General features: G+C 75.0%; 54 protein-coding genes and 1 riboswitch (1 of these 55 cut by a window edge). Of the genes, 32 read left to right on the top strand and 22 right to left on the bottom strand.

From position 1 onward, the window contains the following. The 3 genes in view from ureC to GMA12_RS14815 are tightly spaced (at most 25 nt apart) and all read right to left on the bottom strand, a layout consistent with a single transcriptional unit that may run on beyond the window. On the bottom strand, positions 1-952 hold the 5' portion of the coding sequence (gene ureC, locus GMA12_RS14825) for an urease subunit alpha (protein WP_156270262.1). Its footprint begins 761 nt before the window's first position; the window shows 952 of its 1,713 coding nt (coding positions 1-952); the start codon lies at positions 950-952; the stop codon falls past the left edge of the window. Beyond that, positions 949-1,335, bottom strand: a complete 387-nt coding sequence (locus GMA12_RS14820) for an urease subunit beta (RefSeq protein ID WP_162459915.1) — start codon at positions 1,333-1,335, stop codon at positions 949-951. Before GMA12_RS14820 ends, ureC begins: the two co-directional genes overlap by 4 nt. 25 nt (positions 1,336-1,360) lie before the next feature. Beyond that, complete coding sequence (locus GMA12_RS14815) at positions 1,361-1,663, bottom strand: urease subunit gamma (RefSeq protein ID WP_162459914.1); 303 nt, start codon at positions 1,661-1,663, stop codon at positions 1,361-1,363. Positions 1,664-1,881: 218 nt separating this feature from the next. On the opposite strand from GMA12_RS14815, the gene GMA12_RS14810 reads away from it, so the two are divergent. Both GMA12_RS14810 and GMA12_RS14805 read left to right on the top strand, forming a co-directional pair. Next, the gene (locus tag GMA12_RS14810) at positions 1,882-2,364 is read left to right on the top strand and encodes a substrate-binding periplasmic protein (RefSeq protein ID WP_156270323.1); all 483 of its coding nucleotides are present in this window, start codon (positions 1,882-1,884) and stop codon (positions 2,362-2,364) included. Then, on the top strand, positions 2,361-3,344 hold the full coding sequence (locus GMA12_RS14805) for a cation diffusion facilitator family transporter (RefSeq protein WP_170301058.1): 984 nt from the start codon (positions 2,361-2,363) through the stop codon (positions 3,342-3,344). Before GMA12_RS14810 ends, GMA12_RS14805 begins: the two co-directional genes overlap by 4 nt. Before the next feature lie 64 nt (positions 3,345-3,408). On the opposite strand, the gene GMA12_RS14800 is transcribed toward GMA12_RS14805, so the two are convergent. Beyond that, positions 3,409-4,992 (bottom strand): thiamine pyrophosphate-binding protein, encoded by a 1,584-nt coding sequence (locus GMA12_RS14800; protein ID WP_162459913.1) that lies wholly within the window; start codon positions 4,990-4,992, stop codon positions 3,409-3,411. Next, positions 4,989-6,482, bottom strand: a complete 1,494-nt coding sequence (locus tag GMA12_RS14795) for a sodium:solute symporter family protein (protein ID WP_156270260.1) — start codon at positions 6,480-6,482, stop codon at positions 4,989-4,991. Before GMA12_RS14795 ends, GMA12_RS14800 begins: the two co-directional genes overlap by 4 nt. A gap of 164 nt (positions 6,483-6,646) precedes the next feature. Between GMA12_RS14795 and GMA12_RS14790 the strand changes: the two genes are divergently transcribed. From GMA12_RS14790 to GMA12_RS14775, 4 genes are all read left to right on the top strand, one after another. Then, positions 6,647-7,213 carry a helix-turn-helix domain-containing protein gene (locus tag GMA12_RS14790; RefSeq protein ID WP_162459912.1) on the top strand — a complete coding sequence of 189 codons (567 nt, stop codon included), beginning with the start codon at positions 6,647-6,649 and terminating at the stop codon, positions 7,211-7,213. A gap of 62 nt (positions 7,214-7,275) precedes the next feature. Further along, the gene (gene speB / locus GMA12_RS14785) at positions 7,276-8,337 is read left to right on the top strand and encodes an agmatinase (RefSeq protein ID WP_156270258.1); all 1,062 of its coding nucleotides are present in this window, start codon (positions 7,276-7,278) and stop codon (positions 8,335-8,337) included. Continuing rightward, entirely contained in the window at positions 8,334-9,557 is a 1,224-nt protein-coding gene (locus tag GMA12_RS14780; protein ID WP_162459911.1) for an aminotransferase-like domain-containing protein, read from the top strand. The genes speB and GMA12_RS14780 overlap by 4 nt, the downstream gene beginning before the upstream one ends. A gap of 139 nt (positions 9,558-9,696) precedes the next feature. Beyond that, positions 9,697-10,449 (top strand): ANTAR domain-containing protein, encoded by a 753-nt coding sequence (locus GMA12_RS14775; RefSeq protein WP_156270256.1) that lies wholly within the window; start codon positions 9,697-9,699, stop codon positions 10,447-10,449. 91 nt (positions 10,450-10,540) lie between these two features. Here GMA12_RS14775 and GMA12_RS14770 read toward each other — a convergent pair whose 3' ends face one another. From GMA12_RS14770 to GMA12_RS14760, 3 genes are all read right to left on the bottom strand, one after another. After that, positions 10,541-11,767 carry an NAD(P)/FAD-dependent oxidoreductase gene (locus GMA12_RS14770; RefSeq protein WP_162459910.1) on the bottom strand — a complete coding sequence of 409 codons (1,227 nt, stop codon included), beginning with the start codon at positions 11,765-11,767 and terminating at the stop codon, positions 10,541-10,543. Positions 11,768-11,777: 10 nt separating this feature from the next. Continuing rightward, positions 11,778-12,950 carry a type III polyketide synthase gene (locus GMA12_RS14765; protein ID WP_156270254.1) on the bottom strand — a complete coding sequence of 391 codons (1,173 nt, stop codon included), beginning with the start codon at positions 12,948-12,950 and terminating at the stop codon, positions 11,778-11,780. Between the two features lie 129 nt (positions 12,951-13,079). Further along, positions 13,080-13,691: a malonic semialdehyde reductase gene (locus GMA12_RS14760; protein WP_156270253.1), complete on the bottom strand. Its 612-nt coding sequence runs from the start codon at positions 13,689-13,691 to the stop codon at positions 13,080-13,082. 113 nt (positions 13,692-13,804) lie between these two features. Between GMA12_RS14760 and GMA12_RS14755 the strand changes: the two genes are divergently transcribed. The 3 genes from GMA12_RS14755 (at position 13,805) to GMA12_RS14745 (ending at position 18,413) form a co-directional block, all read left to right on the top strand. Then, the gene (locus GMA12_RS14755; RefSeq protein WP_156270251.1) at positions 13,805-14,182 is read left to right on the top strand and encodes a DoxX family protein; all 378 of its coding nucleotides are present in this window, start codon (positions 13,805-13,807) and stop codon (positions 14,180-14,182) included. A 181-nt stretch (positions 14,183-14,363) separates the two neighbouring features. Further along, entirely contained in the window at positions 14,364-15,971 is a 1,608-nt protein-coding gene (locus GMA12_RS14750; protein ID WP_156270250.1) for a S8 family serine peptidase, read from the top strand. Between the two features lie 222 nt (positions 15,972-16,193). Continuing rightward, complete coding sequence (locus tag GMA12_RS14745) at positions 16,194-18,413, top strand: S8 family serine peptidase (protein ID WP_156270249.1); 2,220 nt, start codon at positions 16,194-16,196, stop codon at positions 18,411-18,413. A 40-nt stretch (positions 18,414-18,453) separates the two neighbouring features. Here the strand turns inward: GMA12_RS14745 and GMA12_RS14740 are convergent, their stop codons facing one another. From GMA12_RS14740 to GMA12_RS14730, 3 genes are read right to left on the bottom strand one after another with little or no spacing between them, the layout of a single operon-like run. Next, positions 18,454-19,011, bottom strand: coding sequence for a TspO/MBR family protein (locus GMA12_RS14740; protein WP_156270248.1), 558 nt, complete (start codon positions 19,009-19,011; stop codon positions 18,454-18,456). A 3-nt stretch (positions 19,012-19,014) separates the two neighbouring features. Further along, positions 19,015-19,566 carry a DUF2238 domain-containing protein gene (locus GMA12_RS14735; protein WP_156270247.1) on the bottom strand — a complete coding sequence of 184 codons (552 nt, stop codon included), beginning with the start codon at positions 19,564-19,566 and terminating at the stop codon, positions 19,015-19,017. Beyond that, positions 19,563-20,366, bottom strand: a complete 804-nt coding sequence (locus GMA12_RS14730; protein WP_156270245.1) for a glycosyltransferase family A protein — start codon at positions 20,364-20,366, stop codon at positions 19,563-19,565. The genes GMA12_RS14735 and GMA12_RS14730 overlap by 4 nt, the downstream gene beginning before the upstream one ends. 38 nt (positions 20,367-20,404) lie before the next feature. Between GMA12_RS14730 and GMA12_RS14725 the strand changes: the two genes are divergently transcribed. The 7 genes from GMA12_RS14725 (at position 20,405) to GMA12_RS14695 (ending at position 26,789) form a co-directional block, all read left to right on the top strand. Further along, positions 20,405-21,019 (top strand): MarR family winged helix-turn-helix transcriptional regulator, encoded by a 615-nt coding sequence (locus GMA12_RS14725; RefSeq protein ID WP_156270243.1) that lies wholly within the window; start codon positions 20,405-20,407, stop codon positions 21,017-21,019. Between the two features lie 47 nt (positions 21,020-21,066). Next, positions 21,067-22,182, top strand: coding sequence for a polyprenyl synthetase family protein (locus GMA12_RS14720; protein WP_156270241.1), 1,116 nt, complete (start codon positions 21,067-21,069; stop codon positions 22,180-22,182). Then, the gene (crtI, locus tag GMA12_RS14715) at positions 22,179-24,665 is read left to right on the top strand and encodes a phytoene desaturase family protein (protein WP_156270239.1); all 2,487 of its coding nucleotides are present in this window, start codon (positions 22,179-22,181) and stop codon (positions 24,663-24,665) included. Before GMA12_RS14720 ends, crtI begins: the two co-directional genes overlap by 4 nt. Beyond that, positions 24,662-25,018 carry a lycopene cyclase domain-containing protein gene (locus tag GMA12_RS14710; RefSeq protein WP_062736188.1) on the top strand — a complete coding sequence of 119 codons (357 nt, stop codon included), beginning with the start codon at positions 24,662-24,664 and terminating at the stop codon, positions 25,016-25,018. Before crtI ends, GMA12_RS14710 begins: the two co-directional genes overlap by 4 nt. Then, positions 25,015-26,196: a prenyltransferase gene (locus GMA12_RS14705; protein ID WP_162459909.1), complete on the top strand. Its 1,182-nt coding sequence runs from the start codon at positions 25,015-25,017 to the stop codon at positions 26,194-26,196. Before GMA12_RS14710 ends, GMA12_RS14705 begins: the two co-directional genes overlap by 4 nt. A 216-nt stretch (positions 26,197-26,412) precedes the next feature. Next, the gene (locus tag GMA12_RS14700; protein WP_156270237.1) at positions 26,413-26,568 is read left to right on the top strand and encodes a hypothetical protein; all 156 of its coding nucleotides are present in this window, start codon (positions 26,413-26,415) and stop codon (positions 26,566-26,568) included. A 5-nt stretch (positions 26,569-26,573) separates the two neighbouring features. Then, positions 26,574-26,789: a DUF2188 domain-containing protein gene (locus GMA12_RS14695; protein WP_156270235.1), complete on the top strand. Its 216-nt coding sequence runs from the start codon at positions 26,574-26,576 to the stop codon at positions 26,787-26,789. Positions 26,790-26,840: 51 nt separating this feature from the next. Here the strand turns inward: GMA12_RS14695 and GMA12_RS14690 are convergent, their stop codons facing one another. The 3 genes from GMA12_RS14690 to GMA12_RS14680 are packed head-to-tail and all read right to left on the bottom strand — an operon-like array spanning position 26,841 to position 30,585. Continuing rightward, the gene (locus GMA12_RS14690; RefSeq protein WP_156270234.1) at positions 26,841-28,361 is read right to left on the bottom strand and encodes a dihydrolipoamide acetyltransferase family protein; all 1,521 of its coding nucleotides are present in this window, start codon (positions 28,359-28,361) and stop codon (positions 26,841-26,843) included. A gap of 2 nt (positions 28,362-28,363) precedes the next feature. Beyond that, positions 28,364-29,413 carry an alpha-ketoacid dehydrogenase subunit beta gene (locus GMA12_RS14685; RefSeq protein WP_162459908.1) on the bottom strand — a complete coding sequence of 350 codons (1,050 nt, stop codon included), beginning with the start codon at positions 29,411-29,413 and terminating at the stop codon, positions 28,364-28,366. Beyond that, positions 29,410-30,585: a thiamine pyrophosphate-dependent enzyme gene (locus tag GMA12_RS14680; protein WP_156270233.1), complete on the bottom strand. Its 1,176-nt coding sequence runs from the start codon at positions 30,583-30,585 to the stop codon at positions 29,410-29,412. Before GMA12_RS14680 ends, GMA12_RS14685 begins: the two co-directional genes overlap by 4 nt. Positions 30,586-30,825: 240 nt before the next feature. On the opposite strand from GMA12_RS14680, the gene GMA12_RS14675 reads away from it, so the two are divergent. From GMA12_RS14675 to GMA12_RS14660, 4 genes are all read left to right on the top strand, one after another. Continuing rightward, positions 30,826-31,278, top strand: a complete 453-nt coding sequence (locus GMA12_RS14675) for an Lrp/AsnC family transcriptional regulator (protein ID WP_062736194.1) — start codon at positions 30,826-30,828, stop codon at positions 31,276-31,278. Positions 31,279-31,427: 149 nt separating this feature from the next. Continuing rightward, positions 31,428-31,560, top strand: a riboswitch (SAM riboswitch). A gap of 15 nt (positions 31,561-31,575) precedes the next feature. Then, a complete protein-coding gene (locus tag GMA12_RS14670; RefSeq protein ID WP_156270232.1) occupies positions 31,576-32,904 on the top strand; it encodes an O-acetylhomoserine aminocarboxypropyltransferase/cysteine synthase family protein in 1,329 nt (442 codons plus the stop codon). 8 nt (positions 32,905-32,912) lie between these two features. After that, positions 32,913-34,103, top strand: coding sequence for a cystathionine gamma-synthase (locus tag GMA12_RS14665; protein ID WP_156270231.1), 1,191 nt, complete (start codon positions 32,913-32,915; stop codon positions 34,101-34,103). Between the two features lie 23 nt (positions 34,104-34,126). Next, on the top strand, positions 34,127-34,984 hold the full coding sequence (locus GMA12_RS14660; RefSeq protein ID WP_156270230.1) for a sulfurtransferase: 858 nt from the start codon (positions 34,127-34,129) through the stop codon (positions 34,982-34,984). Between the two features lie 29 nt (positions 34,985-35,013). Here GMA12_RS14660 and GMA12_RS14655 read toward each other — a convergent pair whose 3' ends face one another. The 3 genes from GMA12_RS14655 to GMA12_RS14645 all read right to left on the bottom strand — a co-directional run bounded on the left by GMA12_RS14655 (position 35,014) and on the right by GMA12_RS14645 (position 38,990). Then, positions 35,014-36,600 (bottom strand): SDR family oxidoreductase, encoded by a 1,587-nt coding sequence (locus tag GMA12_RS14655; protein ID WP_156270229.1) that lies wholly within the window; start codon positions 36,598-36,600, stop codon positions 35,014-35,016. Between the two features lie 154 nt (positions 36,601-36,754). After that, positions 36,755-37,870, bottom strand: coding sequence for a fatty acid desaturase family protein (locus tag GMA12_RS14650; protein ID WP_156270228.1), 1,116 nt, complete (start codon positions 37,868-37,870; stop codon positions 36,755-36,757). Between the two features lie 67 nt (positions 37,871-37,937). Next, complete coding sequence (locus tag GMA12_RS14645; RefSeq protein ID WP_162459907.1) at positions 37,938-38,990, bottom strand: ferredoxin reductase; 1,053 nt, start codon at positions 38,988-38,990, stop codon at positions 37,938-37,940. A gap of 94 nt (positions 38,991-39,084) precedes the next feature. Between GMA12_RS14645 and GMA12_RS14640 the strand changes: the two genes are divergently transcribed. Beyond that, on the top strand, positions 39,085-40,281 hold the full coding sequence (locus tag GMA12_RS14640) for a PucR family transcriptional regulator (protein WP_162459906.1): 1,197 nt from the start codon (positions 39,085-39,087) through the stop codon (positions 40,279-40,281). Positions 40,282-40,298: 17 nt separating this feature from the next. On the opposite strand, the gene GMA12_RS14635 is transcribed toward GMA12_RS14640, so the two are convergent. Continuing rightward, on the bottom strand, positions 40,299-41,114 hold the full coding sequence (locus tag GMA12_RS14635; protein ID WP_162459905.1) for a lysophospholipid acyltransferase family protein: 816 nt from the start codon (positions 41,112-41,114) through the stop codon (positions 40,299-40,301). A gap of 89 nt (positions 41,115-41,203) precedes the next feature. After that, entirely contained in the window at positions 41,204-41,863 is a 660-nt protein-coding gene (locus GMA12_RS14630) for a TetR/AcrR family transcriptional regulator (protein WP_156270227.1), read from the bottom strand. 110 nt (positions 41,864-41,973) lie between these two features. On the opposite strand from GMA12_RS14630, the gene GMA12_RS14625 reads away from it, so the two are divergent. Both GMA12_RS14625 and GMA12_RS14620 read left to right on the top strand, forming a co-directional pair. Then, positions 41,974-43,449, top strand: a complete 1,476-nt coding sequence (locus GMA12_RS14625) for a YhgE/Pip domain-containing protein (RefSeq protein WP_156270226.1) — start codon at positions 41,974-41,976, stop codon at positions 43,447-43,449. A gap of 134 nt (positions 43,450-43,583) precedes the next feature. After that, entirely contained in the window at positions 43,584-44,069 is a 486-nt protein-coding gene (locus GMA12_RS14620) for a DUF4870 domain-containing protein (RefSeq protein WP_156270225.1), read from the top strand. Positions 44,070-44,078: 9 nt separating this feature from the next. Here the strand turns inward: GMA12_RS14620 and GMA12_RS14615 are convergent, their stop codons facing one another. Further along, positions 44,079-45,329, bottom strand: coding sequence for an MFS transporter (locus GMA12_RS14615; protein WP_156270224.1), 1,251 nt, complete (start codon positions 45,327-45,329; stop codon positions 44,079-44,081). Positions 45,330-45,394: 65 nt separating this feature from the next. On the opposite strand from GMA12_RS14615, the gene GMA12_RS14610 reads away from it, so the two are divergent. From GMA12_RS14610 to GMA12_RS14580, 7 genes are all read left to right on the top strand, one after another. Beyond that, positions 45,395-46,012, top strand: a complete 618-nt coding sequence (locus GMA12_RS14610; RefSeq protein WP_206064710.1) for a DNA-3-methyladenine glycosylase I — start codon at positions 45,395-45,397, stop codon at positions 46,010-46,012. A gap of 60 nt (positions 46,013-46,072) precedes the next feature. Further along, a complete protein-coding gene (locus GMA12_RS14605; protein ID WP_156270222.1) occupies positions 46,073-46,267 on the top strand; it encodes a hypothetical protein in 195 nt (64 codons plus the stop codon). Positions 46,268-46,271: 4 nt separating this feature from the next. Then, entirely contained in the window at positions 46,272-47,105 is an 834-nt protein-coding gene (locus GMA12_RS14600; protein ID WP_162459904.1) for a PhzF family phenazine biosynthesis protein, read from the top strand. A 33-nt stretch (positions 47,106-47,138) separates the two neighbouring features. Then, a complete protein-coding gene (locus tag GMA12_RS14595) occupies positions 47,139-47,576 on the top strand; it encodes an acyl-CoA thioesterase (RefSeq protein ID WP_156270221.1) in 438 nt (145 codons plus the stop codon). 1 nt (position 47,577) lies between these two features. Next, complete coding sequence (locus GMA12_RS14590) at positions 47,578-48,450, top strand: SMP-30/gluconolactonase/LRE family protein (protein WP_156270220.1); 873 nt, start codon at positions 47,578-47,580, stop codon at positions 48,448-48,450. Between the two features lie 69 nt (positions 48,451-48,519). Beyond that, on the top strand, positions 48,520-49,314 hold the full coding sequence (locus GMA12_RS14585) for a MerR family transcriptional regulator (RefSeq protein ID WP_156270219.1): 795 nt from the start codon (positions 48,520-48,522) through the stop codon (positions 49,312-49,314). A 148-nt stretch (positions 49,315-49,462) separates the two neighbouring features. Continuing rightward, positions 49,463-50,170, top strand: coding sequence for a TetR/AcrR family transcriptional regulator (locus tag GMA12_RS14580; protein WP_156270218.1), 708 nt, complete (start codon positions 49,463-49,465; stop codon positions 50,168-50,170). Positions 50,171-50,174: 4 nt separating this feature from the next. Here GMA12_RS14580 and GMA12_RS14575 read toward each other — a convergent pair whose 3' ends face one another. Next, positions 50,175-50,720 carry a GNAT family N-acetyltransferase gene (locus GMA12_RS14575; protein WP_156270217.1) on the bottom strand — a complete coding sequence of 182 codons (546 nt, stop codon included), beginning with the start codon at positions 50,718-50,720 and terminating at the stop codon, positions 50,175-50,177. A 130-nt stretch (positions 50,721-50,850) separates the two neighbouring features. Here GMA12_RS14575 and GMA12_RS14570 point away from each other — a divergent pair, with 130 nt between their 5' ends. Together GMA12_RS14570 and GMA12_RS14565 are read left to right on the top strand one after the other, a co-directional pair. Further along, a complete protein-coding gene (locus GMA12_RS14570; RefSeq protein WP_156270216.1) occupies positions 50,851-52,986 on the top strand; it encodes a 3-hydroxyacyl-CoA dehydrogenase NAD-binding domain-containing protein in 2,136 nt (711 codons plus the stop codon). Positions 52,987-53,034: 48 nt separating this feature from the next. Next, entirely contained in the window at positions 53,035-54,273 is a 1,239-nt protein-coding gene (locus GMA12_RS14565) for an acyl-CoA dehydrogenase family protein (RefSeq protein ID WP_156270215.1), read from the top strand. A gap of 89 nt (positions 54,274-54,362) precedes the next feature. On the opposite strand, the gene GMA12_RS14560 is transcribed toward GMA12_RS14565, so the two are convergent. After that, positions 54,363-54,707, bottom strand: a complete 345-nt coding sequence (locus GMA12_RS14560; RefSeq protein ID WP_156270214.1) for a hypothetical protein — start codon at positions 54,705-54,707, stop codon at positions 54,363-54,365. Between the last annotated feature and the right edge of the window lie 440 nt (positions 54,708-55,147).

Below are 55,147 nucleotides of genomic sequence, written 5' to 3'. Positions count from 1 at the left end.
TGTCCAGGTGCTCCTCGGCCGTGTTGCGGGTGTAGGGCAGCGTCGGGTTCGTGGAGGAGGGCAGCACGTGGGGCAGCGAGGCGATGCGGATGATGTCCGGGGCGTGCCCGCCCCCGGCGCCCTCGGTGTGGAAGGTGTGGATCACCCGGCCCGCGATCGCGGCCACCGTGTCCTCGAGGAAGCCGCACTCGTTGAGCGTGTCGGTGTGTATGGCCACCTGCACGTCGAAGGCGTCGGCCACGGCCAGGGCCGTGTCGATCGCCGCGGTGGTGGCGCCCCAGTCCTCGTGGATCTTCAGGCCCACGGCCCCGGCCCGGATCTGCTCGGCGAGCGGCTCCGGGGCGCAGGCGTGGCCCTTGCCGAGCAGCCCGAAGTTCATGGGGTAGCCGTCGAGCGCCCGGAACATCCCGGCGAGGTGCCACGCCCCGGGGGTGATCGTGGTGGCGTTGGAGCCCTCGGCGGGCCCGGTGCCGCCGCCGAACATCGTGGTGATCCCGGAGGACAGGGCGGTGCCGACCTGGTCGGCCCCGATGAAGTGGATGTGCGAGTCGATCCCGCCGGCGGTGAGGATCCGGCCCTCACCGGCGATCACCTCGGTGGAGGCGCCGATCAGGACGTCCACGCCGTCCATGATGTCCGGGTTGCCGGCCTTGCCGATCGCGCTGATGTGCCCGTCGCGCAGGCCCACGTCCGCCTTGTAGATCCCGGAGGCGTCCAGGATCACCGCGTTGGTGATCACGGTGTCCACCACGCCGTCGTCCCGGGTGAGCCGGCCGTTGTGGCCCATGCCGTCCCGGATCACCTTGCCGCCGCCGAAGACCACCTCGTCGCCGGGGACCGTGAGGTCGCGCTCCACCTCGAGGAACAGCTCGGTGTCGGCCAGGCGCACCAGGTCCCCGGTGGTGGGGCCGTAGAGGCTGGTGTACTGGACGCGGGACATCTCGTGGCTCATGCCTGCTCCTGCTCCGGCGCGGTGGCGGACCCGCCGGCGGCCGGGACCGAGGGCCCCGGGGCGGCGGCCGCGGGGCGGTCGAGGGGGCCGTCGACCCGGTTGGCGAGACCGTGCACCTCGCGGCGCCCGGCCAGGGCCACCAGGCGCACCCGCTTGCGGTCGCCGGGCTCGAACCGCACGGCCGTTCCGGCGGGGACGTCGAGGCGGAAGCCCCGGGCCGCGGCCCGGTCGAACTCGAGGCCGGGATTGGCCTCGGCGAAGTGGAAGTGCGAGCCCACCTGCACCGGGCGGTCGCCGCGGTTGACCACGTCCACCTCCGTGGTGGGCCGGTCGGCGTTGATCAGCACGGGCTCGGGCCGCAGGACGTACTCTCCGGGGATCACGGGCGCTCCTTCGGGGCCGGGCGGGTCAGCGGATGGGGTCGTGGACGGTGACGAGCTTGGTGCCGTCGGGGAACGTCGCCTCCACCTGGACGGAGGAGACCATCTCCGGCACGCCCTCCATGACGTCCTCGCGGGCGAGGATCGTGGAGCCCCAGGACATCAGCTCGGCCACCGTGCGGCCGTCCCGAGCGCCCTCCAGCAGCTCGGCGGTGATCAGGGCGACGGCCTCGGGGTGGTTGAGCCGCAGCCCGCGCTCCCGGCGGCGGCGTGCGAGGTCGCCGGCCACGACGACGAGCAGCTTCTCCTGCTCACGGGGTGTCAGGTGCACGGCTCTCCTCGGGGACGGCGGGCGCTCAGGGACAGTCGTCACCGTAGGGGCCCCGTGTTTCGACGAGGTTCACCGGATGTTTCGGGCACGTGCCGGGGTCGGCCCCGGCCGCCCGCTCCCGATCGCGGCCGGCCCGCGCGACTGGTACGTATGCTGAGCACGGAAGATGAGCGCGGTCCGCCGGGGCCGCGCCGGTGCTCGGAGAGGTCGTGGTGTCGATGCGGTCCTGCCTGCGCGCGCTCGCGGTGGCGGCGCTGCTCGCGGTCCTGGGCTCGGGGTGCGCCTCGGGGTTCCCGAAGGACCCGGAGGGCACCCTCGACCGGGTGCGCGGCGGTGAGCTGCGGGCCGGGGTCACGGAGAGCCCGCCCTGGACCGAGGTCGCCGACAGCGGCCGCCCCTCCGGCGTGGAGGTCGAGCTGGTCGAGGAGTTCGCCGACCGGATCGACGCCGAGGTGGTGTGGTACCCCGGCGCCGAGAGCCACCTGATCCGTTCGCTCGAGGGCGGTGACCTCGACGTCGTCGTCGCGGGTCTCACCGAGACCTCCCCCTGGGAGAAGCACGCCGCCCTGACCCGCCCGCACACGCAGATCGAGACGTGGGACGGCCGCACGGAGAAGATCGTGCTGGCCACCCGGCTGGGGGAGAACGGCTTCCTCACCGAGCTGGAGACGTTCCTGGTGGAACGGGAGGCGGGCCGATGAGCCGCACGCGGCAGGAAGCCCGGTTCGGGTCCACCGAGCTCACGGACGGCCAGGCGCGGACCCTGGCGCGCGCGGTGCGCCTGGAGCGGGTCACCCTGGGGGTGCTCGCCGTGACCGTGGCCGTCGTGGCGCTCGTGGCCGGGCAGTCCCAGGCCATGAAGGTGGCCTGGATCGAGGACTCGCTCTCGTTCCTGCCGCCCCTCGCCTTCCTCGTGGCGGTGCGCATCGCCGGCCGGCGGCCGACGCCGCGCCACCCTTACGGCTACCACCGCTCGGTGGGCGTGGGGCACCTCGTGGCGGCGGTCGCGCTGCTGGCGATGGGCACCTTCCTCGTGGTGGACTCCGGCTCCGGGCTGCTGACGGGGGAGCGCCCCCCGATCGGGGTCACCAGCCTGTTCGGCACGCCGGTGTGGTCGGGCTGGCTGATGGTGGCGGCGATGACGCTCACCAGCATCCCGCCGGTGATCCTGGGGCGGATGAAGATGACGCTCGCGGAGGAGCTGCACGACAAGGTGCTCTACGCGGACGCCGACATGAACAAGGCGGACTGGATGACCGGGCTCGCCACGGTCGCCGGCGTGCTGGGCATCGGCATGGGCCTGTGGTGGGCGGACGCGGTGGCGGCGCTCGTGGTCTCCACCTCGATCCTCAAGGACGGGGTCACCAACCTCCGGGGAGCCGTCGCGGACCTCGTGGACTCGCGTCCCACCACCTACGACGACGCCGCGCCGCACCCTCTCGTCGGCCAGCTGGAGACGGTGCTGCGCCAGCTGCCCTGGGTGCACCAGGCCGACGTCCGGGTCCGGGACGAGGGGCACGTCTTCCACGTGGAGGGCTTCGTGGTCCCCGCCGCGGGGATCACGCCGACCCTCGAGCAGCTCGCGGCCGCCCGGAAGCGCTGCGCGGACCTGGACTGGAAGATCGAGGACGTGGTCCTGGCCCCCGTGGCGGCGCTGCCCGAGGACCAGGTCCCCCGCTGAGCCGGTGCCCCGGCGGCGGGTCCTCCGGAGGGGGACCGCCGCCGGGACTGCTCCTCCGCGGCGCTCAGATGCGCAGGTGCACCAGGCTGGGCCCGCGCACGGCGAGCGCCTCGGCGACCGTCTCGGCCAGGGTCTCCTGGGTCGCCGTGAACCCCACGGCGCCGAAGGCCTCGGCGAGCGCCGGCCAGTCCGGCTGCCGCAGGTCCACGGCCAGCGGGTCGATGTCCCGGTCGGTCATGTTCTGCCGGATCTCGCCGTAGCCGCCGTTGTCCACGCAGATGACCGGCAGGTCCAGTCCCAGCTCCACGGCGGTCATCAGCTCCTGGATCGAGAACATCAGCGCGCCGTCTCCCACGAGGCACAGCACCGGCCGGTCCGGAGCGGCGAGCTTGGCCCCGATCGAGGCCGGCAGCCCGTAGCCCAGGGTCGCGTAGGTCCCCATGTAGAGCAGGGAGCGCGGGTGCCGGGCGCGGAAGAACGTGGTCGAGCCCAGATAGGTGACCTGGGAGGAGTCACCGCCCACGATCGTGTCCTCGGGCACCACGGACATGATCGTCTCGTTGAGCGCCGCGAGGTCGGGCGCGGTGCGGCGGCCCTCGTCGTCGAGCCGGGCGAACACGTCGGTGAGGTCCCGCGGGGGCCGCGGCTCGAGCGGGCCGAGCGCCTCGATGAGCTGCGGGACCACGGCCGCGGAGTGGCCGGGCAGCTCGATGTCCGGGTCGAGGTTGCACAGCATCTGGTCCCGCATGATGTCCACCCGCACGATCGGCCCGGCCGGGGTGATGTCCCCGCCCCACAGCTCGGCCTCGCCGACCTTGGAGCCGATCACGAGCAGGGCGTCGGCCGCGCGCAGGAACTCGTGCGCGGTGGACAGGCGCAGGTCGGCGCCCAGGGAGAGGCGGTGCCGCTCCGGGATGGCTCCCTTGCCGTTGGTCGTGGTGATGACCGGCGCCTCGAGCAGCTCGGCGAGCTCCAGCAGCCGCTGCCCGGCGGCCAGCGAGCCGCCGCCGGCCAGGATCACGGGGGTGGCCGCCCCGCGCAGCACCTCGGCGGCGCGGCGCACGTCCTCCAGCGGGGCCGGCTGCGGGGCGCCCAGCCGGCGCGGGGCCACCTGCCGGTCCGTGTAGTCGAGCTCGGCCTCCAGCACGTCGAGCGGGATCTCGATGTGCACGGGACGGGGCCGGGAGTGGGCGAAGTCCCGGAAGGCGTCGTGGACCATGGTCACGGCCTCGGCGCCGCTGGTGACCCGGCGGCTGCGGCCCACGATGGCGTCGACGGCAGCGGAGGGGTTCTTCGTCTCGTGCAGCGAGCCGATGTCCCGGAAGTCGTGACCCACGGGCCGTCCGGGGGAGAGGATGATCATCGGGCGGGACTCGGCGTAGGCGGTGGCCGCCCCGGACAGGGAGTTGAGCAGCCCGGGGCCGGAGGTCGTGATGACGACCCCCGGCAGCCCGGAGATCTGGCTCCAGCCGTCGGCGCCGTAGGCGGCGCCCTGCTCGTGGCGGGTGGTGACCGCACGGATGCCCAGGTCCCGCAGCGGGCGGTAGAACTCCAGCGAGTGGGTGCCGGGGATGCCGAAGACGGTGTCGACCCCGTAGCCGCGGAGGGTCTCCAGCACGGCGCGGGCCGTGGTGCGCCGAGCGCTCACGAGCGGACCTCCGTCCGGCCGGCGGGGCCGGTGGCGTCGTCGGCGCCGGGGCTCCGGCGGGACGCGGCGATGCGCTCGTCCCAGTGCTGCAGCACCTCGGCGTGCGTGGGGCGGGTCAGCAGCGAGACGACCACGTAGACGAGGGCGGAGCTGAGCAGGCCCAGGTAGATGGGCGCGTTGGCCAGCACGCCGAAGACCGTCATGGACGCGACGGTCACCACGGAGCCCACGAGCATGGACAGGGCGGCCCCGAGGCCGGTGCCCCGGCGCCACACCAGGCCGCCGAGGATCGCGACGAGCAGCCCGCCCACGAGGATGTCGTAGGCGATCGTGAGGGCGGTGACGGTGTCGGACACGAAGATCGAGATCGCGGTGATCACCACGCCGAAGACGAGGACGTAGAGCCGGTCCCCGCGCAGCGCCTCGGCGGTGCCCTCCGGCGCCGGGGCGGCGTCGCGCCGGCGCAGGGACTTCAGGGTCGGCACGACGTCGACCCGGGCGACCGTGGCCGCGGCGATGAGCGCCCCCGAGGCGGTGGACATCATGGCGGCCACCCCGGCGGCGAGGACGATCCCGCCCAGCCCGGCCGGGACGTACTGCTGGGCCATCGTGGCGAACGCGTCGTCGGGGGAGGACAGCTCCGGGGCCACGGCCGCGGCGGTCATCCCGATGACGGCGCCGGCCACGCCGTAGAGCGCCACGTAGGCGGCGGCACTGAGCCCGCCCCAGCGGGCGACCCGCGGGGACCGGGCGGTGAAGACGCGCTGCCAGATGTCCTGGCCGATGAGCATGCCGAACCCGTAGACCACGAACTGGGTGATGATCGCCTGCGTGCCCATGCCGCCCCAGGTGAAGAACGACGCGTCGAGCCGCTCGCCCAGCCCGCTCCAGCCGCCCGCGGCGGAGAGGGAGAAGGGCAGCAGGATCAGGAACAGCCCGACCGTCATGAGCACGAACTGCATCATGTCCGTCAGCGTGATCGACCACATGCCGCCGAGCACGGAGTACGCCACCACGACCACGCCGCCGAGCAGGATCGCCCAGGTGCGGTCGAGGGGGAGCAGGACCGAGAAGATCGCCGCGTACGCGGAGGTGGAGGTCACCGAGAGCATCACCGTGTAGGCCAGCATCACGAACGAGGACGCCTTGGCCCCGCCGCGCTCCCCGTAGCGCAGCTGCAGCATCTGCGAGACGGTGAACACCTTCAGCGACTGGATGCGCCCGGCGAAGAACAGGCTCAGCGCGGCCAGGCCCGTGGCGATCGCCACCACGAGCCACATGCCGGAGATCCCGTACGTGTAGCCCAGGCCCACGCCGCCGACCGTGGAGGCACCGCCCAGGACCACGGCGGCCATGGTGCCGGTGTAGAAGCCGGGGCCGAGCCGGCGGCCGGCCACCCGGTAGTCCTCCGCGTTCTTGGCGCGCCGGCTGGCCCAGAGGCCCACCGTCACCATGGCGACCAGGTAGAGCAGGATGATCAGCACGTTCATGGGTGTCACTTCTTCCTCGGAGCCGGGGACTCCTGCGGTCGATCGGCGAGTTTCTCAATAAGAAACAAAAGTTGTCCCACATAGTATGATGCAGATCATGTTTTGAAAACGGGTCCGGGGTGTTACGACCCGGTAAGACCGTCCGTGAGCGAGGAGCCGTCGCCGTGAAAGCCCTGCCCATCGAGAGCACCGGCCACTCCGCCGCCGTGGGGTCGCGCCTGCGCAACCACCGGCTGCGCAACCACATGACCATCGACCAGCTCGCCTCCGCCGCCGGCCTCACCAAGGGGTTCGTCAGCCGGGTGGAGCGGGACATCACGTCCCCCTCCGTGGACTCGCTGGTTCGCATGTGCCAGGTGCTGCGCATCGACGTGGGGGCGGTCTTCGCCGGCCCCGCCGACGTCGAGCTCGTCCGGCTCGCCGACGCGCCGCACGTGGACCTCGGCGGCCAGGGCATCGAGGAGCAGCTCGTCACGCCCACGGGCCAGCGCAAGGTGCAGGTCATCCGGGCGCGCGTGGCCGCCGGGGGCCGCGGCGAGGAGTCGATGTACAGCATGGACTGCGAGACCGAGGTGCTGCACCTGATCAGCGGCCGGTTCCGGCTCGTGGTCCCGGACCGCACCTACGAGCTCGAGGCCGGGGACACCGTGAGCTTCCCCGGCACCGAGCCCCACACCTGGGAGAACCCCGGACCCGAGGAGGCCGTGCTGCTGTGGATCCTCGGCTCCTGAGCACCCCGCCCGTCCCGCCCACCCCGCCCGTCCACCATCCCCCGTCGAGAGGACCGCACACCATGAACCCCGAGCGCATCACCACCACCGGCGACGACGGCACCCGCGTCGTCGGTCCCGTCAACGCCGCCCTCACCCCGCGCTGGGCCGGGCTGGGCACCTTCGCCCGCCTGCCGCGCACCGACGAGGTGGAGCACACGGACATCGCCGTGGTCGGCGTGCCCTTCGACGCCGGGGTCTCCTACCGGCCCGGCGCCCGGTTCGGGTCCAACCACGTCCGGGAGTCCTCCCGCCTGCTGCGCCCGTACAACCCCGCGCAGAACGTCTCCCCCTTCGCAGGCAAGCAGGTCGCCGACGCCGGGGACATCGTGGCCAACCCGTTCGACATCGGCGAGGCGATCACCTCCATCGAGGCCCAGGCCAAGGAGCTGATGGGCGAGACCACCCAGCTCGTGGCCATCGGCGGGGACCACACCATCGCCCTGCCCCTGCTGCGCGCGGCCCACTCCCGCCACGGCAAGGTGGCGCTGCTGCACTTCGACGCGCACCTGGACACCTGGGACACCTACTTCGGCGCCGAGTACACCCACGGCACCCCGTTCCGCCGCGCCTGGGAGGAGGGCCTGCTCGACACCGACGCCGCCTGCCACGTGGGCACCCGCGGGCCCCTCTACGGCACCGAGGACCTCGACGACGACGCCCGCTTCGGCTTCGGCATCGTCTCCTCCGCCGACGTCATGCGGCTGGGGGTGGACGCCGTCGTGGCGCACCTGCGGGAGCGCGTCGGCGACCGCCCGCTCTACGTCTCCCTGGACATCGACGTCCTGGACCCGGCCCACGCCCCCGGCACCGGCACCCCGGAGGCAGGCGGGATGACCAGCCGGGAGGTGCTGGAGATCCTGCGCGGGCTGCGCGGCACGAACGTGGTCGGGGCCGACGTCGTCGAGGTGGCCCCCGCCTACGACCACGCGGAGCTCACCGGGGTGGCGGCCGCGCACGTGGCCTACGAGCTGATCACCCTGCTCGCCATGGGTCCCGGCGCGGCCCCCGACGGGCCCGCCTACGGGCTGGCCGGCCACGTCTACGGGGCCGCCGCGCCGGAGGCCGGGCAGGAGCAGCGGTGACCGGCGGCGCGGCCGTGAGCCGCCGCACCGACTCCGTACCCCTCTTCGCCCACCGCGCCGAGGAGTTCCGCCCGTCCCCGGTCCGGGCGGTGTTCGAGATCGCGCTGCAGCCCGGGATGATCTCCCTGGCCGGCGGCAACCCGGACATGAGCGCGCTCCCGCACCAGGTGGTCGCCGACATGGCCGCCCGGATCCTCGCCGAGCGCGGGCCCGAGGTGCTGCAGTACGGCTCCGGGGCCGGCATCGGGCGGCTGCCGGAGCTGATCGTGGAGCTCATGGGCCTGGAGGGCGCCGAGGTCGCCCCGGACCGGATCCAGATCACCGCCGGCTCCCAGGCGGGCCTGGACCTGGTGACCAAGCTGTACTGCGACCCGGGGGACGTGGTGGTCGCCGAGGGCCCCACCTACGTGGGCGCCCTGGGGGTGTTCGGCAGCTACGAGGTCGACGTCGAGCACGTGGACGTCGACGACGACGGGCTGGACCCCGAGGCGGTGGCCGAGCGGATCGACGGGCTGCGGGCCGCCGGCCGCACGGTGAAGTTCGTCTACACGGTCCCGAACTTCTCCAACCCCACGGGGGTGACGACTCCCGAGGAGCGGCGCCGCCGGCTCGTGGACGTGTGCGCCGAGCGCGGCGTGCTCGTCCTGGAGGACGACCCCTACGGGCTGCTCGGCTTCGACCGCGCCCACCGGCTGCCGTCCCTGTACTCCCTAGCCCCGGACACGGTGATCCACCTGGGCAGCTTCTCGAAGATCTTCTCCCCGGGCCTGCGGGTGGGGTGGATCGCGGCCGCGCCGGCGGTGCGGGCACGGCTGCAGATCGCGGCCGAGGCCGTCACGATCCACCCCTCCGTGCTCAGCCAGGAGCTCGCCGCCGCGTACGTCGCCAGCGAGCACTGGCGGCCGTCCCTGGACCGGGCCGTGGCGCTCTACCGCTCCCGCTGCGCGGCCATGATGGAGGCCCTGGAGACGCACATGCCGGAGGGCGTGCGCTGGACGCGGCCGGCCGGCGGCTTCTTCACCTGGCTGGAGCTCGGACCGTGGACCGGCGGCGGCGACCTGCTGCGGCGGGCCGTCGACCACGGCGTCGTGCTGGTGCCCGGCGGCGCCTGCTACGCCGACGGCCGCGCCACCACGAGCCTGCGCCTGGCCTACTCGGCCACCCCGGAGGCGGAGATCGCCGAGGGGGTCCGGCGGGTCGGCGAGATGCTGCGGGGCTGACGCCCCCGCTGCCCGTCCCGGTGGGCGCGCACCGGGACGGGACCCGCCCGCGCCCGGATAGACTGATCCGCAGCTTCAGCAGCGAGGCTTCCACCACCCCGGGGGCTTCCTCCGCCGGGGGCGACGCCTCGGAGCTGCTGTGATCCTTCCCCGCCCGCGCACCGACCTCCCCGAGCTGGGCGAGGTCGCCCAGGCCCTGACACGCCTGGGCGAGAGGCTGGGGGCCGGCCCCGCCGACTCCCTGGTCGACGCGGTCGTCCGGTGCGCGGTGGAGTGGGTGGACGGCGCGCGCTGGGCCAGCGTCACCGTCCTGCAGCAGGGCAGCTTCCGGACGCTGGGCCACACCGGCCCCGAGGCCGCCGCCGCCGACGCCCTGCAGTACGAGCTGCGCTCGGGCCCGTGCGTCGACGCGGTCCTGGACGACAGCGTCCTCGTCTCGGGAGACCTCGCCCACGACGGCCGCTGGCCCGGCTACGGGCCCCGGGTCGTCCGGGAGGTCGGCGTCACCAGCGTCCTGTCCCACCGGCTGCGGCTGATCGGGGACCCCGAGCTGATCGCCTCCCTGAACCTCTACTCGGACGCCCCGGACGCCTTCGACGAGCACGCCATGTGGGCCGGGACGCTGCTCGCCACGCAGGCGGGCCTCGGGATCTCGGTGGCGGTCACCCACCAGCGGGCCGCCCACCTGGAGGCGGCCCTGCGCACCAACCGGGAGATCGGGACGGCGATCGGCATCCTCATGGCCCGGCACCGGGTGACCCGCGAGCAGGCCCAGGAGCTGCTGCGGCTGGCCAGCCAGGACACCAACCGCAAGATGAGCGAGATCGCCGCCGAGGTCGTGCAGACCGGGGAGCTCTCCCTGCCCCGCCGGCCTCCGTCCGGCGGGTCCTGACCGAGGCACCCTGACCGGTGCACCCGGGTGCACCCGGTGCACCCGGTGCACCCGGCCGGTCCGCGGTGCCGCGGGGCTCAGGCTGCGGGGCTCAGGAGAGGACCGCCTCCGCGGCCCGGCGCCCGGAGGCCAGGGCGCCCTGGGTCGACCCGGTGGTGCGGTGGTCACCGCACACGTAGAGGCTGTCGCCGAGCGCGGCGGGGCGGTCCAGCACGCGCCCGGGCGGCTGCTCGGGCAGGGCGTCGCGGATCTCGTGCACGGTGAGCAGGTCCCACGCGGAGGCGTCCGTCCCCCAGATCCGGCCCAGCTGGCGCCGGACCTCGGCCTCCGCGGGCAGTGCGGCGCCGCGCGGCAGGAGGGCGCTGGCCTGGACGAGGGCCCGGCCGTCCGGGGCGTAGCTGGGGGCCGCGTTGCTGACCACGGCGGTGTCGACCAGGGGCCCGCCGGTGCGTCCGGGCAGGACCAGGCACGCCAGCTCGGAGGGGGCGGCCTCCGCGGCGAACCACCACGTGGCCTCGCCCTTCATCGGGGTCGCCGGCAGGTCGAGCAGCCCGGCCGCGGCCGGGGCCTCCGTGGCGACGACCACGGTGGGCGCCCGCCAGGTGCCGTCCCCGGCGCCCACGGACCAGCCGGTGCCGGTGCGCTCCAGGGCCCGGACACGGGTGTCCAGGACGGCGGGCGTGCGCAGCCCGTCGTGGAGCCACTCCGGCAGCGCGCCCATTCCGCCGGCCGGCAGACCGGGGGTGCCGAGCAGGAACCAGCCCACCAGCTCCCGCACGAAGGCCGCGGAGGTGCGCCCCTCGTCCTCCAGGATCACCCCCGCCAGGAAGGGCTCGAGCACCAGGTCCCGCAGCGGGCCGCGCACCCCGGCGCGGTCGAGGGACTCGTGCCACGGCCGGTCGTGCTCCTCCTGCCGCCGTGCGCCGGGGTCCAGGCCGGGGGCGAGCCAGGCCAGCAGGGCGGGCAGCCGCCGCAGCTCCACGCAGCGGCTGCGCAGGGTCTCCACCAGGCGGCGGGGGACCCGCCGCGGGTCGGCCAGGACGTCGATCCCGTCGCCGCGGGGGATCCCGGCCGCCGCGTCGAAGGGCTGCAGGCCCAGGGCCGCGACCTCCACGCTGCGCCGCAGCTCGGTGTAGGCGGGGTTGAGCACCTGGAAGCCGCGGTCACAGCGGAAGCCGTCGACCAGGTCGGTGCGCACCCGGCCCCCGACCCCGTCGGAGGCCTCGAGGACCGCGACGTCCAGACCGTGCTGCTCGAGCAGGCGGGCGCACTGCAGACCGGACAGTCCGGCGCCGACGACGATCACGTCATGGTCCACGAGGAGCCTCCTAGCGGGTCGGGACGGCCGCGGCCGGGTGGGCGTGCGCGGCGGGTGCCGCGGGGCGGGCGGGGATCGTGAACAGCGCCGACTCCACGGTCAGCCCGGGGCCGAAGGCCAGGGCGCACACGGTGCGCTCCTCGCCCGGCGGGGCCTGGTCGATCACCTGGCGCAGCACGTGCAGGACGGTCACGCTGCTCATGTTCCCGCGGGTGGCCAGCACGTCCCGGGACTCGCGGAGCGCCTCGGGGGGCAGACCCAGCGTGTGCTCGAGTTTGTCGAGGATGCCCCGGCCGCCCGGGTGCAGGGCCCAGTCGGTGATGCCCCCGCGGTCCACGGCACCCTCCGGTCCCTCCAGCAGGGCCTCCAGGGCGGCGTGGATGTTGTCCTCCAGCACCTGCGGCACGGCCGCGCCGAGGATCATCTCGAACCCGGAGTCGCCGATGGTCCACGCCATCGCCTGCTCGCCGTCGGGGATGACGAGGGTGCGGAACCGGTCGAGCTGCAGCAGCGGCACGCACCCGTCCGGGACCCGGGAGCCGATCAGGGCCGCCGCCGCGCCGTCGGCGAAGAGGGCAGCGCCCCGGATGGCGTCCGCGTCCCGGGCCGGGCGCAGGTGCAGCGTGCACAGCTCCACGGCCACGAGCAGCACCACCGCGTCCGGGTCCGCGGTGGCGATGGCCGCCGCCTGACGCAGCCCGATCAGCCCGCCGTGGCAGCCCATGAAGCCGATGTGCGACCGGCGCGTGGCGGGGTTGAGCCCGAGGTCCCGCACCAGGTGGTAGTCGGGGCCGGGGGCGAAGAAGCCGGTGCAGGAGACGGTGACCACGTCGGTGATGGAGGCGGGATCGACCGCGGGGCAGCGAGCCAGGGCGTCCCGGGCCGCCTCGGCGAACAGGCCGGGGGCCTCCTCCATGTAGGTGCGGTTGCGGGCACCGGTGAGCGGTGCCCGGAACCGGCCGTCCCCGGTGATGTAGGGCGAGCCGTCCCGGGCGTCGGGGTCGACCAGCTCGGAGAGCACCGTGTGCCGGCGCGCGACCCCGGAGGCGCCGAACACCGTGCGCAGCAGCCGGGCGTTGAGCCGGTCGGTGCCGGGCTGGGCCTGGTAGAGGTCCTGGGCGTCGGTCTGCTCGAGCACGTGCGGCGGAAGGGCCGTGCCGAGGGACAGGAGTGCGGGCGTCATCCCGTCCAGTATCCGTGCTGGCACCGACAGCCGCCACGGAGGACGCGCGGAGCACGCGGGGAAGGCGTGCGGGGAACTCCCGGGCACGGCCGGGCGGGCCCGCGGTCGGCGGGCCCGCCCGGGGCGGTCTCAGACGGTCGTCGTCGCGGCGTCGAAGTCCAGCCGCGGCAGCCGGTCGTGGCGCGGGGCGGCGGGGGCGCCGATGTTCACGACCATGAACGAGCGCAGGCTGGTCCCGGCGTGGAACGCGGCGTCCACCCCGGGGGCGTCGAAGCCGCCCATGGGGCCCGCGGCCAGGCCCGCGGCGCGCACGGCCAGCACGAAGTACCCGGCCTGCAGGTGGGCGTTGTCCCGACCCATCCGGTCGCGCAGCTCCTCGTTGCCGGCGAACATCGCCTGGTTGCCGGCGGCGGGCGGGAACACCACGGGCAGGTGCTCGTGCCAGTCGGTGTCGTAGCTGAGCACGGCGACCACGGGGGCGCCGGCCGTCTTGGCCCGGTTGCCCTCGGCCAGGAGAGGGAGCAGACGCTCCTTGGCCTCCGCGGAGCGGATCCACGTCACGCGCAGCGGCTGGATGTTCATGGCCGTGGGGCCCATCTTGGCGAGGTCGAAGATCGCGCGCAGCTGCTCCTCGCCGACGGGCTCGTCGAGGAACTCCGAGGCGGTGCGGGCCTGGTGGAAGAGGAGATCGGCGGAGGGGGCGTCGAGGACGGTCCGGTCCTGGAGGACGTCGGTGGTCATGGGGGTTCCTTCCCGGTCGGCAACATTTGCTGTACGCGTCAACAAAATCGGGGTCGGATCCATGCCCGGTGCCACTGTGCCGTGCGTCACGGCCGGGCCGGTAGGGTGAGCCCATGTCCTCCGCCCCGGCCGCCGCCCGCCGCGCCCTGCTCCTGGGCGGGGCCCTGACCGGGATGGGGCTCCTGCACCTCGTGCGGCCGGCGCCCTTCGACGGGCTGATCCCACGGGCTCTGCCCGGCCCCGCCCGGGCGTGGACCCTGGGCTCCGGCGTGGCGGAGCTGGGGGTCGGTGCGCTGCTGCTCCACCCGCGCACCCGCCGCGGCGGGGGCTGGGCCGCGGCGGCCCTGTTCGCGGGGGTGTGGCCGGGCAACGTCACCATGGCCTGGCGCGCCCGCCGGGCCTCGCCGGCGCGGCGGACCGTGGCGATCGTACGGCTGCCGCTGCAGCTGCCGCTGATCGGCGCGGCCCTGCGCGTGGCCCGGGAGGCCTGAGCGCCGGGACCGGGCCCCGGCCGGGTTCGCATTCGGTCACACGCGCACACCCTCCCTACGCTGAGCACAGCACAGGAGTGGGGGCTCCGTTTCCGCAGGGGGTCGCTCCCGCTCCAGTCCATCGGGGGGTGGAACCGTGTGCTCCGTGCCGCCTCCCGCCCGACCGGCCGGAGGAACTCCCGTGACGCCCACCCGCAGCACCACCGTCTCCCTGGCACTGGCTGCCGCTCTCGCCCTCGTCCCGCTGGGCTCCGCCGCGGCGACCGCGCTCCCGGAGGCCGCGTCCCCCGCCACCGCGCCGGCGGAGGCGACCGACCGCGTCGTCGTGAAGTTCCGCGACGGGACCGTTCCGCAGGGCTCCCGGGACGGCGTCTACGCGCGGGCCGCGGAGCGGGCCGGGGGCGGCGGGCTCGCCGAGACCACGACCACCGCGGACGGCGCCCAGGTGCTACGCACCGGCGGGATGCTCGCCGGTGCCGAGCTCGAGGCCCTGACCACGGCCCTGGAGCAGGACCCCGCCGTGGAGTACGCGGCGCCGGACCTGCTGGCCGGCACGGCCGCCGTGCCGAACGACCCGTCCTACACCACCCGGCAGTGGAGCCTGTGGGACGACCCGGCCGGGCTGGGCATGCCCGCCGCGTGGGACCTGGCCACCGGGGCCGGGCAGACCATCGCCGTGGTGGACACCGGCATCACCGCGCACCCGGACCTGGACGCCAACGTCCTGCCCGGCTACGACTTCGTCTCCACGGCCGAGAACGGGCGGGACGGCGACGGGTGGGACGCGGACCCGTCCGACGAGGGCGACTACCCGGACGCGGTCCTGTGCCCCGCCAGCCCCATGCCGACGACCTCCACCTGGCACGGCACCCACACGGCCGGCATCGCCGCGGCCGACGCCGGCAACGGGCAGGGCATCGCCGGGGTGGCCCCGGACGCCCGGATCCTCCCCGTGCGCGCCGTGGGCGCCTGCAGCCAGGGCTACATCACCGACGTCGCCGCGGGCGTCACCTGGGCCAGCGGCGCCGCGGTGCCGGGCGTGCCCGCCAACCCGCACCCGGCCACGGTCATCAACCTGAGCCTCGGCGTCCCGGGGGAGTGCCCGCCGGTCCTGCAGACGGCGATCGACGAGGCCCTGTCGCGCGGGATCCCCGTGGTCGTGGCCGCCGGGAACCAGGGCATGGACGCCGCCCTGTCGGCGCCGGCCAACTGCGCCGGGGTCATCTCGGTCGCCGCCACGGACGTCTCCGGGGCGCTGGCCCCCTACTCCAACTCCGGCTCCGTGACGCTCGCCGCCCCCGGCGGCGACCCGTACGCACAGATCCTGTCCACGGGCAATGCCGGGGCCCAGGCGCCGGCCGGACCGGCGTACACCGAGCGCAACGGCACCTCCATGGCCGCGCCGGCCGTCTCCGGCGTGGTGGCCCTGCTCCGCGAACGGTCCCCGGAGCTCGGCGTGGACGGGATCCGCGCCGCGCTGACCGGCACGGCCCGGCAGGCCCCGGGCGGCTGCGCCCCCGGCTGCGGCGCCGGCATCGTGGACCCCGTCTCCGCGCTGGTGGAGGCGCAGGGCGGGGAGCCCTTCCGCACCGGCGGCGGCATCGGCGCCCTGCACCGGAAGATCGCCGCGAGCGCCGGAGAGCCCCGCTCACGGGAGCTGTGCGCGCTCGGCGGGACCCCGTGCTTCCAGGAGTTCGCCAACGGGTGGATCGTCTGGAGCGCCGGCACGGGCGCCCGCTGGACGACGGTCCTGCCGGCGCAGTGGTGGGGGATCGCCTCCGCCGGCTGACCGGTGACCCGGTCCGACGGCGCCGTCCACCCCGCGGTGGACGGCGCCGTTTTCCGTGCGCCCGTGGCCGGGCTCCCCGCGGCGGTCCGGGACGTCCCATTCCGTCACAGAAGCAACCGCTTCGTACGCTGAGCGCAGCCGCGCCGGCCGCCCCGGCCCCCGCGACCGGTGCGCCGCTCAGCCTCCGGCGGCGCTCTGCCTCCCCCCACGGCTGGAGACCCCATGACGTCCTTCCACGGCCGCGTCCTGCCCGGCGCGCTGTCCGGCCTCCTCGCGGCAGTCCTGGTCCTCGCCCCGTTCGCCGCCACGGTCCCCGCGCAGGCACGGCCCCGCCCCGGGCACACCGTCCCGGCGGCCCCCGCGCCCGGGACCGCACCGCCGGCGAGCGCCGCCACGACCGCCCAGCACCCGCCCGTGCCCGCGGACCGGCACCGCGCCGGGCCGGGCGAGCCGGCCGGGGGCGGGACCGACCGCGTCGTCGTGAAGTTCCGGGCGGGCGCGACCCCCGCCCCGCGGGCCCGCGAGCGGGTCTACCGGGCCGCCGCCGAGCGGGCCGAGCGGGACGGCGCGACGGGAGTCCAGCGCCCGGACCCGGCGCCGGAGCTGGAGGAGATCGCCGAGACCGTGGGGGCGGCGAAGGTCGTGGCGGCGGACGAGTTCCTCGACGCGGAGGAGGCCGAGGCGCTGGCCGGTGCCCTCGAGCAGGACCCGGCGGTCGAGTACGCCGAGCCCGACCACCTGGTGGGCGTCGCCTCGGTGCCCGACGACCCCTACTATGCGCCGTCGCAGTGGAACCTGCACCCCACGCGCGCGGGCCTCGGCCTGCCCCGCGCGTGGGACCGGGCGACCGGTGCGGGCCAGACCATCGCGATCGTGGACACCGGGATCACGGCCCACCCCGACCTGGACGCCCAGGTCCTGCCGGGCTACGACTTCGTCACCCACTTCGAACCCGGTGTGCAGCGGGGCTCCGCCCGCGACGGCGACGGATGGGACCCGGATCCCCGGGACGAGGGGGACCACGCCGGCGCGGACGAGTGCCGGCCCGGGGCCGCGGCCGTGCCCTCCTCGTGGCACGGCACCCACACGGCCGGCACCGCGGCGGCGCGCGGCGGCAACGCGACCGGCGTGGCCGGCGTGGCCTACGACGCGCGGATTCTGCCGGTGCGTGCCCTGGGCGCCTGCGGCGAGGGCTACGTGTCGGACATCGCCGTGGCCGTCGCCTGGGCCGCCGGCCACGACGTCGGCAGCGGGGTGCCGGTGAACCCCCACCGCGCCACCGTGGTGAACCTCAGCCTCAGCTTCCTCTCCGGCAGCTGCCCGGCCGTCCTGCAGGAGGCCGTCGACCGGGCGCTCTCCGCCGGGACGAGCGTGGTCGTGGCGGCGGGCAACCACGACCGGGACGCGCGCACGGAGTCCCCGGCCAACTGCCGGGGCGTGATCTCCGTGGCCGCCTCCACCGCCTACGGCACCCGCGCCCCGTACTCCAACTGGGGGGCGGTCACCCTCACGGCCCCCGGCGGGGACGTCTCCCGCCCGGTGTGGTCGACCACGAACAGCGGGGCCACCCGGCCCGGGGCCGGCAGCTACGCCGGTAAGTACGGCACCTCGATGGCCAGCCCCACGGTGGCGGGCGTCGTCGCCCTGCTCCGTCAGGCCGCCCCCGGCCTGACCCCGGCCCAGGTGAAAAGCCACCTGGTCGCCACGGCCCGGCCGCTGCCCGGGCAGTGCCCGGGCGGCTGCGGGGCGGGCCTGGTCGATCCGGCGGCGGCGGTCTCCCGGGCGGCGGTGCAGCAGGGGCACGCCACGCGCGGCGCCATCGGGCGGCTGCACGAGCGGATCCGCTCCGCCACCGGGGAGCCGCGCGCTCCGGAGCTCTGCGGGCTGCCGCAGGGCGGGTGCTCCCAGGAGTTCGCCCGGGGCGCCATCTACTGGACGGCGGCCACGGGCGCCCACTGGGTGCACGGGGCCGTGCGCGGGGCCTGGAACCGCTCCGGGGGCGTCGGCGGCCACCTCGGCTATCCCCGCTCCGGGGAGCGCGGCGACGGCGCCGGTGGGGTCCACCAGTCGTTCCAGCGCGGCAGGGTCGTGTGGAGTCCCGGGACCGGTGCGGCGGTCCTGCGCGGGGCCATCGGGGCGCGCCACGCCGCGACGGGCGGTGAGCAGGGGGTGCTGGGGCGCCCGCTGGGCGACGAGCGCGGCGGCCCGGCAGGAGGGGCCCACCAGGCCTTCGAGCGGGGCAGGATCCTGTGGTCGCCGGCCACGGGGGCGCACGCCGTGCGCGGGGCGATCGGCCGCGCGCACGCCGACCTGGGCGGGGAGGCGGGGCGCCTGGGCTATCCGGTGGGCCAGGCGCGCAGCTCCGGCGGCTCGACCGTCCAGCGCTTCCAGGGCGGGACGGTGGCCTACCGCCAGGGCCGGACCACGATCTCCACCCGCTGACCCGGTCCGCGTCCTCCCCCTGCGCCCCGGGTCCCTGCGCTCAGGCGTTGAGCCGGTGGATGCGGCCGCTGAGGACGGTGGCGAAGCCGCACCAGCCGGCGTAGGGCAGCAGCGCGACGCCGAGCAGCGGCCGCACCTGCCCCGCGCGGCGGGCCAGATCGGCGGAGCTGGCCGTCAGCGCCGCCGCCGCGACCGTGGCCGTGGCGGTGTCGTGCCTGCTGAAGAACACCCAGCTCCACCCCGCGTTGAGGGCGAGGTTCACGGCGAGCGCGGTGCGGTAGCCGCGCCGGCGCCGGCCCGCGGCCGAGGGCGTGTCCCCGGGGCGCGGCCGGCGGATGACCCCGTTGCGGTCGCGGTGCCCGTGCCGCCCCGGGCGGGTCCGCCGCTGCAGCTCGGTGAGCACCGCCGCGGAGGTGACCGCCAGGTCGGCGTAGAGCGCGGTCCACACCACGGGGAAGACCGCCGGAGGCGGCTGCAGGGGCGGCTTGCGCAGGTCCGCGTACCAGGTGCTGTCCACCCCCGACGCGGTGGCCGCGGTGCCGGCCGCGGCGGCGGCCGCGGTCTGCGCGGAGGTCTTGAGCAGATTCGTCCAGAACATGGGCTATTCCGTTTCCTCGGCGGTCCCGTTCGGTGGGTCCACCCTATGCCGGGCCCAGGCGCCGAGGATCCCGGCAACCAGGGAGCCGGCGTTGCCGGCGGCCAGGTCCCCCATGGTGTCCGTGTAGCCGACCTGCACGCGAGGGTCGACCAGCGCGTAGCCGGCGAACTCCACGTACTCCCAGACCAGGGCCAGCGTGGTGCCCAGGGCGGTGACCACCAGGACGTGGGTCACGGGGCCGGGCGTGCGCAGCCGGCCCCAGCGCTCGAGGGCACGGAAGGCGAGCTCGGCCAGCACGGCGGTCGCCGCGAAGTGGACCACCAGGTCCCAGTGCTCCAGCCGCTCGTAGAGCAGGAACACGGAGCTCCACGCGGCGACCAGCAGCAGCAGGTCCGTGGCCAGCTCCAGGAACGCCGGCAGCCGGGCCCGCCAGGTGATCGTGATGCCCAGGCACACCAGCATCATCACGGCGGCGCCCGCGACGTTGAAGAACACGGCCGTGAGCAGCACGGACAGCGGGCCCGCCCAGCGGACCGCGAGCACGGTCCCTCTCATGCGCCGCTCCGGCCGGCACGGTGCCCCAGGCGCGCCTGCCAGCGCTCCCGCGGGCGCTCCTCGGCCCAGTTCACCCGCAACGTCCGGACGGCCCGCGCCAGCCGGCGGACGGCGGGGCGCCCGGCGCGCAGCGCCCGCGGCGACATCCCCACCGTGAGGCCGGGCCGGTACAGGATGCGGCGCCCCGGGGCCAGGCGGAAGCTGAGGTCGAGGTCGTCGTGCAGCTCCGGGTCGTGGCGGTGGACCCGGTCCCGGACCTCGAGCCACCAGGACCGGCGCATGGCCATGTTGGTGCCGAACAGGGGCGGATGGCCCAGGGCCGAGGCCGTGCTGAGCACGTACAGACCCATGTAGAGCTCGGAGAGCAGCCGGCCCGTCCCGGGCGGCAGGTCGCGGAAGCGGCCCGGCCCGGCGACGGCCACCGCGTCGGGGCAGGACTCGAGGGCGGCCAGCAACCCGGCGATCCACTCCGGGCCCGGCACGGTGTCGGCGTCGCAGCGCACCACCACGTCCCCGTGGGCGGCGTCGTAGCCGGTGGCCGCGGCGGCGGGGATGCCGGGCCGGGGCTCGAGCACCACGCGCGCCCCGGCCGCCCGGGCCACCTCCGGGGTGCTGTCGCCGGAGGCGTTGTCCACGACCACGATCTCGTCCGGCGGGCGGGTCTGGGCGGCGATCAGGCGCAGGCACCGGGCGAGGTGCGCGGCGTCGTCGCGGGCGGGGACGACCACGGAGACGGTGGGGGACCGGGGCCCGGGGGCGGGGGGCGGGGGCGGTCCGGTCCGGTCTCTGCTGTCCGTCATGGACCCATTCTGGCGCAGCGGCCGCCTACAATCGGCACATGCAGGCCGAGGAGGGCACGACGAGCACGCCCGGTGGCGCACCGCCGGAGCCGAACGCGCACCGGGATCGCAGGGGGTTCGACGTCCTCTTCCTGCTCCAGCACTTCAGCACCGAGGCCGAGCGCTACGCGGACCAAGTCCGGCGCCGCTACGGCCTGGCGCACAAGGACGTCCACGCCCTCAACGAGGTGATGCAGGCCAACCGGGAGGGGCGGCCGGTGCGGGCCGGGGACATCGCCCGCCGGCTCGTGCTCAGCGGGTCGGCGACCACCACGGTCATCAAGCGCCTGGTCTCCGCGGGGCACATCGTGCGCTCGATCGATCCGCGCGACCGCCGGGAGGTGAGCCTGCGGGCCACCGAGCACGCCTACCGGGCCGGCCGCGAGATGTTCGCGCCGATGACCGAGGAGGTCCTGGCGGTGCTGGAGGACTGCGGCGACGACGAGATCGAGGTCCTGCGCCGGCGACTGCCCCAGCTCACGGACGCCGTGCGCCGGGCCGGCCGGCGCGCCGCGGAGGGCGGACCCCCGGCACCGGCCGCGGCGACAGCGGTAGCGGCCACGGCAGCGGGAACGGCAGCGCCGGCAGCCGGGCCGTCCGCCGCCCCGGGATGACCCGGACGAACACTTCGACTTTCGAAGGACTGTGGTGGAATGGGGGCATGGTGACGGTCTTCTCGCGCGAATCGGCATTCTCGAGCGCCCGTCCGGGCACCGGGGCAGGCGCCGGCCCGGACGCTGCGGGGGCTTCCGCGGTCCCGGCCCTGGACCGGTTCCTCGCCGAGTCCACCGGCCGCGCCGGCGCCGTGGACCCGGGCTTCGCCCAGCTGTGGGAGGAGGTCGCCCGGCTGAGCAGCGGGGGCAAGCGGATCCGGCCCCGGCTCGTCCGCCTCGCGGCGGCCGCCTATCCCGATCCGGAGCCCGACCCCGTGGTCGAGGCCGTGGGCGCCGCCTTCGAGCTGCTGCACACCGCTCTCATCGTCCACGACGACGTCATCGACCAGGACGAGCAGCGGCGCCACCAGCCCACCATCAACGCCGCCGCGGCCGCCCGTGCGTCGGCCTCCGGATCCGCCCCGGAGCAGGCCCGGCAGTACGGCGCGAGCGTCGGGGTGATCGCCGGGGACCTCGCCCTGGCCGGCGCGTACCGGCTCGTGGCCCGCTCCGGGCTGTCCCCCGAGCGCCTGCCCCGGCTGCTCGAGCTGCTCGACGAGGCGCTGTTCAGCTCTGCCGCCGGCGAGCTGCTCGACGTCGACCACACGCTGCCCGGGGCCCGCCCGGAACGGGAGCAGATCCTCGCGGCCACGTGCCTGAAGACCGCCGTCTACTCCTTCGAGACGCCGCTGCAGGCCGGGGGAGTGCTCGGCGGCGCCCCGGAGGAGCACGTCGCCGCGCTCGGCCGGCTCGGCCGCACCGTGGGCACCGCCTACCAGCTGGTGGACGACCTGCTCGGCGTCTTCGGGGACCCGGAGGCCACGGGCAAGTCCGCGGTCAGCGACCTGCGGGAGGGCAAGCGCACCATGCTCGTGCTGGCCGCCCAGTGCACGGCCGACGGCGAGGAGCTCGACGCGATCCTCGGCCGGCCGGACATGAGCGACGAGGAGGCCGCCCGGGCCCGGGCGCTCATCGAGCGGTGCGGGGCCCGGCGGGAGGTCGAGGACATGGTCGCCGGGTGCGCCGCCGAGGCGCGGGAGCTGCTGGAGGCCGCCGGACTGCCCGAGTCCCTCGACCAGGACCTGCGCCGCATCGTGGGCGGGGCCACGGAGCGCATCCGGTGAGCGCGGCGCAGCACGCCGGGTCCCCGGCCGAGGCCGCCGCCCGCTACGACGACGCCGCCCGGCAGGCCGCCGCGACCGTCATCCGCCGGTACTCCACCTCCTTCGGCCTGGCCTGCCGGCTCCTGGGCCCGCAGATCCGCCCCCACGTCTACGCCGTCTACGCCCTCGTGCGGATCGCCGACGAGATCGTCGACGGCGCCAGCGCCGGCGCCGGGGTCCCGGCCGAGGGGGCGCGGGAGCTGCTCGATGACCTGGAGGCCGAGACCTACGCCGCGATGGCGCGCGGGTTCAGCAGCAACCTCGTGGTGCACGCCTTCGCCCGCACGGCCCGCGACGCCGGGATCGGCGCCGACCTGGTCCGCCCGTTCTTCGCGTCGATGCGCGCCGATCTCAGCGAGGACCGGCACAGCCCCGGCTCCCTGGACGAGTACGTGTACGGCTCCGCCGAGGTGGTGGGCCTGATGTGCCTGCAGGTCTTCCTCGCCGGCCGGGAGGTGCCCCCGGACCTGCGGGCCCAGCTCGTCGCCGGGGCCCGCCGCCTGGGCGCCGCGTTCCAGAAGGTGAACTTCCTGCGGGACCTCGCCGAGGACTACGGCGAGCTGGGCCGCGTCTACTTCCCCGGCGTGGAGCCCGGCGCGTTCTCCGAGACCGAGAAGAACCGGCTCCTCGACGACATCGACGCCGACCTCGCCGCCGCCCGGGCGGTGATCGACGACCTGCCCGTGTCCTCCCGCGCCGCCGTCCTCGCCGCCCACGACCTGTTCCGGGAGCTGTCCGTGCGCATCCGTGCCACCCCCGCCCGGGAGCTGCTGAGCTCCCGGATCCGCGTGCCCGACCCGCGCAAGGCCGCGCTCGCCGCGTCCGCGGTGGTCAGGGCGAGGACCCGGCGCCGCGCCCCCGCCCCGCGCGGGCGGCGCGCCGTGGTGGTCGGCGCCGGGATCGCCGGGCTGGCCGCGGCGGGCCTGCTCGCCAAGGACGGCTGGGACGTCACCGTCCTCGAGCGCGGGGCGCGCACCGGTGGGCGGGCCGGGCTGCTGGAGCGGGACGGGTTCCGCTTCGACACCGGGCCCTCCTGGTACCTGATGCCGGAGGTCTTCGACCACTTCTTCCGGCTCATGGGCTCCAGCGCGGCGCAGGAGCTCGACCTCGTGCGCCTCGACCCCGCCTACCGGGTCTACGGCGAGCGCTACGAGCACCCGATCGACATCCGCTCCGACCTCGAGCACACGGTCGCGCTGTTCGAGTCGGTGGAGCCCGGCTCCGGCGCGCGGATCCGCACCTACCTGGCCTCGGCGAAGCGCACCTACGAGCTGGCCGTGGGCCACTTCCTCTACACCTCCTACGCCGCCTTCACCCCGCTGCTCAACCGGGCGGTGCTGCGGGGGCTGCCGGAGCTCGCCCGCCACCTCTCCGGGTCCCTGCACGACTTCGCCGCCGCCACCGTCCGGGACACCCGGCTGCGGCAGGTGCTGGGCTACCCGGCCGTCTTCCTGGCCAGCGCGCCCCGGATGACGCCCTCGCTCTACCACCTGATGAGCTGGATGGACCTCGCCGACTCCGTGCAGTACCCGCGGGGCGGGTTCCGCCGCATCATCGAGGCCGCCGAACGGCTCGCCGTCGCCCACGGGGCCCGGATCCGCACCGGGGCCGACGTCGTGCGGATCCGCACCTCCGCGGCCGCGGACGGTCCCGTGCGGGCCACCGGCGTGGTGTGGCGGGACGCGGAGGGGACCGAGCACGAGCTCGCCGCCGACGTCGTCGTCTCGGCCGCGGACCTGCACCACACGGAGACCGCGCTGCTGCCGCCCGAGCTGCAGAGCTACCCGCAGCGGTACTGGGACCGGCGCCAGACGGGCCCGGGGGCGGTGCTCGTGATGCTCGGGGTGCGGGGGGAGCTGCCCCAGCTGCCGCACCACAGCCTGTTCTTCAGCGAGGACTGGGACACCAACTTCCGGGCCATCTTCGAGGAGCCCACGCGGGTGCCGGACCCCGCGTCCGTCTACGTGTGCAAGCCCTCGGCCACGGACCCCTCGGTCGCCCCGGAGGGGCACGAGAACCTCTTCGTCCTGATCCCCGTGCCGGCCGACCCCGGGCTCGGCACCGGCGGGCCCGACGGCACCGGCGCCGCGCGCGTCGAGGAGATCGCCGACCGGGTGATCGACCAGGTCGCCGCGTGGGCGGGCGTGCCGGACCTGCGCGAGCGGATCGTGGTGCGCCACACGGTGGGCCCCGAGGACTTCCGGCGGGACTTCAACTCCTGGCGGGGCAACGTGCTGGGCCCCGCCCACGTGCTCCGGCAGTCCGCGTTCTTCCGCGGGGCCAACCGCAGCCGCAAGGTGGCCGGGCTGCACTACTGCGGGGCCTCGACCATTCCCGGCATCGGGCTGCCGATGTGCCTGATCAGCGCGGAGATCCTGCTCAAGGACCTGCGGGGGGACACCTCCACCGGGCCGCTGGCAGAACCCCTGGTGCCGCGCGGATGAGCTTCGCGTACCTCGGCTTCCTGCTGCTCAGCCTGGCCGGGATGGTGCTCCTCGACGTGCGGGGCAGGCTGTTCCTGGCTCACGACCCCCGCCGGGGCGCCCTCGTGCTGGCCGCGGGCGTGGTGTTCTTCCTCGCGTGGGACGTGGCCGGGATCGGCCTCGGGATCTTCCTGCACAGCCGGAGCGCGTACGCGACCGGCTGGATGGTGGCCCCGCAGATCCCGGTCGAGGAGGTCGTGTTCCTGCTGTTCCTCTGCTACCTCACCATGAACCTGGTCCGGCTGACGGAGAAGGCGCTGGCGCGCCGCTCCGCCGCGGCCGAGCCGGTCCGCGAGGAGGCGGACGCCCCGTGACCTACGCCCTCATCATCCCGGTCTTCCTGGCGCTGGCCCTGACGCCGGCCACCCTGCTGGTCCGCCGGCCCTCCCCGGCGCCTGCCCCGCGCCGGGCCCTGGCCGTGCTCGGGATCTCCTTCGGGGTCCTGGCGCTGCTGACGGTCGTGTTCGACAACCTCATGATCGCCGCCGGGCTCTTCGACTACGGGGCCGGGCACATCACCGGGCTGCGGATCGGCCTGGTGCCGGTGGAGGACTTCGCCTATCCGCTGGCCGCGCTGCTGCTGCTGCCCTCGCTGTGGTGGGGACTGGCCGGGCGCGGCCGGCTGACGGGCACCGTGCGCACCCTGGTGGCCACGTCCCGCCCGGTCTCGTGGGTCAACACCGCCTTCCCGTTCGCGGCGGCCTACGTCCTGACGACCGGCCGGGTGGACCTGCCCCTGGTGGTCGGGACCCTGTTCTTCCTGTTCCCCTACAACCTGCTGATGTACGGGATCAACGACGTCTTCGACTACGAGTCCGACCTCCGCAACCCCCGCAAGGGCGGCGTCGAGGGCGCGCTCGTGGACCGCTCCGAGCACCGGATGATCCTGGTGGGCTCGGTGCTGGCCGCCCTGCCCTTCCTGGCGTACCTGCTCCCCGCCGGCGGGGCCGCCGCGGCCGGGGTGCTGGGGGCGAGCCTGTTCGCGGTCGTGGCCTACAGCCTCGAGGGACTGCGCTTCAAGGAGGTCCCGTTCCTGGACTCGGCGACCTCCGCCGCCCACTTCGTGTCCCCGGCCGTCTACGGCCTGGTGCTCGCCGGGGCGGACCCGTCGGTGGGCCTCGTGGCCCTGTGCGCGGGGTTCTTCCTGTGGTCGATGGCCTCCCAGGCGTTCGGGGCCGTGCAGGACGTCCGGGCGGACCGGGAGGGCGGGCTGCGCTCGATCGCCACGGTCCTGGGCGCCCGCCCCACCGTGTGGGCCGCCCTGGTGCTCTACCTCGCCGCCGGGCTGCTCCTGCTGCTCGTGCCCTGGCCCGGGCCGCTGGCGTCCCTGCTGGTGCTGCCCTACCTGGCGAACCTCGTGCCGTTCCTGACGATCACGGACGCCGGCTGCGCGCGGGCCAACCGCGGCTGGCGGCGGTTCCTGTGGCTGAACTACCTCACCGGCTTCCTGGTGACGATGCTGCTGCTGTGGTCCTGGGAGCTCGCGCACTGAACCGGCGCCTCCGCGCCGCTGGGTGAGGGCACAAAAATACTAACCAGTAGTCGTCGGAAAGCATTGCTTTTGCCGACGGGAGCGGGGGCCGATACTGGAGGCACCGGACCGTCGGCCGTGAGCCAGGACACAGGTGCCCCGTCCTGACCGCGGCCGTCGCCGGTGCGTTCCTGCACGACCACCGCTCAGCGGCCCATCCTCCGAGGACCTGCACCCATGACCGTCGAACTCCTGCCGAACGTCGTCCCCGCCCCGTCCCGCCCCCGCCTCCGCGGGACCGCCGCCCTGTCCTGGGGCGTTCTCGCGCTGCGGTGCGCCTGCGGCGCCGCCGAACCCGAGTGCCTGTACTGCTCCGGTCCCGAGAGCGACTGAGGGGCGTGGCCGTCGTGTCCGCGTCCGTCGACCGCGTCGTGGCCCGCAGCCCCCTGGGCGGCTGGGAGGTGCGAGCGCCGGGCTCCCGCTGGGGCGGCCTCCGGGCGAGCACCCGGGCCGGCGCCCTGCAATGGGCCTGGAACATCACCCGGGACACCGGGGGCAGGGTCCTGCTGCACCCCGGCGCCGCTCCCGGCCGCGGGTCCGTCCCGAGCCGCTGAGCCTCCCGGCCACCGCCGGCCCGGGCCCGCAGGCCCGGGCCGGCGGAGCTGCTACAGGTCCGCGAGCACCGACATCGGGTTCTCGACCGCGTCGGCCACCATGCGCAGGAAGCCGCCGGCCGTCCCGCCGTCGCACACCCGGTGGTCGAAGGCCAGGGAGAGCTGGGTGACCTTGCGGACGGCCAGCTGCCCGTCGACCACCCACGGCCGGTCGATGATCCGGCCGACCCCGAGGATCGCCACCTCCGGGTGGTTGATGATCGCCGCGGCCCCGTCCGTGCCGAACACCCCGTAGTTGTTGAGGGTGAACGTGGACCCGGACAGCTCCGCCGGGGAGGCCTTGCCGGAGCGGGCGAGCTCGGTGAGCCGCCGCAGCTCCGCGTCGAGGCCGCGGGCGCTCAGGGCGTGGGCGTTGCGGATGTTCGGCACCACGAGCCCGCGGTCGGTCTGCGCCGCGAAGCCCAGGTTCACGCCCTCGAAGCGCACGATCTCCTGGCTGCCGTCCTCGCGCGTCTCGATGCGGGTGGCGAGCTCGGGGTAGCGGGTCAGGCCGGCGAGCACGAAGCGGGCGATCAGGGCCATGAGCCCCGGCGCGGTGGCGGGGTCCTGCGCCTTGAGCGCCGCGCGCAGCTCCACCAGCTTCGTGGCGTCCACGTCCACCCAGACGGTGGCCTCGGGGATCTCGGTGCGCGAGCGGCTCATCGCCTGCGCGATGACCTTCCGCACCCCCGAGACCGGCACGCGCCCGGCCACGCCCAGCCCCGTGCGCGGGTCCGTCGGGGACGGCGCCCCGGCGGCCGTCTCCGGGGCGAGGGGCTGCGGCGCGGCGGCCTCCGGCGTGGCCGTCTCCGGGGCGGCGGCCACGACGTCCCGGCGGAGGATCAGCCCGCCGGGCCCGGAGCCGCGCACGGTGGAGATGTCGATCCCGCGGTCCTTCGCGAGCTTGCGCACGATCGGGGAGACGACGGTGGGGGCCAGCCGCGGGGCCGAGGCCATCGCGTCGTGGGCGGCCCCGGCGGCGGCGGCCTGCCCGGCGGCCTGCTCGGCGAGCTGCCGGGTGAGCCGGTCGCCGAGCCCGTCGGCGACCGGGCCGGAGGCCCCGGCGGTGGCGCCGGAACGCCTGGGGCGGCGCCGGCGCCCGGCCGATCCCGCCGCCGGGGTGCCGTAGCCGATCAGCACGCTGCCGGAGCCCTCGGCGTCGTCGGAGGTCCCGGAGGCCACGGTGCCCGCCTCGGCCGCGGAGCGGGGGTCCGCGCCGGCGCGCTCCTCCTCGCGGTAGGACTGCCCGCCGCGGGGCCCGCCGCCCTGCGGGGCGGGGGTCCCGGAGGTGTCCCCGGTGTTCACGGAGATCAGCGGCGCGCCCACGTCGAGGGTCTGCCCGGAGGCGCCGTGCAGCTCCTGCACGGTCCCGGCGAAGGGGCAGGGCACCTCCACTGCGGACTTGGCGGTCTCCACCTCGGCGATGGGCTGGTCCACGGCCACGGTGTCGCCCACCTGGACCAGCCAGCTCACGAGCTCGGCCTCGGTGAGTCCCTCGCCGAGGTCCGGCAGGGTGAACGTCTTCACGGTCATGGTCAGTCCTCCCACTGCAGGTCGTCCACGGCGTCGAGGATGCGGTCGACGCTGGGCAGGTAGTACTCCTCGAGCTTGGGCGAGGGGTACGGGATGTCGAAGCCGGTCACCCGCCGCACCGGCGCGGCCAGCGAGTGGAAGCAGCGCTCCTGCACCCGGGCGACGATCTCGGCGGCCACGGAGGCGAAGCCGGGGGCCTCGGCGACCACGACCACGCGCCCGGTGCGGCGCACCGACGCGGCGACGGTCTCGTCGTCGAACGGGACGATGCTGCGCAGGTCCACGACCTCGAGGGAGCGGCCCTCGGCCTCGGCGGCCGCGGCGGCCGCCAGGGCGGTGGGCACGGACGGCCCGTAGGTGAGGATCGTGGCGTCCTGCCCGGTGCGGGCGACGACGGCGCGGCCCTCCCGGCGCTCCGGGGCCCGGTTCTCGTAGCGGTCCCTCAGCTCGGCCAGGTCCACCGGCGCCTTGGACCAGTAGAGCTTCTTCGGCTCGAAGAACACCACGGGGTCGTCCGAGTCGATCGCCTCGCGGAGCATGAGGTAGGCGTCCTCGACGGTGGCCGGGGTGAAGACCTTCAGGCCCGGGGTGTGGGCGTAGTAGGCCTCGGAGGAGTCGCAGTGGTGCTCCACGCCGCCGATGCCGCCGGCGTAGGGGATGCGGATGACGATCGGCAGGGTCACGGCGCCGCGGGTGCGGTTGTGCATCTTCGCGATGTGCGAGGCGATCTGCTCGAAGGCCGGGTAGGCGAAGGCGTCGAACTGCATCTCGATCACGGGGCGCATCCGGTTCATCGCCATGCCCACGGCCATCCCGGCGATCCCGGACTCGGCCAGCGGGGTGTCGAAGCAGCGGGTGCGGCCGAAGCGCTTCGTCAGCCCGTCGGTGATCCGGAAGACCCCGCCGAGGGTCCCGACGTCCTCCCCGAAGACGACGACGGCGTCGTCCGCGGCCAGGGCGTCGGCCAGGGCGGTGTTGAGCGCCTGGGCGAAGGTGGCCGGCTTGACGGCCGGGGTCCGCCCGGACGGGGCGGGGGCCTGGAGGGTGCTCACTGTGCGATCTCCTCTCGGGCGAGCTCGGCGGCGAGGAACTGCTCCTGCTCGGCGAGCTGCGGGGTCTGCTCGGTGTAGACGTGGCGGAAGAGCTCGCGCGGGTCGACCTCCACGTCGGCGTTCATGCCGTCGCGCAGGGCCGCGGCGACGTCCTCGGCGGCCGCGGCGATGCGCTGCTCGGCCGCGTCGTCGAGCAGCCCCTCCCCGGCCAGGTAGGCGCGCATGCGGGTCACGGGGTCCTTGGCGATCCACTCCTGCACCTCGGCGTCGTCGCGGTAGCGGGTCGCGTCGTCGGCGTTGGTGTGGGCCTGCATGCGATAGGTGTGGGCCTCCACGAGGAGGGGCTCGGACTCCGAGCGCGCCAGGTCCACGGCGCGGCCCAGCGTGGCGAGCAGGGAAACCAGGTCGTTGCCGTCCACCCGCTCCCCGGCCATGCCGTAGCCGACCGCCTTGTGGGCGAGGCTCGGGGCGGCCGACTGCTGGGACAGGGGCACGGAGATCGCGTAGCCGTTGTTCTGCACGAAGAACACGACCGGCAGCTTGAACACGGCGGCGAAGTTCAGGGCCTCGTGGAAGTCGCCCTCGCTCGTGGCGCCGTCGCCGCACATGGCCAGGACCACGGTGTCCTCACCGCGCAGCTTCGCGGCGTGGGCCACGCCCACCGCGTGCAGCAGCTGGGTGGTCAGCGGGGTCGACTGGATGCCGACGTGGTGCTCGTGGGGGTCGTAGCCGCCGTGCCACTCGCCGCGGAAGATCGACATCACGTCCATGGGCCGCACGCCCCTGGTCATCACGGCCACGGTGTCCCGGTAGGTGGGGAACAGCCAGTCGCCCTCCCGCAGGCACAGGGCCGCGGCCACCTGGCAGGCCTCCTGCCCGTGGCTGGAGGGATAGACGGCCATCCGGCCCTGGCGCACCAGCGCGGAGTTCTGGTCGTTGACCCGGCGGCCGACCACCAGCTTCTCGTAGGCGCCCAGCAGCACGTCCCCGGCGGGCAGCGGGTACTCGTGGCCGGGCTCGGTGCCCTGCTCCTCGGCCGGCAGCAGGCGGCCGGCGGGGTCCACCATCCGGATCTCGCCGCGGGCCGGGAGCATGTACTGCTCCGGTGTGATGCCGAAGGTCTGGGAGGCCCGGAGGATCGGGTCCTCGGGGGTCTCGACGGTCTGGCTCATGGTGTCCCCTCGGTCGGTCCCCGGTCCGGGCGCGGACGCGGGGAGGCGGGAAGGCCGCTGAAGTTCTGTCCGCCCAGTATGAGAAGGATGAGCGGTTCGTATCCAGGCGCGCGGGAAAGTCCAGAATCCTGCGGGCGGCGGTGCCGTCTCCGTGGACGAAATGTTTTACTGTGGCGTGGGACACACGCATTCGTCCGACACCGCTTCCCGCCCTCCCACCCCACCCCGAAGGAGCCCGCCGTGCCCTCGACCCCCGTCCCGCTGGACGAGACCGACCGGAAGATCCTCGCCGAGCTCTCCCGGGACGCCCGGCAGTCGGTGACCGCGATCGCGGCGGCCGTGCACGTCTCCCGCGCCCACGCCTACGCCCGCATCAACCGGCTGCGCGACGAGGGGGTGATCCTGCGCTTCAGCACCGTGATCGACCCGGTGCGCGCCGGGCTGCAGGCCTCGGCCTACGTGACGCTGAAGCTCCAGCAGAACACCTGGCGGGAGCTGTGCGGGCAGCTGCAGGCCATCCCGGCCGTGCACCACATCGCCCTGGTGGGCGGGAACTTCGACGTCATGCTGCTGGTGCGCGCCGTGGACACGGTGCACCTGCGGCAGGTGATCTTCGAGCACATCCAGCAGCTGCCCGGCGTGGTGGACACCCAGACGTTCCTGATCTTCGAGGACATCGACACCCGGGCGTAACCCGCCGCGGCACCGGGTGCGCGGGACGCCACCGGGGGTGATCGCAAGGGCGTCACAGGATGCGTCGCGAGCGGCGTCACGATCCGTCACGGACGTCATCTTCGGTCGTGGAGCGGCGCCGGCCCGCCCCGCGCATACTGTGGTCCCAGCTTCACGAGACGCGACTGCCAAGCTCCGACTGGGTCGCGCACCAACCCCATGCTCACCGGGTGGTTCGGATGAGGAAGCGGCCTGCATCCCCGTTGCCGCGCAGCGGGTGACCGGTGCGGGTAAGAGCAAGTGCACAGGAGCCGCGCCATGTCCCTCCCCGTGACCGACCTGGACCTCTCGACCCGGCAGATCCACGCCGGCGCCGACCACGACCCCGGGCAGCGCACCCTCACGGTGCCGATCTACCAGAGCGCCGCCTTCGAGTTCCCGGACTACGAGGCCGCCCGGCAGATGTTCGCCCAGACCCGGGCGGGCTTCACCTACACCCGCACCGGCAACCCGACGGTCGCCGTGCTCGAGCAGCGGATCAGCGACCTCGAGGGTGGGGTGGGCGCCGTGGCCACCGGCTCCGGGCAGTCCGCGGTGGCCGTGGCGCTGCTGGCCCTGCTCGGGCAGGGGGAGGACAGGCACCTGGTCGCCTCCGAGAAGCTCTACGGCGGGACCGTGGACCTGCTCACCGACTCGCTGGCTGACCACGGCGTCGAGGTCGACTTCGTGGACCCCACCGTCCCCGGCGCCTGGGCCGCGGCCGTGCGCCCCGACACCCGCGCCTTCCTGCTCGAGTCCATCGGCAACCCGCTGGCCACGCTGCCGGACCTGCCCGGGATCGCCGACGTCGCCCGGGCGGCCCGGGTGCCCGTCGTCGTCGACAACACCCTCGCCTCCCCGGCGCTGTACCGGCCGCTGGAGAAGGGCGCGGACGTCGTGGTGCACTCGGCCACCAAGTTCCTCGGCGGCCACGGCAACGCCCTCGCCGGGGCGGTCGTGGACGGCGGGACGTTCGACTGGTCCGCGCAGCCGGCGCGGTGGCCGCAGTTCACCCGCGCCCGCGCCCGCTGGGGCGGGCAGAGCCTGCTCGACAAGTGCGCCGGGGCCAGCCCCTACCTGCACCTGGTTCGGGCCAAGTACGTGCACGACCTCGGCACCACGCTCTCCCCGTTCAACGCCAGCCAGATCCTGCAGGGCACCGAGACCCTCGACCTGCGGGTGGCCCGGCACACGGCCTCGGCACTGGCCGTGGCCGAGTTCCTCGCCGATCACCCCGCCGTCGCGCGCGTGCACCACCCCGGGCTGCCGGGGGACCCCGGGGCCGGGATCGCGGCCCGGGACTTCCCCCGCGGCACCGGCTCCGTGTTCTCCTTCGACCTCGCCGCCCCGGACGCCGCCGTGGGGCCCTTCATCGACGGGCTGCGGCTGTTCAAGCTGGTCGCCAACATCGGCGACACCCGCAGCCTCGTGGCCCACCCGGCCGCGATGACCCACTGCCGGCTCACGCCCGAGCAGCGCCGGGCGGGCGGGATCGCCGAGACCACCATCCGGCTCTCGATCGGCCTCGAGGCCCCGCAGGACCTCGTGGCCGACCTCGGCCAGGCCCTCGACGCCGTGCCCGAGACCGTTCCGACCCTCCGGAAGTGAGCCCCACCATGACTCGGACCGTCACCACCCGCCGACGCGGCTTCACCACCACCGCCGTCCACGCCGGCCAGCAGCCCGACCCGCTGACCGGGGCCGTCATCCCGCCGGTCTACCAGACCTCCACCTTCGCCCAGGACGGGATCAACGTCCTGCGCGCCGGCCACGAGTACAGCCGCGGCTCGAACCCCACGCGCAACGGCTTCGAGGAGCAGCTCGCGGCCCTGGAGCACGGCGATCGCGCGTTCGCCTTCGCCTCCGGGATCGCCGCCGAGGACGCGCTGCTGCGGGCGGTGCTGCGCCCGGGCGAGCACGTGGTGCTCGGCGCCGACGGCTACGGCGGCACCAACCGGCTGATCACCCGGGTGCTCGCCCCGTGGGGGATCGGCCACACGCCCGTGGAGATCACCGACCTCGACGCCGTCCGCGCCGCGGTCCGCCCCGGGGACACCGCGGTCCTGTGGCTGGAGACGCCCTCCAACCCGCTGCTCGGCATCGCCGACGTCGCGGCCTGGGCGGAGCTGGCCCGGGAGGCGGGGGCGCTGCTCGTGGTGGACAACACCTTCGCGTCCCCGTACCTGCAGAACCCGCTGCTGCTCGGCGCCCACGCCGTGGTGCACTCCACCACCAAGTACATCGGCGGGCACTCCGACGTCCTCGGCGGGGCCGTGGTCGTCGGAGCCGCCGCCTGGCGCGGCGCGCCGCTCGCGGAGACGGTCGGCTTCCAGCAGTTCGCCGCCGGCGCCGTGGCCGGGCCCCAGGACTCCTACCTGGCCGCCCGCGGGCTCAAGACCCTGAGCCTGCGCATGGAGCGCCACCAGGAGAACGCCCAGCGGATCGCCGAGTGGCTGCTGGAGCGCCCGGAGGTGTCCCGGGTGCTCTACCCCGGGCTGCCCGAGCACCCCGGCCACGCGCTCGCCGCGACGCAGATGCGCGGGTCCGGCGGCATGGTCTCCTTCCGCCTCGCCGGGGGAGAGGCTGCGGCCCGCGCGGTGGCCGAGGGCACGCGGCTGTACTCGCTGTCCGTGAGCCTGGGCGGGGTCGAGTCCCTGATCTGCTATCCGTCGGAGATGACGCACGCCTCGGTCCGGGGCACCCCGCTGGCGGTGCCCACCGACCTCGTGCGGCTGTCGGTGGGGATCGAGGACGTCGAGGACCAGCTGGAGGACCTCGAACGGGCGCTCACGGGCGCGGCCTCGTAGCCCGAGGCGCTACCCTGGCCCGCATGAGCACCGGCACCCCGCACTCCGAGACGTTCCTCGAGCTGCCCGGGCCCGTGGTGGGCACCGGGTGGCTGGCCGGCCACCTCGGCGACCCCCGGCTCGTGCTGGTGGACGCGAGCTCCACGCTCAACCGCACCGAGGAGGCGATCCCGGGCGCCCTGCTCCTGGACCTGGACGGGCCGTTCGCCGACCCGTCCGCGGAGCTGCCGCACACGATGCCCCCGGCCGGCCGGCTGACCGCGGCGGCCCGTGCGCTGGGGATCTCCCGGACCAGCACCGTGGTGGCCTACGACGGCAAGGGGATCTTCGCCTCCGCCCGGGTGTGGTGGATGCTGCGGGCGGCGGGCTTCGACCGGGCGGCGGTGCTCGACGGCGGGCTGCCGGCCTGGGCCGCCGAAGGACGGCCCGTGGGCACGCACGCGGATCCGCCCGCCGAGCCCGGCGACGTCGAGCTCGTGCCGCAGGAGGGGTTCTTCGTGGGCGCCGACGACGTCGCCGACGCCCTCGGGGAGCCCGGGGCGGTCGTCCTCGACGCCCGCTCCGCCGGCCGGTTCGCGGGCACGGAGCCCGAACCGCGGCCCGGCCTGCGCCCCGGCCACATGCCCGGGGCGGTCAGCCTGCCGTACACGGAGCTGCAGGGCCCGGACGGGCGGCTGCTGCCGCTGCCCGAGCTGCGGGCGCGGATCGCGGCGGCGGCCCCCGAGGGGCGGCGCGTGGTCACCAGCTGCGGCTCGGGGCTGACCGCGTGCGTGCTGGCCCTGGGCGCCCACCTCACGGGCCGCACGGAGGTCGCCGTCTACGACGGCTCCTGGGCCGAGTGGGGCCGCCCGGGCCCGCGGCCGGTGGCCGGCCCCGGCTGAGCCGGGCCCCGGTCAGCCGCGGGCCCCGGTCAGCCGCGGGCCCCGGCGTCCCGCGCGGCGGCGGCCCCCTCGATGTCCTGCTCGGTGGCCGTCTGCGCGGTGGCGGCCTGGTCGGGGGTCCGCTCCGGGGCGTGCGGGCCGGAGCCGTCCCGCGCGGCGGCCGCGGCCAGGATGTTGCGGGCCATGGAGGGGAAGATGAAGCCGTGGAAGGGCCACACGCCCCACCAGTAGAGCCGGCCGGGCAGGCCCTTCGGGAAGAAGATGGCCCGCTGCCGGTAGCGGCTGCCCTCGCCCTCGGGCTCCACGGACAGCTCGAGCCAGGCCCGGCCGGGGGCCCGCATCTCCGCGTGCAGCAGTAGCTTGTGGCCCTCCTCCAGCGCCTCGACCCGCCACCAGTCCACGTACTCGCCGACCTGCAGGTCCGTGGCGTCGCGGCGGCCGCGGTTGAGCCCGGCGCCGCCCACGAGCTTGTCCATGACCCCGCGGACCTGCCAGGCCAGGGGCAGCGAGTACCAGCCGTTGCGCCCGCCGATGGACTCGATGACCCGCCAGACCTGCTCGGGACGGGCCGGTCCGGTCCGGCTGCGCTCGTCGACGAACACCGTGCGCCCGGCCCAGTCCGGGTCCGAGGGGAGGGGGTCCGCGGCGGCCTCGGAGGAGCTGTAGTGGACGTCCCACGTGGTCTCCACGGAGTTGTCCTCGATCTTCTTCAAGGCCAGCGACACGGCCCGGCGGTAGCCCGCCAGGCCCTCGGGGGGCGGGGGGATGTAGGCGTCGATGTCGTGCTCGTCCGCCACCGCGTCGTGCTGCAGGGACTGCACGAGCGGCACGGCCAGGGCCAGGGGGATCGGGGTGACCATGCCCACCCAGAACCCGGACAGCCGCGGCGCCGGCAGGGGGAGGTGGAAGACCACGCGCCGGCGCAGTCCCGCCACGCGGGCGTAGCGGCGCATGGCGTCCGCGTAGGTCATCACGTCGCGGGAGCCGATGTCGAAGGTGCGGTTGAGGTCCTCCGGCAGGTCCATCGCGTGGATGAGGTAGTACAGGACGTCGCGCACGGCGATGGGCTCGATCCGGTTGGTCACCCAGGAGGGGGCCGGCATGACCGGGAGGGTGTCGCCCAGGTGCCGGATCATCTCGAAGGAGGCCGACCCGGAGCCGATCACCACGCCCGCCTGGAGGACGACCGCGGGCACCGCCCCGGCCAGGAGGATCTCCCCGACCCGCACCCGCGAGCGCATGTGCTGGGACAGCTCCACCCCGGAGGGGTGCAGGCCGGAGAGGTAGACGATGCGGCGCACCCCGGCCCGCTCCGCGGCCTCGGCCACGGTCCGGGCCATCTGCGCCTCCTGCTCCTCGAACTGGCGGGAGCCGCCCATGGAGTGCACCAGGTAGTACAGGGTGTGGACGTCCCGGCAGGCGGCGGTCATCCCGTCGAGGTCGTTGAGGTCCGTCTCGGCGACCTCCACCCGGTCCCGCCACGGCACGGAGCGCAGCTTACCGGGGGACCGCACGGCCACGCGCACGGTGTGGCCCGCCTCCAGCATGCGGGGCGCCAGGCGCCCGCCGACGTAGCCGGTGGCACCGGTGATGAGGACGCGCTGGGGAGAGCTCATGGCCTGCCTTTCGTGCGGGTCCCGTGAGCGTACCAACGCCGCCCGACAGGGCCCTGGGCGCCGGCCGGGCCGCCGGCGGGCACGGGAACGGCCGCACCCGGGTAGGGTGCGGCCGTGTCCGGCGGCGCCGCGGGAAGCGGGCCGGGCGAACGGGTCAGGGCAGCGCCAGGCGGAACACCTTCGCCCACGCCGAGGCCACCTGCTTGGGCAGGGGGCCCGTGGTGTAGGGCAGCTCGTAGCGCTCGCAGATCTCGCGCACCTTCACCGCGACCTCGGCGTAGCGGTTCGAGGGCAGGTCCGGGAACAGGTGGTGCTCGATCTGGAAGGACAGGTTGCCGGTCATCAGGTGCATCAGCCGCGAGCCCGAGATGTTGGCCGAGCCGATCATCTGCCGCACGTACCAGTCCCCGCGGGTCTCGCCCTCGATCTGCTCCTCGGTGAAGGTGTCCGCCCCGGCCGGGAAGTGGCCGCAGAAGATCACCGCGTGCGCCCAGATGTTGCGCGCGGCGTTGGCGGTCAGCGTCGCGGTCAGCGCCTGCTTCGCGGAGCCGGTCACGGCCGCGGCGGCGGGCGTGGCCGCGTAGTCCTTGGCGGCCTGCTTCACGAACTTCGCCCCGAGGGCCTTGAGCCCGCGCTTCAGCTCGGCGACCGGCTTGCGGCCCTCCCGGACCTCGTCCAGCTCCAGGTCGTAGATCGCGATGCCCCACTCGAAGACCGGGGCGAGCAGCGCGTTGTAGAGCGGGTTGCCCAGGTTGCGCGGCGTCCAGGGCTGGTCCTCGTCCATGCGCAGGATGGTGTACCCGACGTCCCGGTCCTTGCCGACCACGTTGGTCCAGGTGTGGTGGAGGTCGTTGTGGGTGTGCTGCCACGCCTCGGCCGGGGTCACGAAGTCCCACTCCCAGGTGGTGGAGTGGATGTCGGGATCGCGCATCCAGTCCCACTGCCCGTGCAGGACGTTGTGGCCGATCTCCATGTTCTCGAGGATCTTGGCGAGGGTCAGCATGCCGGTGCCCGCGAGCCAGGCGGGTTTGTGCTTGGCGAACAGCAGCGCGGCCCGCCCGGCCAGCTCGAGGGAGCGCTGGGTGGCGATCACCCGGCGGATGTAGGCGGCGTCGCGGGCGCCGCGGGTGGCGATCACGGACTCGCGCAGGGCGTCGAGCTCCCGGCCCAGCTCCTCGATCTGCGCGTCGGAGAGGTGGGCGGCGGCGGAGGGCTTGGCCCGTCCGGCGGGCCGGCCCTGGTCGAGCAGGAGGGGGGTGACGATGGTCATGGTGTCGCTCCTTCGGGAACGGGATCAGGGGAAGCGGATCGGGGGAAGGACATTCAGGGGGCGGTGCTCAGGCGTCGAGGCTGACGGGGCCGGCGGCCGTGGACACGCAGGTCTGGACGAGGTGCCCGGGCTCCCCGTGCACCTCCCCGGTGCGGGTGTCCCGGACCTGCCCGGACAGCAGGGGGGTCACGCAGGCGTGGCAGATGCCCATGCGGCAGCCGCTGCGCATCATGAGGCCGGCGTCCTCGCCGGCGGCGAGGAGGGTCGTGGCGCTGTCGGCCTCGACCTCGGTGTCGGACTTCTCGAAGGTCACGCGGCCGCCCTCCCCGCCGGAGCCGGGGGCGACGACGGCGGCGAAGCGCTCGACCCGCAGCTCGCCCTCCTCCCGCTGCCACAGGGCCTCGGCGGCGTCGAGGAAGTCCGCGGGCCCGCACGCGTAGGCGGCGCGGTCCCGCCAGTCGGGGCAGGCGGCGTCGAGGTCGCCGGCGCCGGCGAGGTCCAGCCGGCGGCCGCGCTCCCCGGTGAACCACTGGACGAGGCGGAAGCCCGGGAACTGGTCGGCCAGCTCCAGCAGCTCCTCGCGGAAGAGGGACTCCTCGGGCGAGCGGGAGGAGTGCACGAGCACGAGGTCGGCGTCCGCCCGGCGGGGCACCAGGGTGCGGATCATGGACATGACCGGGGTGAGGCCGCTGCCCGCGGTGAGCATGAGCAGCGGGCGGGGGCGCTCGGGGAGCACGAAGTCGCCCTCCGGCGGGGCGAGGAAGAGGACGTCGCCGCGGCGGGTCCCCCGTACCAGGGCGGTGGAGACCTTGCCCATCGCGGTCACGGTGATGGCCGGGTCCTGCCCGGCGCCGGTGCTGAGCGAGTAGGAGCGCCAGTGCCGCACCCCGTCGATCTCCACGCCGATGCGCGCCCACTGGCCGGCCTCGTGGGCGTTCCAGCCCTTGCCGGGACGGAACCGGATCGTCACCGAGTCCGCGGTCTCGGGCACCACGGAGGTCACCAGGCCGCGGAGCTGGCGGGCACTGGCGAGGGGGTCGACGAGCCGGAGGAAGTCCTCCGGGGAGCGCGGGGTCGTGAAGGCCGAGGCGAGGCGGGAGAGCAGTCGTATGGAGGGCACCTAATCACTGTGCCGCAAATCCGGTGCTGATTCTCGTTCCGTCACGTACTCTTTCGGCAGAGAAACTGTGTCGTCGAAATGAAAGGGGGCGCCGGTGGCTGCACCGGAACAGCCGGGCCGGACGGACCGGGAGCTGCCCTGGACGTCCCTGCCCCCGGCCCTCACCCCACTGCTGGTGCCCCACCTGCCCGCGGTCACGGAGGAGCTGCTGGCCGCCGTGCGCCACGACGTCCCGGTCTACGCCCGGCCGCTGGAGGGCCTGTTCGGGGACAGCATCCGGCAGGGGGTCGAGGTGGCCCTGACCCGCTTCCTGCACCTGCCCGGGACCGTCCGGCCGGCGCTGCAGCAGGAGGACCGGAGGGTGTACGAGGGGCTCGGCCGCGGCGAGGTGCGGGAGGGGCGCCCCATGGACGCCCTGTTCGCCGCCTACCGCTCCGGGGCCCGCACCACGCTGCGCTCCCTGTCCCGGGTGGCCATGGACGCCGGGTTCGAGGCCTCCGTGCTGATCGGGCTGGCCGAGTCGGTCTTCGCCTACATCGAGGAGCTCTCCGCGGCCAGCGCGGAGGGGTACGCCCTGGAGCAGTCCGAGCGCGCGGGGGAGCGGGACCGGCTGCTGGACGCCCTCGCGGACATGCTGGTCCGCGGCCACGTGGTGGAGGACTCCGTGCGCAGCGCCGCGGCGGCCGCCGGCTGGCCGGTGCCGGAGCGCGTGGTCGTGGTGACGCTGGCCGCCGACCGCCGGGTGGGCCTGCGCTCCCGGCTCGGGGAGCGGGCGCTGCTCACCTCGCGCCCCGGCGACGTGGTGGCCGTGGTGCCGGAGCCGTCCTCCCCGTCCGGGCGCCAGGACCTGGAGCGGGCGCTCACGGGGCGCAGCGCCGTGATCGGCCCGGGCCGGCCCTGGTACGCGGCCGCCGACTCCCTGCGGCTGGCGGCGCTGACCCGCGACCTGATGCGGCGGGAGGCGCCGGCCGGGGAGGGGCCGGTGTGGGTCTCGGAGCACCTCGTGCAGCTCGTGCTGCACGGCGAGCGCTCCGTGGTCGAGGACCTCGCCGCCCAGCGGCTGGCCCCGCTGGACGAGCTGCGCCCGGGGCAGCGGGAGCGGCTCGGCGCCACCCTCCTGTCCTGGCTCGCCCACCAGGGGCAGCGCGCGGCCATGGCGGCGGAGCTGGGGATCCACGAGCAGACGGTGGGCTACCGGGTGAACCAGCTGCGGGAGGTCTTCGGGGAGGTCCTCAACGACCCGCAGACCCGCTTCGAGCTCGAGCTCGTCCTGCGCGCCGGGTTCCGCTGAGCCCGGTCCCGCCGGACTCAGCCGGTGCGCTTGTAGGACTCCCGTTCGCGGTCGTCGTGCGCGGCCTGCTCGGCCACGGTGATGGCGCCGCCGCCCCGGTGCGCCGGCATCCACCACGCGCCGGGTGCGGGGGTGACCGGGTAGCTGTCGATGCACCGGTCGATCCCTTCCTGCAGCGCCTCCCGCAGCCGCGCGCTCGCGGCGCGGACGTCCTCGTCGGCGGCGACGCGCAGGAGCGGGCCGACGTGCACGCGCACGGGGGTCCGCCAGACGTCGCGCAGCCGGATCCCGCCCCGTCCGCGGGTGAGCATCCGGTGCCCGCCCCACACGGCCACGGGGATGACGGGGGCGCCGGTCTCCGCGGCCATCCGGGCGGCGCCGGTGCGCAGGGGCCGCACGGTCCAGCTGCGGCTGACCCCGCCCTCGGGGAACACGGCGAGGAACTCCCCGCGCCGCAGCTTCGCCAGGGCCTCCGCGTAGGCGGGGGCGCCGTTGGCGCGGTCGACGACGACGTGGTCGCACAGCCGGCACACCGCGGTCACGAAGGTGCTGCCGGTGTGCTTGCGCGTGATGAGGAACCGCGAGTGGGCCCGCAGCCGGCGCCAGATCACCAGCTGCGCGAACACGAAGTCGAGGTAGCCGAAGTGGGTCACCGCCACGACGGCGCCCCGGCCGGGCCGGACCTCGCGGTCCAGTCCGTGCACCACCTGGTCGTCCGGCAGGTGCTCCTCGCCCGAGGCGAGCAGCGGCACGCGGAAGAGCCGCACCGCGGCGAGCCCGGCGAGCACGATGGCCCGGTAGGCGTACTTGTTGGGGCGCAGCTGCAGGGCCACGGTCCCTCCTCGGGGACGAGGCCCGCGGGCGGGCCGGGAACGGTCTGCGGGACATCGTAAGCCCGCGCGGCCCGCCCGGGCGCCTCCGCTCAGCGGCGGCCCGCCGGCGGCGTGCCGTCCGCCTCCTCCGGGCGCGTGAAGGCGAGCCAGATCGCCGGGGCCACATCGTGCTCGGCCGCGCCCTCGGGGCCGTCCGCGAGCCGGGCGTTGAGCGCGCCGTCGTAGGTGGCCAGCAGCATCCGGGCGAGGTCGGCGACCTCGACGGTGAACCGCAGCCGCTGCCGCCGCGCCACCCGGGTGAGCGCGTCGACGACGGCGTCCACCAGGGCGTCGCGGTGTCCGGCCAGCACCTCCCGGACCGCGGGCGAGCGCCGGGCGGTCAGCAGCAGCTCGAGCCGCACGGTGTGCCAGGTGGTGTCCGAGGTGTGGTCGGACAGGCCCTCGAGGATCCGCACGACCACCTCCTCCGCGGAGGCGCCCGCGGTGAGCCAGCGCTCCAGCTGCTCGCCGAGCCGGGACACCAGCTGCTCCACGTGGTCCTCGTACATGGCCAGGGCCAGGTCGGTCTTGGAGTCGAAGTTGCTGTAGAACGCGCCGCGGCTGAAGCCCGCCGCCGCGCACAGCTCCCCGACGCTGGCGCCCTCGATGCCCCGCTCGGCGAAGACGCCGGCGGCGGTCTCGAGCAGGCGCCGGCGGGTGGCCGTCCGGGAGCGCTTCGCGCCCTCGTCCCGGCCCGGTCCGGTGCTCATGGGGTGGCTCCTTCCCCGGCTCGCACCGGGCACTCGATACAGAGGTGTATCCTGGCGGTCGTCTTGTTCGATACATCAGTGTATCCAATCTTTGCTGGAAGGCCGTGCCCATGCCCACCGTCCCCGCCCCGTCCGCTCCCCGGCACCTGGCGGAGCCCCGGGAGCGCCCGCCCTGGCGCTCCGTCAGCTTCTGGGCCGCGCCGCTGCTCACCGTCCTGGCCCTGGCCGTCGCGGGGACGGCCCTGTACATGGGCGGGCTCTCCGACCCCACGGCCCATCTCCGGGACTTCCCGGTGGCGCTCGTCAACCGGGACGCCGGGGTGGACACCGCCGGGGGTGAGCACCGGAACCTGGGCCGTGAGGTCGTCGATGGCTTCGTGGACGGGGCCGAGGGGTCGGACGAGCTCGACCTGCGGGTCCTCGACTGGGACACGGCCCAGCAGCAGCTGGACTCCGGCCGCGTCTACGCCGCCGTGGTGGTCCCCGAGACCTTCTCGGCCGACGCGACCGGGCTGGTGCAGGGCGCCCTGACGAGCGAGGACTCCCACCGGCCGCGGATCACGGTCCTCACCGACCCCCAGGCGGGGACGCTGGGCACCCGGCTGGCCGCCGGAGCGGTGGAGCCGGCCCTGCAGGAGGTGAGCGTGCGCCTCGGCGAGCAGCTCGCCGCGGCGGCCGAGGAGGCCGAGGAGCAGGCGTCCGCGGCGGTCGAGCGCCGGCTCGCGGACGCCCAGGCGGAGCAGTCGCGGGAGCTCGCCGCGGCCGCCGCCCAGGCCGGGCCCGGCGCGCAGGCCTTCGCCCGGCAGGTCGCCGTCGCCCAGGAGGGCACGCCCGGCAGCCTCGCCGCGGAGCTCGCCCCGCAGGTCAGCTCCGCCTCCGCCGCGGTGCTCGCGGACCCGGTCGACGTGGTCGTCGAGGCCTTCCACGAGCCGGAGGACGGCACGGCCCTGGGCATGGGGGCGTTCTACTACGCCGTGCTGCTCCTCGTGCTGGGGCTGAGCGGATCGATCGGGGCGAGCATCCTGATCGACGGGCGGCTCGGGGTGGCGCCCCTGGAGCTCGGTCCGGTCTTCCGCCAGCGGCTGCGGGCGCGGCCGTCCCGGCGGGCGACCTTCCTCATGAAGTGGGGCGTGGTCGTGGTGGCCGGCGCCCCCGCCGCGGGCTCGATGATGGCGGTGTGCGCCGGGCTCGGGGTGCCCCTGCCGCACGGGTTCCTCCTCTTCCTGCTGAGCTGGCTGTCGATCGCCACCGTCTCCGCCGTGACCCTCGCCCTCGTCACCGTGCTCGGCAGCGCGGGGCTGGTGCTGGCCATGGTCTACCTCGTGCTCATGGGCCTGCCGTCCGCCGGGGCCGTGGTCCCGCTGGAGGCGCTGCCGGAGTTCTTCCGGGCGATCGCCGCGGCGGAGCCGCTGCACCACATGGCCACGAGCGTGCGCGCGGTGCTCTACTTCGACGCCGTCCCGGACGCCGGCCTGCGGACCGGCCCGCCGGCCCTGGGGGCGCTCCTGCTGGGCTCCGTCGCCCTGGCCCTGGCCGTGGGGGCGGTCTACGACCGCCGCGCGGGGCGCCGCGGCGCGGCGCGCTGACCGCCCGTCCGGCGCCCGGGCGTGGTGGTCGGTCGTGGTGCCCCGCAGGACTGCGGTCAACCCCCATACCGCCCCCGGGGACGGCGGTCTACGCTGGCAGCACCGCATCCCACCGCACCGACCAGGAGCACGCGATGTCCTACCTTCCTCCGTCCGCCCCCCGCCCGGGCGAGGGCGGCCCCGGCCCGTCCGGCCACGGCACCGGGCCCGGCTACGGCCAGGGACCTGGCTACGGGGCCGGCGGGCCGGCGCCGCAGTACCGGGCGCAGGGCGACGACCGCACGATCGCGATCCTCACCCACCTCTCCGGCCTGGTCGGCGCGCTGATCTCCGTCGGCTGGCTCGGCTTCGTGGGCCCGCTCGTGGTGTGGCTCGTCCACAAGGACCGCAACGCGTTCCTGCGGGCCACCGCGGCCGGCTCCTTCAACTTCAACCTGTCGATGTGGCTGCTCAACGCGGCCGCCTGGGTCTGCCTGTTCACGGTGATCCTCTTCCCGGTGGCGATCGTGCTGTGGCTCGTCGCCGGGGTGCTGCTCGTGGTCTGCCACGTCCTGGCCGTGCTCAAGGCCAACAAGGGCGAGGTCTACCGCTACCCGCTGCAGCTGCCGGTGCTGCGCTGAGCCGGGTGCTCAGGCCACCGGGGCCGGCTGCCGGCCCCGGTGCAGGAGCACCACGACCGCCACGAGGACCAGCAGCGCCGCGCTGAGCCCGTCGAAGCCGACGAGGGCCAGCACGGGTCCGGCCAGCGCGCCGCCGGCCGCCCCGGCGAGGTTCATGAACAGGTCCGAGACGCCCTGCAGCTGCGGCCGCTCGGCCGGCGGGACGGCCTCCGTCACGAGCGCCGAGCCGGCCACGGTGGAGGCCGACCAGCCGAGCCCCAGCAGCACCAGGCTGACCGCCACGAGCGCCGGGGCGGCCGCGGCCAGCCAGGCCAGCACGAGCGAGGCCGTGAACGCGCTCTGGCCCAGCAGGACCACCGGGCGCCGGCCGACCCGGTCCGCGAGCCAGCCGAAGACGGGGGCCAGGGCGTACATCCCGGCCACGTGCAGGCTGATGGTCAGGCCCACGAGGCCCAGCGACGCGCCGTGGCCGGTCAGGTGCACGGGCGTCATGGACATCAGCGCGACCATGACCGCGTGGCTCAGCGCCACGGTGAGCACCGCGCGGCGGGCGGGCGCGGAGGAGCGCAGCACGGCGAGCCCGCCGGCGGGCGAGGGCCTGCCCGTCCCTGCGGCCTCGCCCTCGGCCACGGCCAGCAGCAGGGGGTCGGGGCGCAGCGCGGTGAGGTACACGAGCGCGCCCGCGGCCTGGGCCGCTAGCGCGATGACGAACCCGCCGGTGAGCTCCGGCAGCCCCAGGGCCCGGCCGAGGAGCTCGCCCGGCACGAAGAGGTTGGGGCCCAGCACCGCGCCGATCGTGGTGGACCACACGACGAGGGACAGGTCCCGGGCGCGGGTGTCGTCGGCGGCGAGGTCGGTCGCCGCGAAGCGGGACTGCAGGTTCAGGGCCGACCCGGCGCCCAGCAGGGCCAGGCCCAGCAGCAGGACGGGGAAGCTGGTGAGGACGGCGGCGCCGATCGTGACGCCCGCCCCGGCCATCGCGGTGACCGCGCCGGTGCTCAGGGAGATCCGGCGCCCGCGCGCCCGGGCCAGCCGGGCCAGCGGCACGGCGAGCAGCGCCGCGCCGAGGGTGTTCATGGTCGCGGCCATCCCGGACCACGCCGGGGAGCCGGACACCTCCGTCACGAGCAGGGCGCCCAGGGCCAGGGTCGCGCCCACCCCCACCCCGCCCAGGACCTGGCCGAGGGCGAGGACGCGCACGACCCTCCGCTGCAGGGCGCGGCGCTGCGCCGTCGTGTCCGTCGGGTGCATGGCCGCCATCCTATACCCCTGGGGGTAAGGGTCGCAGGTGCGGAACGAGCCGGCGGTGTGCTTCCATGCAGGGCATGGACCCTCGACCTGACCTCGTCCTCGGCGCCGACGGCCTGACCCGCCCGGTCTGGGCCGCGACGGACCCGCTGCTGCAGGCGTACTACGACACGGAGTGGGGCATGCCGGTGCGCGACGAGCGGGGCCTCTACGAGCGGATCTGCCTCGAAGGGTTCCAGGCCGGGCTGTCCTGGGCCACCATCCTGCGCAAGCGCCCGGCGTTCCGCGCCGCCTTCGCGGACTTCGACCCGGACGTCGTGGCCGGCTTTGGCGACTCCGACGTCGACCGGCTCCTGGCCGACGCCGGCATCGTGCGCCACCGCGGCAAGATCGAGGCCGCCGTGGGCAACGCCCGGGCCACCGTGGCCCTGCGCGCCGAGGGCGGACTGCCCGGGCTCGTGTGGTCCTTCCGTCCCGCGGCCACCCCGCGCCCGCGCACGGCCGCCGAGGTGCCCACCCGCTCCGCCGAGTCCGAGGACCTCTCCCGGGCGCTGCGGGCCCGGGGCTTCCGCTTCGTGGGGCCGACCACGATGTACGCGCTGATGGAGGCCGTCGGGATCGTGGACACCCACCTGGTGGGCAGCCACCGGCGCGGCAGCTCCGGGGTGTGGCCGGAGCCGGACGGGCGTGCGTAGGATCGTCAGCACCGATCCCGGCGGCGCCGCGCGCCGCCTCCCGGCAGGAGGCCAGAGACCATGTACGACAACAGCCGGCAGCCCAGTGCGGTGCTGCCCCTGATCCTGAGCACCGTCGGCTCCGTCCTGGTCGGCATGGTGGTGCAGCGGCTGCGCCGGGACCGCGCCGCGGCCCGCGGTGCCGTGGCCGCTCGCGGCGAGCGCCCGGCGCGGCGCCCCGCGGCCCGGGCGCACCGACGCGGGCCGGTGCTCTGAGACCGTGACGAGCCACGCGATCAGCTGGGTGGACGTCTTCTCGCCCACGCCCCTGGGCGGCAACGCCCTCGCCGTCGTGCACGGGGCCGACGCCCTGGACGAGGACACGATGGCGCGCTTCGCCCGCTGGACGAACCTGTCCGAGACGACCTACCTGCTCGAGCCGACCGTTCCGGAGGCCGACTACCGGGTGCGGATCTTCACCCCCGGCGGCGAGCTGCCGTTCGCCGGGCACCCCACGCTGGGGACCGCGGCCGCCTGGCTCGCCCTCGGCGGCCGGCCTGCCGGTGAGGAGGTCGTGCAGGAGTGCGAGGTGGGCCTGGTGCCCGTCCGGCGCCGCGGGGACGAGCTGTCCTTCGCCGCGCCGCCCCTGCTGCGCTACGAGCCGGTGGCGGAGCCGGAGCTCCTGGACCGGGTGGCACGCTGCCTGCGCCTGGATCCCTCGGCCCTGCTCGACGTCTCCTGGCTGGACAACGGCCCCGGCTGGATCGGGGTGCGCGTCGCCGACGCCGCGACCGTGCTGGGGCTGCGGGCCGACTGGTCCGCCATGGCCGGGCTCAAGCTCGGGGTGGTCGGGGCGCACCCGGCGGGCGGGGAGTGCGACGTCGAGGTGCGCGCGTTCGTGGGGGACTGGGTGGTGGAGGACCCGGTCACCGGCAGCCTCAACGCGGGCCTGGCCCGCTGGCTCACCGACAACGGCTGGGCCCCGGAGGCCTACGTCGCCGCCCAGGGCACCGTGCTCGGGCGCACGGGCCGGGTGCTCGCCCGGCGGGAGGCCGACACGATCTGGATCGGCGGCCACGTCAGCCCGGTGGTGCGCGGCACGGTGGAGCTGTAGGCCGGCCGCGCGCCCGCTCAGTATCGTGGGGCCATGAGCACCCAGGACATCACCTTCCGCACCCGCAAGTGGGTCAAGCCGGAGGACCTCAACGCCAACGGCACCCTGTTCGGCGGGAGCCTGCTCCGCTGGATCGACGAGGAGGCGGCGATCTACGCGATCGTCCAGCTCGGCAACCAGCGCGCGGTGACCAAGTACATGTCGGAGATCAACTTCGTCAGCTCGGCCGAGCAGGGGGACATCATCGAGATGGGCCTGACGGCCACCGAGTTCGGCCGCACCTCCCTGACCATGCGCGCCCAGGTGCGCAACATGATCACCCGGGACCTGATCCTCAGCATCGACAAGATCGTCTTCGTCAACCTGGACCGGCAGGGCCGGCCCGCGCCGCACGGCTACACCGAGATCACCTACGACCGGGACCGGATCCCCACCACGGCGCTGCCCACGGTGGGCGAGAGGAGTCTCTGAGATGGCGGTGCAGCGGCTCAGCGCCGAGCGGATCACCGACTCCGTGACCTACCACGGGGAGGGCCCGTGCTGGTCCGACCGGTGGGGCGGGCTGCGCTGGGTGGACATGCTCGCCGGGGACGTCCTGTCCTTCGGCGAGGACGGGGAGGTCCTGCGCCGGCACGTCGGGGACGTGGTGGCCTGCGTGCGACCGCGCGCCACCGGCGGCGCGGTCCTGGCGGTCGAGACGGGGGTCGCGCTCGAGGACCCGGACGGCACCGTTCACCCGCCCGAGCTGTTCTGGCAGCCCGGCGCCGTGCGGATGAACGAGGGCGGCGCGGGCCCCGACGGGTGCTTCTACGCCGGCTCCATGGCCTACGACCAGGCCGAGGGCGCTGCCACCCTCTACCGGGTGCACCCCGACCTCCGGTGGGAGCCCGTCCTGGAGGGCGTCACGGTCTCCAACGGCATCGCCTGGTCCCCGGACGGCACGCGCGCCTACTACAACGACACGCCCACCGGGAAGGTCGACGTGCTCGACTGGTCGCCCGAGCAGGGGCTGCACCGCCGGCGGACCTTCGTGGTGCCGCAGCTGGAGGAGGGGCAGGACGTGCACCCCGACGGGCTGACCGTCGACTCCGCGGGAGCGGTCTGGGTGGCGCTGCACGGCGCCGGCCAGGTCCACCGCTACACCGCCGAGGGCGAGCTCGACGTCGTCGTGGAGGTGGGCGCCCGGCAGACGACCGCGTGCTGCCTGGGCGGACCGGACCTGCGCACCCTCTACATCACCACGTCCCGGGAGAACCTGGAGGCGGGCGAGGACCCCGCCGCCGGATCCCTGTTCTCGGTCCGGGTGGACGTCCCCGGTCTGCCCGTCCTCCCGTTCACCGGCTGAGCGCGGTGCGCACCCCGCGGCGCCGACGGGCTTGACCCTCACGCGACGGGAGGGCCCAGGGTGGAGGACATGGACGGACAGCGGCCCGTGACGACGGGCGAGCGGCTCACGGTGGGCCAGGTGGCGGAGCGCTTCGGCGTCACCGTCCGCACGCTCCACCACTACGACCACGTCGGCCTGCTGCGCCCGAGCGAACGCTCGGCCGGCGGCTACCGCCTGTACACGGAGGAGGACCTGCTCCGGCTGCGGCACGTCGTGGTCTACCGCCGGCTCGGCCTCCCCCTCGAGCGCATCGAGGAGCTGCTGGCCGCGGAGGAGCCCGGGGCCGTGCTGGCGCACCTGCGCCGGCAGCGCGAGTCCGTCCTGTCGAGGCTGGCCGAGCTGGCCGACCTCGTCACCGCGATCGACCGAGCACTGGAGAAGGAGATGACCGGAATCGACCTGACCCCGCAGGAGCGGCGCGAGCTGTTCGGGGAGGGCTTCAGCGACGAGTACGCGGCCGAGGCCGAGCGCCGCTGGGGCGACACCGACGCGTGGGAGCAGTCCCGCCGCCGCACCGCCGGCTACGACGCGGAGGACTGGCGGCGGATCGCGGCCGAGACCGCGGCGATCAACCAGCGGTTCGTCGAGGCCCTGCGCGCCGGGCTGCCCGCGACCTCGGCCGAGGCGATGGACGCCGCGGAGGCCGCGCGGCGCCAGATCCACGACCGCTTCTACGACCTCTCGCCGGAGTTCCACCGGGCGCTGGGGGACATGTACGTGGCGGACCCGCGGTTCACGAGCACCTACGAGGACCTGGCGCCCGGGCTGGCGCAGTACGTCCGGGACGCGATCCACGCCAACGCCGACCGCGCCGCGGGCTGAGGACCGCGCCGCTCGTCCCGCCGCGTCCCCGGGGCCCGGCCCCGGGGACGCGGCGGCCTGCCGGTCCCGGCTCCGGAGGCCCGGCGGTCAGGAGGACGACGTCGGGGCGGGGGAGGCCGCCGGTCTACGATCGAGCGGAGGAGGAACCATGACCGAGACCCCCCGGGCGACCCCGGACGTCGTCACCGGCTCGATCCGCCTGCTCGCCGAACAGGGCTGGGAGGCCACGACCGTGGACCGGCTGGCGCAGGCGGCCGGGATCAGCCGCGCCACGTTCTTCCGCAAGTACGGGTCCAAGGAGGACATCGTCTTCGCGGACCACGCCGCCAACCTCGAACGGCTCGAGCAGCTGCTGGCCCGGTCCGGGGCCGTCCCCGGCGCGGATCCCGCCGTGGCGCTGCGCGAGGGCGTGCTGCTCGTCTTCCGCCACCACCTCGACCACCGCGAGCGCGCGCTCGCGCGCAACGCCCTGCTCCGGCAGGTGCCGCAGCTGCGGGACCGGGAGCTCATCACCTCGCACCGCTACGAGCAGGTCCTGCAGCGCTACCTGCGCTCCGCGCTGCCCGAGACCCCGGACCGGGCCATCCTCGCCACGGCGCTGTCCGCGGCAGCGGTCGCGGTGCACAACGCCCACCTGCGGGGCTGGCTGCGCGCCCCCGAGACCGACCCCTCGGCGGAGCTGGCCGCGCAGACCGAGCGGCTGGCGCGCGCCCTCGTCACCGGGTTCGGCCACCCCGGGGCCGCACCGGCCGGTGAGCCGGCGGCCCGCGCGCGGCCGGCCGTCGTCGTCACCGTGCTGGACCCGGCGGCGGACACGGAACAGGTCCTGGCCTCCGTGCGGGACGCCCTCCGGTGAGGGCTCAGAGCTCGTCGGCGAGGATCGCGTAGACCAGCTCGTCGCGCCACTCGCCCAGCTGGCGGTGGCTCTGGCGCAGCGTCGCCTCCAGGCGCATGCCGATGCGCTCGCAGACCTTGGCGGAGCTCACGTTGAGCGCGTCCAGGCTCGCGCAGACGCGGTGGGCGCCCAGCGAGGCGAAGGCGAACTCGACGGCGGCGCGCGCGGCCTCGGAGGCGATGCCCTTGCCCGCGTGATCGGGGTGGACGACCCAGCCGATCTCGACCTGGTCGGCCTCCGCCTCCGTCAGCGTCAGCACGATCTCGCCCACGAGCTCCCGCGAGCCCTTCGGGGAGACGGCGAAGCGGACGTGGTCGCCGTCCCGGCTCCAGGGGCGCAGACCGCTGTTCTCGGCGAGCGAGCGCTCGCACTCCTCGCGGGTGCGCGGGCCCCGCCACGCGTACTGCGCGTAGTCCTCGCGGCGCTGGTACGAGTACATGGGCTCGAGGTCCGCGGCGTCGAAGCGGCGGAACACGAGGCGTTCGGTCTCTGGAGGCAGCACATCGATCATCAGTAGCGATACTAATGCCTCGGAATGCCGGAGGCAGTGTCGGGCGGTGACACTGAGACTCAATACCTTGACGTGATACTCCGTATCAGTCAGAGTGGTGCCGATCACGTCCCGTCCCAGGAGTCCGTCCATGGCACCCGCCCCGCACGCCCCGTCCTTCCCCTCCACCGTCACGGTCGCCGTCGAGCAGCTCGTGCTGCCCGGCCGGCACCTCCCGGTCGCCCTCGTCCGGCTGGACTCGACGCAGCCCGGCGGGCTGATCATCTGGGGCTCCGAGGCCCTGGGGCAGCTGCGGGACGTCCTGCGCTCCGTGGACCAGTCGGCCGTCGAGGCGATCGTGGTCACCGGCAACGCGCGGTCCTTCGGCGCGGGCGCCGACCTCAAGGAGATCCGGCACGCGCAGCTCAGCGGCGTCTCCGACTCCTACGTCGGCCTCGGGCACGAGGCCTTCGGCATCCTGGCCGACGCGGAGGTGCCGACCTTCTCCCTGCTCACCGGGCAGGCGCTGGGCGGGGGTCTCGAGCTGGCCCTGCACACCGACCACCGCGTGGCCCACCCGCGCACCGGCCCGCTGGGCCTGCCGGAGTGCCGGCTGGGCTTCTTCCCGGGCTGGGGCGGCGTCCACCTGCTCCCGCACCTCGTCGGCCCGGCCGCGGCCCTGCGCATCATCGTGTTCGACTCCATGCGCGGGCGCCACGTGAGGGCGCAGGAGGCGCACGAGTTCGGCCTCGTGGACGTCGTGCTCGACGCGGCGCCGGGGACCGAGCAGTGGGACCCCGCCTGGCAGCAGTGGGTGGCCGGCCGGCTTGCCGCGATCGACGCCGGGGAGCCCCGCCGACGTCCCGGCGCACCGGGCGGGGCGGAGGACCAGGAATGGCAGCAGGCCGTCGACCAGGCCCGCGTCCGCGCCGAGCGCACGTGGCACGGCGCGGCTCCCGCCCCGCTGGTGGCGATCGACCTCGTCGCCGACGCCCGCACCGAGAGCCGCACCGAGAACGGGGCGAAGGCCGTCGCGGCCTTCGCGGAGCTCGTCCGCGGTGACGTCGCCAAGGCCTCCCTCTACGCCTTCGAACTGGTCTCCTCCCGCTCCCGGCGGGCCGCCGACGTGCCCGAGGCGGCCCCGAAGCCCCTGCGCAAGGCCGCCGTCATCGGCGCCGGGCTGATGGCCGGACAGCTCGCCTCCCTCATCGCCGCCGGCGCCCGGATCCCCGTGGTCATGACCGACCTCGACGACGAGCGGCTCGCCGCCGGCGTGGCCCGGACCCGTGAGCGCTTCGCCGCCCAGGCCGCCAAGGGCCGGATCACGGCGGAGCAGGCCGAGCAGCTCGGCGGCCTGATCACCGGCGCGAGCGGACCGGAGGACCTCGCCGACGCCGACCTCGTGATCGAGGCCGTCTTCGAGGACCTCGACGTCAAGAAGTCCGTCTTCGCCCGGTGGGAGGAGGTCGTCCGGCCGGACACGATCCTCGCGACGAACACGAGCTCCCTGTCCGTCACCGCCATGGCCGAGGACCTGCGCCACCCCGAGCGGGTCGTCGGCTTCCACGTGTTCAACCCCGTGGAGGTCACCCCGCTGCTCGAGATCGTCGCGGGGGAGCGGACCGGCGACGTGGCGCTGGCCACCGCCTTCGACCTCGCCGCCACGCTGCGCCGCACGGCCGTGCGGGTCCAGGACGCCCCGGGCTTCGTGGTCAACCGCGTGCTCACCCGCATGTTCGACGTGGTGGTGCGCGCGGTCGACGCGGGCGCCGACGTGGCCACCGCCGACCACGCCCCCGACCCGCTGGGGCTGCCGATGACGCCGCTGCGGCTGCTCGACTTCGTGGGGCCGGCGGTGCTGCACCACGTCGGGGCCACCATGCAGCGGGCCTACCCCGAGCGCTTCGCCCGGTCCCCGTGGATGGACGCGGTGGTCGAGGCGGGGCTCACCCACGTCCTGCCCACCGAGCAGGCCCCGGAGACGGGGGCGGACGGCTACCTCGCCGCCGAGGCCGCCCGGCTGCTCGAGCGCACCCGCGCCGAGCACCCCGCGCTCGCCGCGCACGTCCCGGCCTCCGCCGAGGAGCTGCTCGCCCGCGTCCAGGACGCCCTGGCCGAGGAGATCGGCGCGATGCTGGCCGAGGGCGTCGTCGCCGGACCCGAGGACGTGGACCTGTGCATGATCCTGGGCGCCAACTATCCCTTCCACCTGGGCGGGATCACCCCGTACCTCGACCGCACGGGCGCCGCCGAACGCGTCCTCGGCCGCCGCTTCCACCAGCGCTGACCGGGCACCGCCCTCCACCCGACCGCCGACCGACCGAAGGATGCTCCGATGACCGCCACCCCCGAGACCGGCGAGAACCTGTTCCCCGCCGGCACCGTGGAACCCGACTACGTCCTCGACGAGGCCCTCGGCACGGACGCGGCCGGCGCCTTCGAGTCCGTCTCCGACGCCGACCGCGAGCACTGGATGCGGGCGCGGGCCTTCGTCCAGGAGGACCTGCTGCCGGTGATCGCCGGGCACTGGGACAGCGCCGAGTACTCCCTGGACCTCGTCCGCCGGCTGGGGGAGCTCGACCTGCTGCGCGACGGCGTGGCGGTCGACGGCTACCCCGGGATGTCCAAGACCGCCGCCGGGCTGATCAGCATGGAGCTCTCCCGGGGCGACGGGTCCATCGCCACCGTCTCGGGCGTCCAGGGCGGGCTCGCCATGCGCTCGATCGCGATGTGCGGGTCCGAGGAGCAGCGGCAGCGCTGGCTGCCGCGGATGGCCACCGGCGAGCTGCTGGGCGCCTTCGCGCTCACCGAGCCCACGCACGGCTCGGACTCCGTGAGCCTGGAGACCCGCGCCACCCGGGTGGACGGCGGCTGGCTGCTCAACGGCGAGAAGAAGTGGATCGGCAACGGGTCCATGGGCGGGATCACCGTGGTGTGGGCCCGCTCCGACGAGGACGGCCAGGTCCGCGGCTTCGTGGTCCCGCAGGAGAGCGAGGGCTACACCGGCACGACGATCCGCGGGAAGCTCGCCCTGCGCGCCATCCACCAGGCGCACCTGCGCTTCGAGAACGTCTTCGTCCCCGAGGAGAACGCGCTGCCGGCGGCCCGGTCCTTCAAGGACACGGCCGCGGTGCTCTTCGCCACACGGGTCAGCGTGGCGTGGGGCGCCGTGGGGCACGCCCAGGCCTGCTACGAGACCGCGGTCCAGTACGCCGCCCAGCGCGTGCAGTTCGGCCGGCCCCTCGCCGCATCCCAGATCGTCCAGGAGCGCCTGGCCCGGATGCTCAGCGAGCTCACGCAGATCCAGCTGCTCGTGGCGCGGATGACCGAGCGGGAGGAGGCCGGGACGCTCACGGGCGAGCAGGCGTCCCTGGCGAAGTACACCTCCACCCGGGCGGCGCGCTCCATCGCGGCGAACGCCCGCGACCTCATGGGCGGCAACGGCATCCTGATCGAGCACCGCGTGGCCCGTCACTTCGCGGACATCGAGGCCCTGCACACCTACGAGGGCACCGAGACGATGCAGGCCCTGATCATCGGGCGCAGCATCACGGGGCTCTCCGCGTTCGCCTGAGCCGCGCGCCCGCACCCCTCGGACAGTCCCCCGGACACGAGGACGCCCCGGCCGTCACGGCCGGGGCGTCCTCGTGTCCGGGGCGGTGCTCAGGAGAGCGGGTCGCCGCCGGCGTGGAACGAGTCGTTGCTCGAGTCGATCTCGTCCTCGAAACCCGAGTTCTCGGGCACGTCGAGGTCGTCGAGGGCCTCGCCCATGCCCGGCTCCTCGGGCGGGATCTGCTCGTCGCCGGCCTCGAAGCGGGCCTCGGCGGTCTCGTCCCGCAGCTGCTGCTCGGACGGGACCACGGGGTGGGCCGGATCCACGCGCTCGTCCGGCGCCTCCGCGTCGGCTCCCTCGATGAGCGGGTCGTCGCGCCAGTTGTCGGGGTCGACCTCCGCTGCGCCCTCGTAGGTGTCGGGGGTCTCCGGCAGTTCTTCCGGTGAGGTGCTCATCTGCTGTCCTTTCGGTTGACGGTCACGGATGTGTCATCAGCCTACGCACGAATCCGCCCGGTCCGAGGGGGTCGGGATGGACGTTCGCGGACCGCGTGCACGGCCCCGACCCGGGCCGCCCGGGGCCGGTCCTCGGCGCACCGCCGCAGGCCCGTCGCCACGGTGTCCACGGTCGCCCAGGCGCCCGTGACGGGTGTTTTGACGGTGTGTGGGGGTGGGTGTAGTGTCTTCCGAGTTGCTGCGGGTGGGCGAGGTTGTGGCCCCGTGGTGGCGGCCGGTTGTACCGGTGGTTGGTTGTGCCGGTGGCTGGTTGTTCTCCGATGTCGTTCTGGTGCTGTCGTGTCCTGCTGAGCGGGGTGCGGGAGTTGCGCGGGGCGGGGCGGGGAGGTAAATTAGCTGAGTCGCTGCGGCCGGGACGGGTTGTCCGGGGCCGGGAGGCG

It is taken from the genome of Kocuria sediminis (assembly GCF_009735315.1).
Classification (GTDB): domain Bacteria; phylum Actinomycetota; class Actinomycetes; order Actinomycetales; family Micrococcaceae; genus Kocuria; species Kocuria turfanensis.
The sequence above is the reverse complement of the archived record's forward strand: the minus strand, read 5'-3'. Positions and strand labels throughout refer to the sequence as shown.

Excerpts from the sequence above, each read along its gene's own strand:
- GMA12_RS14810 (WP_156270323.1), top strand. The coding sequence starts at position 1,882 with ATGCGGTCCTGCCTGCGCGCGCTCGCGGTGGCGGCGCTGCTCGCGGTC.
- GMA12_RS14805 (WP_170301058.1), top strand. The coding sequence starts at position 2,361 with ATGAGCCGCACGCGGCAGGAAGCCCGGTTCGGGTCCACCGAGCTCACG.
- GMA12_RS14795 (WP_156270260.1), bottom strand. The coding sequence starts at position 6,482 with ATGAACGTGCTGATCATCCTGCTCTACCTGGTCGCCATGGTGACGGTG.
- speB (WP_156270258.1), top strand. The coding sequence starts at position 7,276 with ATGAACCCCGAGCGCATCACCACCACCGGCGACGACGGCACCCGCGTC.
- GMA12_RS14765 (WP_156270254.1), bottom strand. The coding sequence starts at position 12,950 with ATGACGCCCGCACTCCTGTCCCTCGGCACGGCCCTTCCGCCGCACGTG.
- GMA12_RS14760 (WP_156270253.1), bottom strand. The coding sequence starts at position 13,691 with ATGACCACCGACGTCCTCCAGGACCGGACCGTCCTCGACGCCCCCTCC.
- GMA12_RS14755 (WP_156270251.1), top strand. The coding sequence starts at position 13,805 with ATGTCCTCCGCCCCGGCCGCCGCCCGCCGCGCCCTGCTCCTGGGCGGG.
- GMA12_RS14745 (WP_156270249.1), top strand. The coding sequence starts at position 16,194 with ATGACGTCCTTCCACGGCCGCGTCCTGCCCGGCGCGCTGTCCGGCCTC.
- GMA12_RS14740 (WP_156270248.1), bottom strand. The coding sequence starts at position 19,011 with ATGTTCTGGACGAATCTGCTCAAGACCTCCGCGCAGACCGCGGCCGCC.
- GMA12_RS14735 (WP_156270247.1), bottom strand. The coding sequence starts at position 19,566 with ATGAGAGGGACCGTGCTCGCGGTCCGCTGGGCGGGCCCGCTGTCCGTG.
- GMA12_RS14730 (WP_156270245.1), bottom strand. The coding sequence starts at position 20,366 with ATGACGGACAGCAGAGACCGGACCGGACCGCCCCCGCCCCCCGCCCCC.
- GMA12_RS14725 (WP_156270243.1), top strand. The coding sequence starts at position 20,405 with ATGCAGGCCGAGGAGGGCACGACGAGCACGCCCGGTGGCGCACCGCCG.
- GMA12_RS14720 (WP_156270241.1), top strand. The coding sequence starts at position 21,067 with ATGGTGACGGTCTTCTCGCGCGAATCGGCATTCTCGAGCGCCCGTCCG.
- GMA12_RS14710 (WP_062736188.1), top strand. The coding sequence starts at position 24,662 with ATGAGCTTCGCGTACCTCGGCTTCCTGCTGCTCAGCCTGGCCGGGATG.
- GMA12_RS14700 (WP_156270237.1), top strand. The coding sequence starts at position 26,413 with ATGACCGTCGAACTCCTGCCGAACGTCGTCCCCGCCCCGTCCCGCCCC.
- GMA12_RS14690 (WP_156270234.1), bottom strand. The coding sequence starts at position 28,361 with ATGACCGTGAAGACGTTCACCCTGCCGGACCTCGGCGAGGGACTCACC.
- GMA12_RS14680 (WP_156270233.1), bottom strand. The coding sequence starts at position 30,585 with ATGAGCCAGACCGTCGAGACCCCCGAGGACCCGATCCTCCGGGCCTCC.
- GMA12_RS14670 (WP_156270232.1), top strand. The coding sequence starts at position 31,576 with ATGTCCCTCCCCGTGACCGACCTGGACCTCTCGACCCGGCAGATCCAC.
- GMA12_RS14665 (WP_156270231.1), top strand. The coding sequence starts at position 32,913 with ATGACTCGGACCGTCACCACCCGCCGACGCGGCTTCACCACCACCGCC.
- GMA12_RS14660 (WP_156270230.1), top strand. The coding sequence starts at position 34,127 with ATGAGCACCGGCACCCCGCACTCCGAGACGTTCCTCGAGCTGCCCGGG.
- GMA12_RS14655 (WP_156270229.1), bottom strand. The coding sequence starts at position 36,600 with ATGAGCTCTCCCCAGCGCGTCCTCATCACCGGTGCCACCGGCTACGTC.
- GMA12_RS14650 (WP_156270228.1), bottom strand. The coding sequence starts at position 37,870 with ATGACCATCGTCACCCCCCTCCTGCTCGACCAGGGCCGGCCCGCCGGA.
- GMA12_RS14630 (WP_156270227.1), bottom strand. The coding sequence starts at position 41,863 with ATGAGCACCGGACCGGGCCGGGACGAGGGCGCGAAGCGCTCCCGGACG.
- GMA12_RS14625 (WP_156270226.1), top strand. The coding sequence starts at position 41,974 with ATGCCCACCGTCCCCGCCCCGTCCGCTCCCCGGCACCTGGCGGAGCCC.
- GMA12_RS14620 (WP_156270225.1), top strand. The coding sequence starts at position 43,584 with ATGTCCTACCTTCCTCCGTCCGCCCCCCGCCCGGGCGAGGGCGGCCCC.
- GMA12_RS14615 (WP_156270224.1), bottom strand. The coding sequence starts at position 45,329 with ATGGCGGCCATGCACCCGACGGACACGACGGCGCAGCGCCGCGCCCTG.
- GMA12_RS14610 (WP_206064710.1), top strand. The coding sequence starts at position 45,395 with ATGGACCCTCGACCTGACCTCGTCCTCGGCGCCGACGGCCTGACCCGC.
- GMA12_RS14605 (WP_156270222.1), top strand. The coding sequence starts at position 46,073 with ATGTACGACAACAGCCGGCAGCCCAGTGCGGTGCTGCCCCTGATCCTG.
- GMA12_RS14595 (WP_156270221.1), top strand. The coding sequence starts at position 47,139 with ATGAGCACCCAGGACATCACCTTCCGCACCCGCAAGTGGGTCAAGCCG.
- GMA12_RS14590 (WP_156270220.1), top strand. The coding sequence starts at position 47,578 with ATGGCGGTGCAGCGGCTCAGCGCCGAGCGGATCACCGACTCCGTGACC.
- GMA12_RS14585 (WP_156270219.1), top strand. The coding sequence starts at position 48,520 with ATGGACGGACAGCGGCCCGTGACGACGGGCGAGCGGCTCACGGTGGGC.
- GMA12_RS14580 (WP_156270218.1), top strand. The coding sequence starts at position 49,463 with ATGACCGAGACCCCCCGGGCGACCCCGGACGTCGTCACCGGCTCGATC.
- GMA12_RS14575 (WP_156270217.1), bottom strand. The coding sequence starts at position 50,720 with ATGATCGATGTGCTGCCTCCAGAGACCGAACGCCTCGTGTTCCGCCGC.
- GMA12_RS14570 (WP_156270216.1), top strand. The coding sequence starts at position 50,851 with ATGGCACCCGCCCCGCACGCCCCGTCCTTCCCCTCCACCGTCACGGTC.
- GMA12_RS14565 (WP_156270215.1), top strand. The coding sequence starts at position 53,035 with ATGACCGCCACCCCCGAGACCGGCGAGAACCTGTTCCCCGCCGGCACC.
- GMA12_RS14560 (WP_156270214.1), bottom strand. The coding sequence starts at position 54,707 with ATGAGCACCTCACCGGAAGAACTGCCGGAGACCCCCGACACCTACGAG.